Origin of the sequence: Micromonospora sp. DT62, from assembly GCF_049847285.1 — a bacterium.
Lineage (GTDB): Bacteria > Actinomycetota > Actinomycetes > Mycobacteriales > Micromonosporaceae > Micromonospora > Micromonospora reichwaldensis.
Genome location: NZ_JBNCOB010000021.1, coordinates 55,939 through 112,304, shown reverse-complemented (window position 1 = coordinate 112,304; position 56,366 = coordinate 55,939). Strand labels below are relative to the sequence as shown.

General features: G+C 73.8%; 55 protein-coding genes and 3 pseudogenes (1 of these 58 running past the window's edge). 37 read left to right on the top strand and 21 right to left on the bottom strand.

Translation table 11 applies throughout. The annotated features are described in order from the left end of the window. Positions 1–427: the 5' portion of an MFS transporter gene (locus ACPXCB_RS24360; protein WP_425877833.1), read on the bottom strand. It extends 1,367 nt beyond the left edge of the window; 427 of the gene's 1,794 nt are visible here — the first part of the coding sequence; the start codon lies at positions 425–427; the stop codon falls past the left edge of the window. 87 nt (positions 428–514) lie between these two features. On the opposite strand from ACPXCB_RS24360, the gene ACPXCB_RS24355 reads away from it, so the two are divergent. Next, positions 515–1,354, top strand: coding sequence for a DUF3027 domain-containing protein (locus tag ACPXCB_RS24355; RefSeq protein ID WP_425877832.1), 840 nt, complete (start codon positions 515–517; stop codon positions 1,352–1,354). A 45-nt stretch (positions 1,355–1,399) separates the two neighbouring features. Here the strand turns inward: ACPXCB_RS24355 and ACPXCB_RS24350 are convergent, their stop codons facing one another. Next, positions 1,400–1,648, bottom strand: coding sequence for a DUF2530 domain-containing protein (locus ACPXCB_RS24350; protein ID WP_425877831.1), 249 nt, complete (start codon positions 1,646–1,648; stop codon positions 1,400–1,402). An 88-nt stretch (positions 1,649–1,736) separates the two neighbouring features. Between ACPXCB_RS24350 and ACPXCB_RS24345 the strand changes: the two genes are divergently transcribed. The 5 genes from ACPXCB_RS24345 (at position 1,737) to thpR (ending at position 6,332) form a co-directional block, all read left to right on the top strand. Continuing rightward, positions 1,737–3,215 carry an NCS2 family permease gene (locus ACPXCB_RS24345; RefSeq protein WP_425877830.1) on the top strand — a complete coding sequence of 493 codons (1,479 nt, stop codon included), beginning with the start codon at positions 1,737–1,739 and terminating at the stop codon, positions 3,213–3,215. A gap of 119 nt (positions 3,216–3,334) precedes the next feature. After that, entirely contained in the window at positions 3,335–3,784 is a 450-nt protein-coding gene (locus tag ACPXCB_RS24340) for a MarR family winged helix-turn-helix transcriptional regulator (RefSeq protein ID WP_192581363.1), read from the top strand. A gap of 68 nt (positions 3,785–3,852) precedes the next feature. After that, on the top strand, positions 3,853–5,136 hold the full coding sequence (locus tag ACPXCB_RS24335) for an MFS transporter (RefSeq protein WP_425877829.1): 1,284 nt from the start codon (positions 3,853–3,855) through the stop codon (positions 5,134–5,136). Positions 5,137–5,232: 96 nt separating this feature from the next. After that, positions 5,233–5,742 (top strand): hypothetical protein, encoded by a 510-nt coding sequence (locus ACPXCB_RS24330; RefSeq protein WP_357576800.1) that lies wholly within the window; start codon positions 5,233–5,235, stop codon positions 5,740–5,742. A 14-nt stretch (positions 5,743–5,756) separates the two neighbouring features. Next, positions 5,757–6,332 carry an RNA 2',3'-cyclic phosphodiesterase gene (gene thpR / locus ACPXCB_RS24325; RefSeq protein ID WP_425877828.1) on the top strand — a complete coding sequence of 192 codons (576 nt, stop codon included), beginning with the start codon at positions 5,757–5,759 and terminating at the stop codon, positions 6,330–6,332. Positions 6,333–6,342: 10 nt separating this feature from the next. Here the strand turns inward: thpR and ACPXCB_RS24320 are convergent, their stop codons facing one another. The 4 genes from ACPXCB_RS24320 to ACPXCB_RS24305 form a co-directional block, all read right to left on the bottom strand. Next, complete coding sequence (locus ACPXCB_RS24320; protein ID WP_425877827.1) at positions 6,343–7,329, bottom strand: aldo/keto reductase; 987 nt, start codon at positions 7,327–7,329, stop codon at positions 6,343–6,345. A gap of 77 nt (positions 7,330–7,406) precedes the next feature. Next, positions 7,407–8,489, bottom strand: coding sequence for a septation protein SepH (sepH, locus tag ACPXCB_RS24315; protein WP_425877826.1), 1,083 nt, complete (start codon positions 8,487–8,489; stop codon positions 7,407–7,409). A gap of 187 nt (positions 8,490–8,676) precedes the next feature. Beyond that, complete coding sequence (gene serC / locus ACPXCB_RS24310; RefSeq protein WP_311410527.1) at positions 8,677–9,804, bottom strand: phosphoserine transaminase; 1,128 nt, start codon at positions 9,802–9,804, stop codon at positions 8,677–8,679. Between the two features lie 303 nt (positions 9,805–10,107). Continuing rightward, positions 10,108–11,214, bottom strand: a complete 1,107-nt coding sequence (locus tag ACPXCB_RS24305; protein WP_425877825.1) for a citrate synthase 2 — start codon at positions 11,212–11,214, stop codon at positions 10,108–10,110. A gap of 285 nt (positions 11,215–11,499) precedes the next feature. Here ACPXCB_RS24305 and pdxH point away from each other — a divergent pair, with 285 nt between their 5' ends. The 6 genes from pdxH to ACPXCB_RS24275 all read left to right on the top strand — a co-directional run bounded on the left by pdxH (position 11,500) and on the right by ACPXCB_RS24275 (position 16,428). Then, on the top strand, positions 11,500–12,129 hold the full coding sequence (gene pdxH / locus ACPXCB_RS24300) for a pyridoxamine 5'-phosphate oxidase (protein WP_311410695.1): 630 nt from the start codon (positions 11,500–11,502) through the stop codon (positions 12,127–12,129). Continuing rightward, on the top strand, positions 12,126–13,427 hold the full coding sequence (locus tag ACPXCB_RS24295) for an MFS transporter (RefSeq protein ID WP_425877824.1): 1,302 nt from the start codon (positions 12,126–12,128) through the stop codon (positions 13,425–13,427). Before pdxH ends, ACPXCB_RS24295 begins: the two co-directional genes overlap by 4 nt. Before the next feature lie 53 nt (positions 13,428–13,480). Then, the gene (locus ACPXCB_RS24290) at positions 13,481–14,410 is read left to right on the top strand and encodes an aldose 1-epimerase family protein (RefSeq protein ID WP_425877823.1); all 930 of its coding nucleotides are present in this window, start codon (positions 13,481–13,483) and stop codon (positions 14,408–14,410) included. A 13-nt stretch (positions 14,411–14,423) separates the two neighbouring features. Continuing rightward, positions 14,424–15,026 (top strand): nitroreductase family protein, encoded by a 603-nt coding sequence (locus ACPXCB_RS24285; protein ID WP_311410530.1) that lies wholly within the window; start codon positions 14,424–14,426, stop codon positions 15,024–15,026. A 186-nt stretch (positions 15,027–15,212) separates the two neighbouring features. Beyond that, positions 15,213–15,518, top strand: coding sequence for a type II toxin-antitoxin system VapB family antitoxin (locus ACPXCB_RS24280; protein WP_089002310.1), 306 nt, complete (start codon positions 15,213–15,215; stop codon positions 15,516–15,518). 142 nt (positions 15,519–15,660) lie between these two features. Beyond that, a complete protein-coding gene (locus ACPXCB_RS24275) occupies positions 15,661–16,428 on the top strand; it encodes a DUF4230 domain-containing protein (protein WP_425877822.1) in 768 nt (255 codons plus the stop codon). 88 nt (positions 16,429–16,516) lie between these two features. Here the strand turns inward: ACPXCB_RS24275 and ACPXCB_RS24270 are convergent, their stop codons facing one another. Then, positions 16,517–16,723, bottom strand: coding sequence for a PspC domain-containing protein (locus tag ACPXCB_RS24270; protein ID WP_393168935.1), 207 nt, complete (start codon positions 16,721–16,723; stop codon positions 16,517–16,519). Between the two features lie 302 nt (positions 16,724–17,025). Between ACPXCB_RS24270 and ACPXCB_RS24265 the strand changes: the two genes are divergently transcribed. From ACPXCB_RS24265 to ACPXCB_RS24225, 9 genes and pseudogenes are all read left to right on the top strand, one after another. Next, positions 17,026–18,396 carry an L-serine ammonia-lyase gene (locus tag ACPXCB_RS24265; protein ID WP_425877821.1) on the top strand — a complete coding sequence of 457 codons (1,371 nt, stop codon included), beginning with the start codon at positions 17,026–17,028 and terminating at the stop codon, positions 18,394–18,396. A 59-nt stretch (positions 18,397–18,455) separates the two neighbouring features. Beyond that, entirely contained in the window at positions 18,456–19,283 is an 828-nt protein-coding gene (locus tag ACPXCB_RS24260) for an ABC transporter permease (protein ID WP_357576809.1), read from the top strand. Positions 19,284–19,426: 143 nt separating this feature from the next. Then, positions 19,427–20,032, top strand: a pseudogene (locus ACPXCB_RS24255) (ABC transporter ATP-binding protein); the annotation flags it as partial. After that, positions 20,029–22,032, top strand: coding sequence for a DUF5941 domain-containing protein (locus ACPXCB_RS24250; RefSeq protein ID WP_425877820.1), 2,004 nt, complete (start codon positions 20,029–20,031; stop codon positions 22,030–22,032). The pseudogene ACPXCB_RS24255 and the gene ACPXCB_RS24250, both read left to right, overlap by 4 nt. Before the next feature lie 16 nt (positions 22,033–22,048). Beyond that, the gene (locus ACPXCB_RS24245) at positions 22,049–24,310 is read left to right on the top strand and encodes a bifunctional glycosyltransferase/CDP-glycerol:glycerophosphate glycerophosphotransferase (RefSeq protein ID WP_425877819.1); all 2,262 of its coding nucleotides are present in this window, start codon (positions 22,049–22,051) and stop codon (positions 24,308–24,310) included. 134 nt (positions 24,311–24,444) lie between these two features. Next, positions 24,445–25,746 (top strand): ABC transporter ATP-binding protein, encoded by a 1,302-nt coding sequence (locus ACPXCB_RS24240; RefSeq protein WP_425877818.1) that lies wholly within the window; start codon positions 24,445–24,447, stop codon positions 25,744–25,746. A 47-nt stretch (positions 25,747–25,793) separates the two neighbouring features. Next, positions 25,794–26,258 (top strand): DUF4442 domain-containing protein, encoded by a 465-nt coding sequence (locus ACPXCB_RS24235; protein WP_425877817.1) that lies wholly within the window; start codon positions 25,794–25,796, stop codon positions 26,256–26,258. 61 nt (positions 26,259–26,319) lie between these two features. After that, on the top strand, positions 26,320–27,072 hold the full coding sequence (locus tag ACPXCB_RS24230; RefSeq protein WP_425877816.1) for an HAD-IA family hydrolase: 753 nt from the start codon (positions 26,320–26,322) through the stop codon (positions 27,070–27,072). Further along, entirely contained in the window at positions 27,069–29,441 is a 2,373-nt protein-coding gene (locus ACPXCB_RS24225; RefSeq protein WP_425877815.1) for a glycoside hydrolase family 65 protein, read from the top strand. Before ACPXCB_RS24230 ends, ACPXCB_RS24225 begins: the two co-directional genes overlap by 4 nt. Positions 29,442–29,583: 142 nt before the next feature. Here the strand turns inward: ACPXCB_RS24225 and ACPXCB_RS24220 are convergent, their stop codons facing one another. Then, entirely contained in the window at positions 29,584–29,763 is a 180-nt protein-coding gene (locus ACPXCB_RS24220; protein WP_132231888.1) for a hypothetical protein, read from the bottom strand. A gap of 169 nt (positions 29,764–29,932) precedes the next feature. On the opposite strand from ACPXCB_RS24220, the pseudogene ACPXCB_RS24215 reads away from it, so the two are divergent. Beyond that, positions 29,933–30,286: pseudogene (locus ACPXCB_RS24215) on the top strand (dienelactone hydrolase family protein); the annotation flags it as partial. Positions 30,287–30,385: 99 nt separating this feature from the next. Continuing rightward, positions 30,386–30,670, top strand: a pseudogene (locus tag ACPXCB_RS24210) (hydrolase); the annotation flags it as partial. A gap of 19 nt (positions 30,671–30,689) precedes the next feature. Here ACPXCB_RS24210 and ACPXCB_RS24205 read toward each other — a convergent pair. Next, the gene (locus tag ACPXCB_RS24205) at positions 30,690–31,808 is read right to left on the bottom strand and encodes an AI-2E family transporter (protein WP_425877814.1); all 1,119 of its coding nucleotides are present in this window, start codon (positions 31,806–31,808) and stop codon (positions 30,690–30,692) included. A 204-nt stretch (positions 31,809–32,012) separates the two neighbouring features. On the opposite strand from ACPXCB_RS24205, the gene ACPXCB_RS24200 reads away from it, so the two are divergent. From ACPXCB_RS24200 to ACPXCB_RS24190, 3 genes are all read left to right on the top strand, one after another. Beyond that, positions 32,013–32,195 carry an antitoxin gene (locus tag ACPXCB_RS24200; RefSeq protein ID WP_425877813.1) on the top strand — a complete coding sequence of 61 codons (183 nt, stop codon included), beginning with the start codon at positions 32,013–32,015 and terminating at the stop codon, positions 32,193–32,195. Positions 32,196–32,391: 196 nt separating this feature from the next. Further along, a complete protein-coding gene (locus ACPXCB_RS24195; RefSeq protein WP_425877812.1) occupies positions 32,392–33,597 on the top strand; it encodes a cytochrome P450 in 1,206 nt (401 codons plus the stop codon). Positions 33,598–33,601: 4 nt separating this feature from the next. Beyond that, entirely contained in the window at positions 33,602–33,838 is a 237-nt protein-coding gene (locus ACPXCB_RS24190; protein ID WP_132231878.1) for a ferredoxin, read from the top strand. 159 nt (positions 33,839–33,997) lie between these two features. On the opposite strand, the gene ACPXCB_RS24185 is transcribed toward ACPXCB_RS24190, so the two are convergent. From ACPXCB_RS24185 to eccB, 9 genes are all read right to left on the bottom strand, one after another. Next, a complete protein-coding gene (locus ACPXCB_RS24185; protein WP_425877811.1) occupies positions 33,998–34,600 on the bottom strand; it encodes a hemerythrin domain-containing protein in 603 nt (200 codons plus the stop codon). Between the two features lie 177 nt (positions 34,601–34,777). Then, on the bottom strand, positions 34,778–35,449 hold the full coding sequence (locus ACPXCB_RS24180) for a C39 family peptidase (RefSeq protein ID WP_425877810.1): 672 nt from the start codon (positions 35,447–35,449) through the stop codon (positions 34,778–34,780). Positions 35,450–35,746: 297 nt separating this feature from the next. After that, the gene (locus tag ACPXCB_RS24175) at positions 35,747–36,154 is read right to left on the bottom strand and encodes a pyridoxamine 5'-phosphate oxidase family protein (RefSeq protein ID WP_425877809.1); all 408 of its coding nucleotides are present in this window, start codon (positions 36,152–36,154) and stop codon (positions 35,747–35,749) included. A 31-nt stretch (positions 36,155–36,185) separates the two neighbouring features. Beyond that, entirely contained in the window at positions 36,186–36,518 is a 333-nt protein-coding gene (locus tag ACPXCB_RS24170) for a YkvA family protein (RefSeq protein ID WP_357580325.1), read from the bottom strand. A 46-nt stretch (positions 36,519–36,564) separates the two neighbouring features. Next, a complete protein-coding gene (locus ACPXCB_RS24165) occupies positions 36,565–37,383 on the bottom strand; it encodes a hypothetical protein (RefSeq protein ID WP_425877808.1) in 819 nt (272 codons plus the stop codon). A 224-nt stretch (positions 37,384–37,607) separates the two neighbouring features. After that, the gene (locus tag ACPXCB_RS24160) at positions 37,608–38,003 is read right to left on the bottom strand and encodes a hypothetical protein (protein ID WP_425877807.1); all 396 of its coding nucleotides are present in this window, start codon (positions 38,001–38,003) and stop codon (positions 37,608–37,610) included. A gap of 189 nt (positions 38,004–38,192) precedes the next feature. After that, entirely contained in the window at positions 38,193–39,431 is a 1,239-nt protein-coding gene (locus tag ACPXCB_RS24155) for a WXG100 family type VII secretion target (RefSeq protein ID WP_425877806.1), read from the bottom strand. Beyond that, entirely contained in the window at positions 39,424–39,792 is a 369-nt protein-coding gene (locus ACPXCB_RS24150) for a hypothetical protein (protein WP_425877805.1), read from the bottom strand. The genes ACPXCB_RS24155 and ACPXCB_RS24150 overlap by 8 nt, the downstream gene beginning before the upstream one ends. A 134-nt stretch (positions 39,793–39,926) precedes the next feature. Beyond that, positions 39,927–41,483, bottom strand: a complete 1,557-nt coding sequence (gene eccB, locus ACPXCB_RS24145; protein ID WP_425877804.1) for a type VII secretion protein EccB — start codon at positions 41,481–41,483, stop codon at positions 39,927–39,929. Positions 41,484–41,634: 151 nt separating this feature from the next. Here eccB and ACPXCB_RS24140 point away from each other — a divergent pair, with 151 nt between their 5' ends. Then, on the top strand, positions 41,635–42,816 hold the full coding sequence (locus tag ACPXCB_RS24140) for a type VII secretion protein EccE (protein WP_425877803.1): 1,182 nt from the start codon (positions 41,635–41,637) through the stop codon (positions 42,814–42,816). Between the two features lie 22 nt (positions 42,817–42,838). Here ACPXCB_RS24140 and eccD read toward each other — a convergent pair whose 3' ends face one another. Then, positions 42,839–44,236 (bottom strand): type VII secretion integral membrane protein EccD, encoded by a 1,398-nt coding sequence (gene eccD / locus ACPXCB_RS24135; protein WP_425877802.1) that lies wholly within the window; start codon positions 44,234–44,236, stop codon positions 42,839–42,841. 169 nt (positions 44,237–44,405) lie between these two features. Between eccD and eccCa the strand changes: the two genes are divergently transcribed. The 10 genes from eccCa to ACPXCB_RS24085 all read left to right on the top strand — a co-directional run bounded on the left by eccCa (position 44,406) and on the right by ACPXCB_RS24085 (position 54,624). Further along, positions 44,406–48,368, top strand: coding sequence for a type VII secretion protein EccCa (gene eccCa, locus ACPXCB_RS24130; RefSeq protein ID WP_425877801.1), 3,963 nt, complete (start codon positions 44,406–44,408; stop codon positions 48,366–48,368). Between the two features lie 95 nt (positions 48,369–48,463). Next, positions 48,464–48,886: a YbaB/EbfC family nucleoid-associated protein gene (locus ACPXCB_RS24125; protein WP_425877800.1), complete on the top strand. Its 423-nt coding sequence runs from the start codon at positions 48,464–48,466 to the stop codon at positions 48,884–48,886. Between the two features lie 16 nt (positions 48,887–48,902). Beyond that, positions 48,903–49,196 carry a hypothetical protein gene (locus tag ACPXCB_RS24120; protein ID WP_121396953.1) on the top strand — a complete coding sequence of 98 codons (294 nt, stop codon included), beginning with the start codon at positions 48,903–48,905 and terminating at the stop codon, positions 49,194–49,196. Positions 49,197–49,227: 31 nt separating this feature from the next. Continuing rightward, positions 49,228–49,956, top strand: a complete 729-nt coding sequence (locus ACPXCB_RS24115; protein WP_425877799.1) for a hypothetical protein — start codon at positions 49,228–49,230, stop codon at positions 49,954–49,956. Between the two features lie 27 nt (positions 49,957–49,983). Next, the gene (locus ACPXCB_RS24110; RefSeq protein WP_425877798.1) at positions 49,984–50,244 is read left to right on the top strand and encodes a hypothetical protein; all 261 of its coding nucleotides are present in this window, start codon (positions 49,984–49,986) and stop codon (positions 50,242–50,244) included. 168 nt (positions 50,245–50,412) lie between these two features. Further along, complete coding sequence (locus ACPXCB_RS24105) at positions 50,413–50,721, top strand: WXG100 family type VII secretion target (RefSeq protein WP_089002280.1); 309 nt, start codon at positions 50,413–50,415, stop codon at positions 50,719–50,721. 28 nt (positions 50,722–50,749) lie between these two features. Next, entirely contained in the window at positions 50,750–51,028 is a 279-nt protein-coding gene (locus tag ACPXCB_RS24100) for a WXG100 family type VII secretion target (RefSeq protein ID WP_101413905.1), read from the top strand. A gap of 82 nt (positions 51,029–51,110) precedes the next feature. Beyond that, positions 51,111–52,670 carry a S8 family serine peptidase gene (locus ACPXCB_RS24095; RefSeq protein ID WP_425877797.1) on the top strand — a complete coding sequence of 520 codons (1,560 nt, stop codon included), beginning with the start codon at positions 51,111–51,113 and terminating at the stop codon, positions 52,668–52,670. A gap of 33 nt (positions 52,671–52,703) precedes the next feature. After that, a complete protein-coding gene (locus tag ACPXCB_RS24090; protein ID WP_425877796.1) occupies positions 52,704–53,282 on the top strand; it encodes a hypothetical protein in 579 nt (192 codons plus the stop codon). A gap of 16 nt (positions 53,283–53,298) precedes the next feature. Then, positions 53,299–54,624: a WXG100 family type VII secretion target gene (locus ACPXCB_RS24085; RefSeq protein WP_425877795.1), complete on the top strand. Its 1,326-nt coding sequence runs from the start codon at positions 53,299–53,301 to the stop codon at positions 54,622–54,624. A gap of 87 nt (positions 54,625–54,711) precedes the next feature. Here the strand turns inward: ACPXCB_RS24085 and mycP are convergent, their stop codons facing one another. Continuing rightward, positions 54,712–55,959: a type VII secretion-associated serine protease mycosin gene (gene mycP / locus ACPXCB_RS24080; RefSeq protein ID WP_425877794.1), complete on the bottom strand. Its 1,248-nt coding sequence runs from the start codon at positions 55,957–55,959 to the stop codon at positions 54,712–54,714. Between the two features lie 54 nt (positions 55,960–56,013). Continuing rightward, positions 56,014–56,355 (bottom strand): helix-turn-helix transcriptional regulator, encoded by a 342-nt coding sequence (locus ACPXCB_RS24075; RefSeq protein ID WP_393171644.1) that lies wholly within the window; start codon positions 56,353–56,355, stop codon positions 56,014–56,016. Positions 56,356–56,366: the final 11 nt, after the last annotated feature.

The following is a 56,366-nucleotide window of genomic DNA, read 5'->3' as shown; positions in this document are numbered from 1 at the left end:
AGTCGGAGATCAGCCAGGCCAGGAAGGCGCGGCCGAGCATGGTGGCGGCCAGCGCGTACCGGCGGCCGTGGCGGAAGTGGTCGAGCAGCGGGCCCACCACCGGGGCGAGCATGGCGAACGGCACCATGGTCACCAGCAGGTAGAGGGCGACCTTGCTGCGCGCCTCGCCGAGCGGGACGTTGAAGAAGATCGTCCCGGCGAGGCCGATGGCGATCAGCGTGTCCCCGGCGCAGGAGACCGCGTGCAGGTCGAAGAGGCGGACCATGCCGACCTCGCCCCCGGCGCCCCGGGTGCGGGCCCGGCCCGCCCGCCGGGTCATCCACCGACCGCTGCTGACCGAGCCACGGAACAGCAGGCGGACGGCCTTGATGCCGGTGCCGACGGTCCGCCCGAGTACGGACCGCCCGGAGCGGGAGAACAGCGGCATGCCCACCATCCTCGCCCATCCGGTCCGTCCGTGCCGCACCACTGTCCCAGAACGTCGTCGGCGGGTGCCTGTCGGTCGGCCGTACGCATGGGGAACAATGGTTGGGTGACCAGGCCTGCCTCCGCCCGTGCCGCTCGTCTCGACCAGGTCTGCGCCGCCGCCGTCGAGGTGGCGCGTGACGCCATCACCGAGGTCGACCCCTCGGACATCGGCGACCATCTCCAGGCCGTCGCGGAGGGTGACCGACTCGTCACCCACTACTTCGAGTGTCGGCTCGCCGGCTACCGGGGCTGGCGGTGGGCGGTCACCGTCACCCGCGTGCCGCGCAGCCGGCACGTCACCATCTGCGAGACGGTGCTGATCCCCGGCACGGACGCGATGCTCGCGCCCGGCTGGCTGCCGTGGCAGGAGCGCCTCAAGCCGGGCGACCTCGGCCCCGGCGACCTGCTACCCACCCCGGCGGACGACGACCGGCTCCAGCCCGGCTACCTGCTCTCCGACGACCCGGCGGTCGAGGAGACCGCGTGGGAGCTGGGTCTCGGTCGGGCCCGGGTGCTCTCCCGGGAGGGGCGCAGCGAGGCCGCCCAGCGCTGGTACGACGGCGACCACGGCCCGTCCGCCGCGATCTCGGCCGCCGCCCCCGCCGCCGCCCGCTGCGGCACCTGCGGCTTCTACCTGCCGCTCGCCGGCGCCCTGCGGCAGTCCTTCGGGGCCTGCGGCAACTTCTACGCCCCCGACGACGGTCGGGTGGTCAGCGCCGACCACGGCTGCGGGGCGCACTCGGAGACCCTGATCGAGGCCGCCGAGACCCCGGTCGAGGAGTTGCCGACGGTCTACGACGACAGCGCGGTCGAGCCCATGGCGGTCAGCCGGGCACCGGGCTCCGTCGAGGCCGCGGAGCCGGCGGAGCCGTACGGCCACCCCTGACGCCACCGGCACTGCGCCGGTCCGGCGGACCGGTGTCGTCGCAGGTCAGCGGCCGGCGCGGCGGCGACGTCGGTTGGCGTCGTGCCGCATCATCACGGCGAGACCGGGGAAACCCCACAGGAAACCGGCCAGGCAGGTCCACAGCCAGTCCTGGTGATCGTGCGCGGTCAGCCAGTTGCGGAAGAAGACCAGCAGCACCAGCCCGGCGAGCGCCCAGGCCGCCATCCCGGCGAGGGCGAACGGCACCATCGGCGGGTCGAGCGGCTCGGGCCGCGGGGGCTGCTCCTTCGGCACGCGGCAAGCGTACGCGATCAACTTTTCCTGCTGGCCGGTGATCTGCGACGATGCGCGCGACAACGGAAGATCCACCTGCGAGGAACTGATGGCAGTAGCGCCGCCCGAGAACGGCACACCACCCGACCCAGCGCACCCCCGTAACGGTTTCGACCGGTACTTCGAGATCTCCGCCCGTGGCTCGACGGTGAGCCGCGAGGTACGCGGTGGCCTGGCGACCTTCTTCACGATGGCGTACATCGTGGTGCTCAACCCGCTCATCATCGGTGGTGCCGTCGACGGCGACGGCCAGAAGCTCTCCATCGCCGCCCTCGCTGCGGCAACCGCCCTGGTCGCCGGCCTGATGACCATCCTGATGGGCGTGGTCGGCCGGTTCCCGCTGGCGCTCGCCGCCGGCCTCGGCGTCAACGCGCTGGTCGCGTACGAGATCGCCCCGGAGATGACCTGGGCGGACGCGATGGGCCTCGTGGTGATCGAGGGCCTGATCATCGCGGTGCTGGTGCTGACCGGCCTGCGTACGGCGGTGTTCCGCTCGGTGCCGACGCAGATGAAGACGGCGATCGGCGTCGGCATCGGCCTCTTCCTGACCATCATCGGCCTGGTCGACGCCGGCTTCGTGCGCCGGGTGCCGGACTCGGAGAACACCACGGTCCCCGTCGGGCTGGGCATCGACGGCAGCCTCGGCAGCTGGCCGATGCTGGTCTTCGTGGTGGGACTGCTGCTGACCATCGTGCTGATGGTGCGGCGGGTCAAGGGCGCGATCCTGATCGGCATCCTCGGCTCCACCGTGGTGGCGATCGTCGTGGAGGCGTTGTTGAACATCGGGCCGTCCTTCGTCGACGGCAAGCCCAACCCGAAGGGCTGGGCGCTGAACGTCCCCGAGCTGCCGAAGACCTGGGTGGACGTGCCGGACCTGTCGCTGCTCGGCAACTTCAACCTGTTCGACTCGTGGGGCCGGGCCGGCTGGGTCGTCGTCCTGATGTTCGTGTTCACCCTGCTGATCACGGACTTCTTCGACACCATGGGCACGATGGTCGCAGTCGGCCAGGAGGGGGGCATGCTCGACGAGCGGGGCACCCCGCCGCGGGCCAAGGAGATCCTGCTGGTCGACTCGATCGCGGCGGCTGCCGGCGGTGCGGCGAGCACGTCCAGCAACACGTCGTACATCGAGAGTGCCGCCGGTGTGGCGGAGGGCGCCCGCACGGGCGTGGCCAACCTGGTCACCGGCGGGTTGTTCCTGCTGGCGATGTTCCTGGCGCCGCTGGTCGTGGTGGTGCCGTTCGAGGCGGCGTCGACGGCGCTGGTGGTGGTCGGGTTCCTGATGATGACCGCGGTGCGGACGATCGACTGGTCCGACTACGAGATCGCGATCCCGGCGTTCCTGACGATCGTGCTGATGCCCTTCACGTACTCGATCTCCAACGGCATCGGCGCGGGCCTGATCACGTACGTGGTGGTGAAGCTCGCCAAGGGCAAGGCCCGGGAGATCCACCCGCTGCTGTACGGGGTGGCCGTCCTCTTCGTGCTCTACTTCCTGCGTGGGCCGATCGAGTCCGTGGTGCTCTGAACACGGCCTGCTCCGGGCCGGTGACCGGACGGCGTACCCGGCCCGGAGCAGGACAAACTTCTCGTGAGCGTGGTCATATCAGTGGTCATTCGCCAAGCTAATTAGTTAGGCTAACTATCGTGACGGAGCGGACGGTGACGGCGAAACGCGTGCCACCGGCGCAGCTGGCACCGCAGCTGCGTGATGCGATCACCCGGCTGAACCGACGGGTCCGCCAGGCCCGGCCGGTCGGCGACCTCACGGTCACCCAGCTCTCCGCGCTCACCAGTCTCCGGCTGGCGGGTGCGCTGACGCCTCGGGAACTGGCCGACGTCGAACGGGTGCAGCCGCCCACGATGACCAGGATCGTCGCGAAGTTGGAGGAGCGCGGCCTCGTGCAGCGCACCCCCCATCCGACCGACGGCCGGCAGGTCATCCTGGCGGCGACCGAGGGGGGACGGGCCGTGCTCGACCAGTTCGAGCGGGTCCGTGACGAGTGGCTGGCCCGCCGGCTGGCCGACCTGACCGAAGCCGAGCGGGAAACCCTGCGGCAGGCTGCCGAGATCCTTCAGCAGCTCGCCCGCGCCTGACCCGCGCCTCGTGCCACCGTGCCGTCCGCCGTCGATGACGCGTACGACCGCAAGGAGGCGCACCAAGAGTGCAGGCGAAGCTGAGCACGATGTTCCAGTCCCTACAGGTCCGCAACTACCGGCTCTTCGCATCCGGGCAACTGATCAAGCTGATCGGCGTCTGGATGATGTTCATCGCCCAGGACTGGCTGGTCCTCGAGCTCTCCGACAACTCCGCCACCGCGCTCGGCGTGGTGACCGCGCTCCAGTTCACCCCGGTGCTGCTGCTCACCCTGCTCTCCGGGCGGCTCGCCGACCGCTACGACAAGCGGATGCTGCTCTTCGTCGCGAACGCGTTCTGGACCGTCCTGGCCCTCGCCATGGCCCTGCTGGTGATCACCGGCCTCGTGCAGCTCTGGCACGTCTTCGCGTTCGCGGCCCTGCTCGGCGTCGCCAACGCCGTGGAGACCCCCGTCCGGCAGTCGTTCGTCTCCGAGCTGGTCGGTACGTCGCTGCTGCCGAACGCCCTCTCGCTCAACGCGGCCGTGTTCAACTCCGCCCGGATCGTCGGGCCGGCCGTCGCCGGCCTGGCCATCGCCGCCTTCGACGTCGGGCCGGTCTTCCTGTTCACCGCGCTCAGCTCGATCGCCCCGCTGGTCACCGTGATCCGGATGCGCCCCGCCGAGCTGCACCGGGAGGCGCTGCTGCCGCGCGACGAGCGGGCGTCGGCCAAGGTCGTCGACGGCCTGCGCTACGTGTGGCGCCGGCCCGACCTGCTGCTGCCCATGGCGGTGATGTCGGTGATCGGCATGTCGCTGTTCAACTTCCAGCTGACCCTCGCCGCGCTGGCCAAGACCGTGTTCCAGACCGGCGCCGCCTCGTTCGGGCTGTTCAGCACCGCGCTGGCGGTCGGCGCGCTGGTCGGGGCGCTCGCGGGCACCGGGCGGCGCAGCCGCCCGTCGGTCTGGCTGGTGCTCGGCGCGGGAGTCGGCTGTGCCAGCTTCGGCACGCTGGTGGGGCTCGCCCCCGCGTACTGGATGGTGGTGGCGCTGCTGCTGCCGACCGGGTTCTTCATGGTGTACTTCGCCCAGGCGGCCAACCAGCGGGTCCAGCTCGGCACGGACGCCGCCTTCCGCGGCCGGGTGATGGCCCTCTGGGTGCTGGTCTTCCTCGGCACCAACCCGGTCGGGGCGCCGCTCATCGGCTGGGTCGCCGAGACCTACGGCGCCGGCGCCAGCATCTGGAGCGGTGGGCTGATCTCGCTGGCCACCATCCTGATCGCGCTCACCTGGCAGCTGCGCCGCTCCGGCGCCCGGCTGCGCTTCCGCATCCTGCCGATGCCGCGCTTCTACGTCACCTCCGCCGACTGCTGAGCCCGTCGCCCGGGCGGGCCGACCGCTTCCTCGGCCGAGGGCGCGAATGACACGAAAGCGGTGGCGGTAAGGGGGAAAGCGGCTTAGCGTCGATACGTGGAGCTCGGACGCGCGCTGCTGCTGATCCTGGCCATCGTCGCCATGGCCAGCCTGCCGGCGCTGATCGCCCTGGTCTTCTGCGCGGACGAGATCATCGACCGGGTCGCCTGCGGGTACGCCGAGTGGCGTGAGCGCCGGCGGGAGCGGCGTACTATCGCCCGGCTGGACCGGGCCGTCGAGGCCGACGCGCTGACCCGCGACATCGACCTCACCGCCTTCGACCGGCCCGACCGGCGCCCGCTGGAGGAACTCGCCGCCGACCTGCGCCGCCTGCGCAGCCAGGGGGTGGGTTCCGACGGCCGCCAGCCCGTCTGGCACGGCATGGTCCTCCAGGCGTACGACGACCGGCTCCGGCTGGCCTGCCAGGCCCTCGGGCTGGCCGAGCACCTGACCGAGCTGGAGGGCGTCGACCTGGAGCTGGAACGCGTCCGGGTGGAGGGCCTGCTGCACGCCGCCGGGCTGACCCTGCCCGCCGCCCGGGCCGGTCACTGGCAGCGTCACCGCTGAGGGCGGGGCCCGGCGTGAGGCTCTTCGTCGCGCTCTACCCGCCGCCCGAGGCGGTCGCGCACCTCGGCGCGCAGGTCGCCCGCCTGCGGATCGGCGCGGCGGCCGCCGGGACCAACGTCCGGCTCGCCGACCCGGCCAACGCGCACGTCACCCTCGCCTTCCTCGGCGACGTGGAGGCGGACCGGCTGGTCGCCGTGGAGAGCGCGCTCGGGCTCGCCGCCGAGTGGTCCCGCGACGGCCGCCAGGCCGCGCCCCGCCTCCGGCTGGCCGGCGGCGGGCGGTTCGGACGGGGCCGGTTCACCGTGCTCTGGGTCGACCTGCGGGGCGAGGTGGAGCCGGTGCTGGTGCTGGCCCGGCTCATCCGCTCCCGGCTGCGGCACGCCCGCCTGCCGCACGACGAGAAGCCGTTCCGCCCGCACCTGACCGTCGCGCGCCCCGGCGACCGGGTGCCCCCGGCCGACGTGGCCGCCGACGTGGCCACCCTCGACGACTACGAGGGCCCGGAGTGGCCGGCCGGCGAGATGGTCCTCGTGCGCAGCCACCCCGGCCCCCGCCCCACCTACGACCGCCTGGCCGCCTGGCCCCTCTGACGATCCCCGGTCACCAGGCCCAGGCCTCGGGGCCGGGGCCGCCGTTGCCGACGGGCGGGAAGAGCTCGTCCAGGCGGGTGAGGGTGTCCTCGTCGAGCTCGACGGTCAGGGCGCCCAGGGAACGGTCGAGCTGGTCGGTGGTGCGCGGTCCGATGATCGGGGCGGTCACCCCGGGCCGGGACAGCAGCCAGCCGAGGGCCACGTCCGCCGGGTCGTGACCGAGGTCGCCGCAGAGTTTCTCGTACGCCTCGATGGTCGGCCGGTGCTCGGCGAGCGCGTCGGCGGAGCGGCCGCTGGCGCCCCGCGCGGCCCCGCCCTCGGCCATCTTCCGCAGCACTCCGGCGAGCAGCCCGCCGTGCAGCGGCGACCACGGGATGATGCCCAGCCCGTGGTGCTGGGCGGCGGGCACCACCTCCAGCTCGACGTACCGGGTCATGAGGTTGTAGATGCACTGCTCCGAGACCAGGCCGAGGAAGTGGCGCTTCCCCGCCGCCTCCTGCGCCACGGAGATGTGCCAGCCGGCGAAGTTGGACGATCCGACGTAGAGGACCTTGCCCTGGGCGACCAGGGTCTCCATGGCCTGCCAGATCTCCTCCCACGGCGTGCTCCGCGAGACGTGGTGCATCTGGTAGAGGTCGATGGTGTCGGTCTGGAGGCGGCGCAGCGAGTCCTCGCAGGCCCGGACGATGTGCCGGGCGGAGAGGCCCTGCTGGTTGGGCCACTCGCCCATCTTGCCGTAGACCTTGGTGGCCAGCACGACCTTCTCCCGCCGGCCGCCGCCCTGGGCGAACCAGCGCCCGATGATCTGCTCGGTGATCCCCTCGCCGGTCTGCCAGCCGTAGACGTCGGCGGTGTCGAAGAAGTTGATGCCGTGGTCGAGGGCCCGGTCCATGATCGCGAAGCTGTCCGGCTCGGTGGTCTGCGGCCCGAAGTTCATCGTGCCGAGGCAGAGGCGGCTGACCGACAGGCCCGTACGGCCGAGGTTCGTGTACTCCATGAGGCCACCCTGCCACGGCGGCAGTTGGAGTGCCTCGCGTTGACTCCGGCGACCGGGTGGTCGCCGGAGTCAGGCGGTCACGAGGACTCGCGGGCCGCCGGGCCGCTGCCGAAGAGCACGTCGTCCCAGCTCGGCAGGCGCTTGCGCGGCTTGCCGCTGGCGTCGGTCGACTCGCCCGCCGCTGCCGCCGGCGTGCCCGTGCGACGGGGCCGGAGCACCGCCAGCGACGGCACGGCCGGCACCTCCTTGGGCGCGTCCGAGTCGTCGTCGAAGGCGGAACCCTGCCCTCCGCCGAGCAGCGCTGCCGCCCCGCCGCCGACCGGCCGCTGGCGTGGCGCGTCCTGCCCGGCGAGGGCGGCCGGGGTGCGGGGTTCGAGCCCGCGACCCGAGGTCGAGCCGAGGGGACGGTCGAGCGAGGCGAGCAGGGCGTCCCGCCCGGCCCGGATCGGGTCGCGGCCGGGACGGCTGTGCTCCGCCGCCGCCGGCAGGCCGTGCCCGCCCCGGCTCGGCTCGCCGCGCGACGGGCCGGGCAGCGCGTGGCCGCCCCGCTCCTGTGCCGGCTCCTGGCCGAGGATCGGGGTGGGCCGCTCGGCGCAGAGGTATTGCGCCATGTCGTCGTGCGGGGTGACCGACTGCCGGGTCTTGTCGAGATCCCAGATCGCCTGCGCGGTCGCCTTGCCCGAGGGCCAGGTCGCCACGATCCGCCAGGTGCCGTCGTCGCGGCGCCACGCGTCCCAGGAGATCTTCTCGGTGTCGATCCCGTGCTGGGCGAGCCGGCCGTTGACCACCTCGGCGAGCGGGGTGGGCTTCTCCGCGCCCTTCAGCCGGGTGCGGCGGGCGTGCTGGGCGAGCATGGCCCGCTCCTGGAGCACCGGGCCGGCGTAGCGCAGCACACGGTCGACCGGCACGCCGGCGATCCGGGCGACGTCCTCAGCGGACTCGCCGGAACGGATCTTGGCCTGGATGTCCCGTGGGGAGAGTGAGGGCACCGGGTCGGCGGTCGCCGCCGGGGCCACCGCGAGCGGCGGGGCGCCGGGCTCGGCGTGCAACGCACCGGCGATCCGCTCGTCGATGGGCAGGGCGAGCAGTCGCCCGACCTCGTCGGCGAGCACCAGGGCCTGGCCGTCCTCGGAGAGGGCGACGAAGCGTACTGGGCGCATGGCGTAGCCTCCGTCCCGCTTCGCTGGCCGTCACGCCACGAGCCGGCCACCCGGGCGTCCTCGCACCACCGTACGCGCATCTGTCCGCAGGTGGGGGATGCGACACCCGCATGTCGCGACTGAGCGGCCCCTATGATCCGGGTGGGGGGCCGCCAACGCGTCCGGCGGCCACCGACCGTGACGGCGATCAGAGCCGTTCGACCACGTAGTCGATCGACGCGGTCAGGGCCTCGACGTCGGCCGGCTCGACGGCCGGGAAGAGCGCGACGCGAAGCTGGTTGCGGCCCAGCTTGCGGTACGGCTCCGTGTCCACGATGCCGTTGGCGCGCAGCGCCTTCGCGATCGCGGTGGCGTCGACGGAGTCGGCGAAGTCGATGGTGGCGACCACGTTGGAGCGCAGCGCCGGGTCGGTGACGAACGGCGTCGCCACCTCGGAGCGCTCCGCCCAGCCGTACACGATCGCGGCGCTCTCGGCCGTGCGCTTGGCCGCCCAGGCCAGCCCGCCCTGGGAGTTCATCCAGTCGGTCTGCTCGGCGGCCAGGAAGATGGTGGCCAACGCCGGGGTGTTGTAGGTCTGCTCCAGCCGCGAGTTGTCGATCGCGGTGACCAGGTCGAGGAAGGCCGGGATGTAGCGGCCGGACGCCTTGATCTCGCCGGCCCGCTCCAGTGCGGCCGGCGACATCAGGGCCAGCCACAGGCCGCCGTCGGAGCCGAAGCACTTCTGCGGGGCGAAGTAGTAGACGTCGGTCTCGCCGACGTTGACGTCCAGGCCGCCGGCGCCCGAGGTGGCGTCGACCAGCAGCAGCGAGCCGGGGTCGGCGCCGGCGACCCGGCTGATCGGCACCGCGACACCCGTCGAGGTCTCGTTGTGCGGGGTGGCGTAGACGTCCACCCCGGCCTCGGCGGTCAGGGTCGGCGCGGTGCCGGCCTCCGACTTGCGGACGGTGGGCTCGCCGAGGAACGGGGCGTCCTTGACGGACTTGGCGAACTTCGCGCCGAACTCGCCGAAGCTGGCGAACTGCGCCCGGTCGCGGACCAGGCCGAACGTCGCGACCTCCCAGAAGGCCGTGGTGCCGCCGTTGCCCAGCACCACCTCGTAGCCCTCGGGGAGGGAGAAGAAGTCGGCGATCCCGCGGCGCAGCCGGGCCACCTCGTCGCGGACGGTCTTCTGCCGGTGCGAGGTGCCCAGGTAGCTCGTCGCCACCTCGGCGAGGGCGGAGACCGCCGCCGGACGGACCTTGGACGGCCCGCAGCCGAACCTCCCGTCGGCGGGCTTGAGGTCGTCGGGAATCCGGATGGTCGGTGCGTCAGCCACGGTTGTCGAGATCCTTCCGCAAGGGCGAGGGCGGGCCCGGTGTTCAGGCGGGCGCGGATCGACGGCGGACGCGCGCTCAGGCGCACGACGTGGCCGGGACCCGGGCCCGGTCCGGCGACACTGCCGGCCCTCATCCTCCCACCCGCGCCGGCCGCGCCGACCGCTGATCCCACCAGCGACGTTGAGGCGTCCACCACAATCCGTGCCAGTGCGTCGCCCCCGAAGTCGCACCCGACCGCACCCGGACGCAAGGAAGGGCCCCTCCTGTACGCCAGGCGTCGGGAGGGGACCCTTCCTCACATCTCAGACGCCGTGCGGGATGGCGTCCCAGCCCTCGACGTCGCTCGGCTTGCGGGTGCCCGGGCCGACGTAGCGGGCCGACGGGCGGACCAGCCGCTGGAGCTTCTTCTGCTCCAGGATGTGCGCGCTCCAGCCACCCATCCGGGCGCAGGTGAACATGGAGGTGAACATGTGCGCCGGCACCTCGGCGAAGTCCAGCACCACGGCCGACCAGAACTCGACGTTGGTGGCGAGCACCCGGTCCGGCCGGCGGGCCTGGAGCTCGGCCAGGGCGGCCTTCTCCAGCGCCTCGGCGATCTCGAAGCGCGGCGCGCCCAGCTCCTTGGCGGTGCGGCGCAGCACCCGGGCGCGCGGGTCCTCGGCCCGGTAGACGCGGTGGCCGAAGCCCATCAGCCGCTCGCCCCGGTCGAGGACGCTCTTGACGTAGCCCTCGGCGTCGCCGCTGCGCTCGACCGCCTCCAGCATGCTGAGCACGCGGGACGGGGCGCCGCCGTGCAGCGGGCCGGAGAGGGCGCCGATGCCGGAGGAGATGCAGGCCGCGGCGTCCGCGCCGGTGGAGGCGACGATCCGGGCGGTGAAGGTGGAGGCGTTCAGGCCGTGCTCGGCGGCCGAGATGAAGTAGGCGTCGACCGCCTTGACGTGCCGCGGGTCCGGCTCGCCCCGCCAGCGCTTCATGAAGCGCTCGACGATGGTGGACGCCTTGTCGATCTCCTTCTGCGGCACCGCCGGCAGGCCCAGGCCGCGCGCCGACTGGGCGACGAAGGAGAGCGCCGTGACCGACACCCGGGCGAGGTCCTCGCGGGCCTGCTCGTCGGAGATGTCGAGCAACTGGTTGAGACCCCAGTACGGGGCCAGCATCGCGACCGCGGACTGCACGTCCACCCGGATGTCACCGGAGTGCACCGGCACCGGGAACGGCTCCGCCGGCGGCAGACCCGGGCCGAACCGCCCGTCGACCAGCAGCGCCCACACGTTGCCGAAGGAGACCTGGCCGATCAGATCCTCGATGTCGACTCCGCGATAGCGCAGCGCGCCGCCCTCGCGGTCGGGTTCGGCGATCTCGGTCTCGAAGGCTACGACGCCCTCCAGACCGGGTTTGAAATCGGCCATGTCGCTCTCCTGGATCTGCTCGGTGCGCCCGCCCCGGGCTCCGGTCCCGGCCCAGCCGGGCGAGCGCCTTAGGCGACCCTCAGGGATGTGTTCGTGACATCTTGCCTGCTGGGTAACCGGATTCGCGACCCACTGCGACTGTGCCGCACGCGACATCCCCGGTCCGGGCGGCCCGGACCGCGTCGGCGACACTGTGCGGTGCGGGCTGGCCAGCGCCGCAGGCAGCGGGCCGGGCCGACGAGGAGGAGGGGGAACGTGACGGGGGACACAGTCCGGCCGGCGGGTATGCGTAACGAGTACGCCCCGGAGCTGGGCCTTTCCGAGGCGGACCTGGCCGCCGACTGGCACGGCCAGTTCGCCCGCTGGTTCGCCGACGCGGTCGCCGCCGGACTGCCCGAACCGAACGCGATGGTGGTCGGCACCGCCGACGCCGCGGGCCGCCCGAGCGCGCGCACCGTGCTGCTGAAGGGGTACGACCCGGAGGGCTTCGTCTTCTTCACCAACTACGGATCCCGCAAGGGCGCCGAGGCGGCCGTCAACCCGCACGTGAGCCTCGTCTTCCCCTGGTTCCCGCTGCACCGGCAGGTGGTGGTGGCCGGCCGGGTCGAGCGGGTCGACCGGGCGGAGACGGAGGCGTACTTCGCCAGCCGGCCGCGCGGCTCCCAGCTCGGCGCCTGGGCCAGCACCCAGTCCCGGGTGATCCCCGGGCGGGCCGTGCTGGACGAGGCGTACCGGGCGGCGGCGGAGCGGTTCGCCGAGGTCGAGCCGATCCCCGCCCCGCCGTACTGGGGTGGCCTGCGGGTGCGGCCTGAGTCGGTGGAGTTCTGGCAGGGCCGGGTCAGTCGACTGCACGACCGGCTGCGGTTCCGGCTCACCGGGCCGGGGGAGTGGACCGTCGAGCGGCTGGCGCCGTGACCCAGCTCAAGGACGCGCGGCCGACCGGGCTGCGCCGGTTCGCGATCGACGTGCGCCCGCTGGCCGTGCCGGCGTACCGGCGGATGTGGCTCGGCAACGGCATCGCGATGTTCGGCATCCAGCTCACCGCGGTCGCCGTGCCGGTGGAGATGTACGCGCTGACCGGTAGCTCGCTCTGGGTCGGCCTGATCGGGATCGCGGCGTTCGTACCGCTGCTGGTCTTCGGGCTCTGGGGCGGCGCGGTGGCCGACGCGCACGACCGGCGCAAGGTGCTGCTGGCGACGGCGGCCGTGCTCTGGGCCGCCACGTTCGGACTGGCGGTGCAGGCGGTGCTCGGGATCGGCAGCCCGCTGCTGCTGCTCGCCCTGGTGGCGGTGCAGTCGATCGCCTTCGCGATCAGCTCGCCCACCCGCAACGCGATCCTGCCCCGGCTGGTGCCGGTGGAGCTGGTGCCGGCGGCGACCACGCTGAACTTCACCACCTACACGGCCGCCTCGGTGTTCGGCCCGCTGGCCGCCGGCCTGATCTTCGCCTGGTGGGGCACCGACCTCGGCCTGCCGATCGCGTACGCGGCCGACGCGGTGCTCTACGCGGTCGCCGTCTGGGCGACGGTGAAGCTGCCGGCCATGCCGCCGGAGCCGGACCCGGACGCGTCCGCCGCCCCACGGCGGGCCGGGCTGGCCAGCATCGTCGACGGCCTGCGCTACCTGGCCACCACCCCGGTGCTGATGCTCTCCTTCGTCATCGACCTGATCGCCATGGTGCTGGCCATGCCCCGGGCGCTCTTCCCCGAGATCGCCGAGTCCCGCTTCGGCGGCGGCGCGGCCGTCGGCTGGCTCTACAGCGCGATCGCGGCGGGCGCGATGCTCGGCGGGCTGACCTCCGGGTGGATCGGGCGGCTGCGCCGGCAGGGGCTGGTGCTGGTGGTGGCGGTGGTCGGCTGGGGGCTGGCGATCGCGGCGGCCGGCCTCGCCGGCCAGCTCTGGCTGATGGTGCTGCTGCTCGCGGTGGCCGGGGCGGCCGACCTGGTCAGCGCCGTGCTGCGGCAGTCGATGCTGCTGGTCTACGCGCCGGACCGGATGCGCGGGCGGCTGATGGGCGTCAACACGGTGGTCATCGCCGGCGGCCCGCGCCTGGGCGACCTGCGGGCCGGTGCGGTGGCGGCCGGTTTCGGCGGCGGCGTCGCCTGGGTCGGCGGCGGGCTGCTCTCGGCGGCGCTCGCGGTGCTGCTCGCGGTGGCCTTCCCGGTGCTGCTGCGCTACCGGGCGGCGGACCCCTCCGGCGGTGACAAGGCGTGACGGGGCGGGTCGGGGTGAGCGACGGCGGGGCGGGAACCGTTAGGGTCGCCCGCATGGACACCCCCGACCAGCGTCCGCCCTCGGGCGCGCAGTGGACCATTTCCGCCGCCGGCCACGAGGCCGTCATCGTGGAGGTGGGCGGTGGGGTCCGGACATACCGGCACGACGGGACCGACCACCTCGACGGGTACGCCGCCGACGAGATCTGCCCCGGCTGCGCGGGACAGGTGCTGGCCCCCTGGCCGAACCGGATCCGCGACGGGCGCTACACCTTCGGCGAGCGGTCGTTGCAGCTCACCCTCAGCGAGCCGGACCGGGGCGTGGCCATCCACGGGCTGGTCAACTGGGTGCCGTGGCGGCTGGTGGAGCAGTCGTCCGACTCGGTGACCGTCGGCTACGACCTGCCGCCGCAGCCGGGCTACCCGTGGCCGCTGCGGCTGCGTACCCGGTGGAGCGTCGGCCCGGACGGGTTGCGCGCGGAGCACGAGGCGACGAACCTCGGCGCCGAGCCCGCGCCGTTCGGCTTCGCGGTGCACCCGTACCTGCGGGTGCCCGGGGTGGCGGTGGACGACCTGTCGATGCGGCTGCCGGCCCGGACGCGGTTGCAGGTGGACGGGCGGCTGCTGCCGATCGGGGGCACCCCGGTCGCCGGCACCGAGTACGACTGGACCAGCCCCCGCCGCATCGGCGGCGCCCGGCTCGACCTCTGCTTCGGCGACGTGATCCGCGACGACGACGGCGGTTCGGTGGTCAGCCTGGCGGGCCCGGACGGCGCGGCGGGCGTACGGATCTGGGCGGACCGGGAGTTCGGCTGGTGGCAGGTGTTCACCGGTGACGCCCTGCCCGGCGAGCGGCGGCGCCGTTCCGTGGCGGTGGAGCCGATGACCTGCCCGCCGGACGCGTTCCGTTCGGGCCGGGACGTGATCACCCTGAAGCCGGGCGCGACCTGGCGGGGTGCCTGGGGCGTACGGCCCGGGGCCTGAGGCGGGGGAGCGCATGGAGTTCGGCGAGGTGGTCCGGCGACGCCGGATGGTGCGCAACTACGACCCGGACCGTCCCGTCCCGCCCGACGTGGTGGAGCGGCTGCTCGACCACGCGGTCCGCGCGCCGTCGGCCGGCTTCGCCCAGGGCTGGGGCTTCCTGGTGCTGGAGACGCCGGAGGACCGGGAGCGGTTCTGGGCGGCGACCACCCCGGGCGGCGGCGGCCGGGAGCGGTGGCTGGCGGGGATGCGCCGGGCCCCGCTGATCGTCGTCCCGCACGCGAACCGGTCGGCCTACCTGGAGCGCTACGCGGAACCGGACAAGGGCTGGGCGGACCGCTCGGCCGAGCGCTGGCCGGTGCCCTACTGGTACGTGGACACCGGCTTCGCGGCCCTGCTGATGCTGCTGACCGCCGTGGACGAGGGGCTGGGGGCGTGCTTCTTCGGCATCCCCGCGCAGCGCCTCGACGCGTACCGGGAGGCGTTCGGGGTGCCGGGGGAGTACGAGCCCGTCGGTGCCGTCACGGTGGGTTATCGTGCGCCTGACCACCGGTCACCGTCGCTGCGCCGGGGGCGTCGCCCGGTGGGCGAGGTGGTCCGGCGGGGGCGCTGGAGCTGACCGCCGTCGGATGCGCCGTCAGGTGTTTCGTCCGGTGGCGAACCGGATGGCGGGTGGCGAAACTGACATCGGGGAGCAGAACGCGGTGTGGTGCAGCCCGCTACGCTGGCACGGTCATCGGTGCCGCGCCGCGACCCGACCCGGTGTCGTGGGTCGGCCCGGCCAGGGGGAGGGGAGCGTGCCGTCGTGATCTTCAGAGCGGTCCGGGACGGGCGTCCCTACCCGGAGCACAACCTGACGCTCAAGCAGTGGGCGGAGATCCCGCCGAGGCCGCTGCGCCTGGACCAGTTGATCACCACCAAGCGTGAGCTGGCGCTGGACAAGCTCCTCGCCGAGGACTCCACCTTCTACGGCGACCTCTTCCCGCACGTCGTGCAGTGGAACGGCGGCCTCTACCTGGAGGACGGGCTGCACCGCGCCCTGCGGGCGGCGCTCCAGCAGCGCAACCAGATCCACGCCCGGGTGCTCGTCCTCTCCGGGCCGATCGAGTGAGCGCGACCCGCCGGCCGTCCGACCCGTACTGACCTGCGGTTCTGTCGGATCGACGCGACGACGCGCCCTTCGACGAGCGGCTGTCGCACCGGAGCCGTACCGTCATCTCCAGACGACGTGTCTGACGAGGACGGTGAGGGCCATGGCCCGCGACGGTGACATCAACGAGCCCACGAGGGAGTTCCCCGGTTATCCGACCGGCGAGGCGCTCAAGGAGCGGTCGGCTGTCACAACCGAACCGGATCCGGATGCGCCACCAGCACCGGCGGGCGGGCCCGCGCGCGGCCTGCTCTGGGTGCTCGGCGCGGCGGCACTGGCGGTGGTGGTGCTGCTCGGTGTGCAGGCCACCGGCCTGCTGCCGGACTTCCGCAACCCGTTCGCCAAGGAACAGACCGACCGCAGCCAGCCGCCGCTGCTCAAGTCGATCCAGGATCTCAGCCGCTATGTCGCGGCCGAGGGCAACTTCCAGGTGGTGGTCGATCTCCAGAACGACCGGCGCAACGTGCCCGACTGGCTGCTCAGCCAGCGCACCCTCTTCGTCGGGGCGGGCAGCGTGGAGGCGTACGTCGACTTCGCCAAGATCTCCGAGGGCGCGGTGGTCGAGTCGGCCGACGGCAAGTCGGTGGAGATCAGGCTGCCGGCGCCGCAGCTCGGCAAGACCAACCTCGACCTGGAGAAGAGCTACGTCTTCGCCGAGGAGCGCGGGCTGCTCAACCGGGTCGGCGAGCTGGTGAAGGGCGACCCCAACCGCCAGCAGCAGGTCTACCAGCTCGCCGAGGAGCGGATCACCACCGCCGCCCGCGACAGCGGTCTGACCCAGCGGGCCGAGGAGAACACCCGCAAGATGCTGGAGGGGCTGCTCCGCTCCCTCGGCTACGAGAAGGTGACGGTCACCTACACCGCCCCGTGACGGCGGACCCACGACACGACGGCGCCCGCCCCGGTCGACGGGACGGGCGCCTCGTGCTCACCCCCGCCTCGGCGGGGGCGGGGTGGGCTCAGTAGCGGGCGGCGGCGTGGCGGTCCTCGTTCGGCATCAGGACCCAGAGCACCAGGTAGACGACCACCTGGGTGCCGGGCAGCAGCAGCGACAGCAGGAACAGCAGCCGGATGAAGCCGGCCGACCTGCCGAAACGCTGGGCCAGGCCGGCACAGACGCCGGCGATCATGCGCCCCTGACGGGGGCGGACCAGTTTGCGACTCATCGTCGTACTCCCACTCTGCGGCGTTCGCCGCCTCTGCCCTCAACGGTAGGAAGGGGTGGCCACCGCGCCCTCGGTCCGGAGGAGGATCGGCGGTGCCCGTACCCGTGGGTGGTTACCCGGGAACCGGCCATGCGACGCCCCCGGGACGTGACGAGCGGTCGCGGCTGGCGGCAGGGGCTGAGCTGGGCGGGTAGGCTCGCCGGTCGGGCACCCCCACCCCCGGGTGCCGGACGGCCGCCCCGACCGGGCCGGCCACGACCGTGCCGGAGACCCACGAGGTACGACGGCGAGGAAGTGCAGCCATGATCAGCGTTTTCGACCTCTTCAGTGTCGGCATCGGGCCGTCCAGCTCCCACACGGTGGGGCCGATGCGGGCCGCCCGTACCTTCGTCGCGGGCCTGAAGGCCGACGGGTTGCTCACCGGCACGGTCCGGGTGCAGGCGGAACTCTTCGGCTCGCTGGGCGCGACCGGGCACGGCCACGGCAGCGACCGGGCGGTGCTGCTCGGGCTGGCCGGCGAGGCCCCCGAGACGGTCGACACCGACACCGTCGACGCGCGGATCACCCGGATCCGTGCCGAGCGCCGGCTGAGCCTGCTCGACGCGCACGAGATCGACTTCGACCCGGACCGCGACCTGGTGCTGCACCGGCGCCGGTCGCTGCCGTACCACCCCAACGGGATGACCTTCGTCGCGTACGACGACCGGGGCGCGGAGCTGCGGGCACGGACGTACTACTCGGTCGGCGGCGGTTTCGTGGTCGACGAGGCGGCGGCCGGGGCGGACCGGATCAAGCCCGACGCCACCCGGGTACGGCATCCGTTCCTCACCGGTGCGCAGCTGCTCGGCGTGACCGCGTCGACGGGGCTGTCGATCAGCGAGGTGATGCTCGCCAACGAGCTCTCCTGGCGCAGCGAGGGTGAGGTGCGCGCCGGCCTGCTGGAGATCTGGCGGGTGATGCGGGAGTGCGTCGAGCGGGGCTGCTCGCGCGACGGGGTGCTGCCCGGCGGGCTGAAGGTCCGCCGCCGCGCGGCCGAGCTGCGCCGCAGCCTGGAGACGGAGTCCGACCCCGCCGACCCGCTGCGGGCGATGGACTGGGTGACCCTCTTCGCCCTCGCCGTCAACGAGGAGAACGCGGCCGGCGGCCGGGTCGTCACCGCGCCGACCAACGGGGCGGCCGGCATCATCCCGGCGGTCCTGCACTACTACACCCGGTTCTCCCCGGGCGCCTCCGAGGAGGGGGTGGTGCGGTTCCTGCTGACGGCGGGCGCGATCGGCGTGCTGTTCAAGGAGAACGCCTCGATCTCCGGCGCCGAGGTGGGCTGCCAGGGCGAGGTGGGCTCGGCCTGCTCGATGGCCGCCGCCGGGCTGGCCGAGGCGCTGGGCGGCACCCCCGCGCAGGTGGAGAACGCCGCCGAGATCGGCATGGAGCACAACCTGGGCCTGACCTGCGACCCGGTCGGTGGTCTGGTGCAGATCCCCTGCATCGAGCGCAACGCGGTGGCTAGCATCAAGGCGATCACGGCCGCCCGGCTGGCGCTGCGCGGCGACGGGGTGCACCACGTCTCGCTGGACAAGGTCATCAAGACCATGCGCGAGACCGGCGCGGACATGAAGGTGAAGTACAAGGAGACGGCGCGCGGCGGACTGGCCGTCAACGTGATCGAGTGCTGAGGGGGCGTTCGTTCATCGACTGCTAGCCTGTCGTCCGTCCGGTGAGGCGGGAGGCGGCGGTGACCTCTGGCGTCGCGGCGTTGTGGTCGCACCGCACCTCGCTGCGCATCCTCGTCCGGCGCGACCTCGCCGTGAAGTACCAGCAGTCCGTGCTCGGGTATTTCTGGTCGCTGATCGAGCCCCTCGGCCTGGGTGCCATCTACTGGTTCGTCTTCGGGGTCCTCTACTCCCGGGACACCAACCGCCACCTCGGCGACGCGGCCGACTCGTACCCGCTGTTCCTGCTCACCGGGATCTTCGCCTGGATGTGGACCAGCTCGGCGCTGAGCGAGGCGACCAACGCGCTGACCGGCCAGGCCCGGCTGATCACGACGATGAACGTGCCGCGGCAGGTCTTCCCGATCGGTCGGGTCACCGGCCGCTTCGCCGAGTACGCCGCCGGCCTGCCGATCCTGCTCGCCGTCGCCGTCGGGTACGCCGCGTCCGGCCGGGTCGAGCCGGGCTGGTCGCTGCTGGCCCTGCCGCTCGCGGTGGCGGTGCAGGCCGTCCTGCTGGTCGGGCTGGCGCTGCTGCTCTCGGCGGTCAACGTGCTGATGCGCGACGTCGAGCGCTTCATGCGGCTGGTCGTCCGGGTGCTCTTCTACGCCACCCCGATCATCTATCCGCTGAGCCTCGTGCGCGACGCCGACCTGCCGGGCTGGCTGAAGGTCGCCTACGAGCTGAACCCGCTGGTCGGCATCTTCCAGCTGCACCACGCGGTCTGGTACCCGGACGAGTTCCCGGACGCCCGGCTGCTCGCCACCTCCGTCGGCGTCAGCCTGCTGGTGCTGGCCGCCGGCTGGTGGTCGTTCCGCCGGCTCGAACCCGCCGTGCTCAAGGAACTGTAGGGATGGCCGATCCGATCATCGAGGCGGAGGGTCTCGGCATCCGGTTCGTCCGCAACCGGCGGCGGCAGTTGCGGCTGCGGGAGCTGTTCATCCACCGGGGGCGGCGCGGGGCGGACGACGGCCGGTTCTGGCCGCTGCGGGACGTGTCGTTCTCGATCGAGGCCGGGGAGACCGTCGGCGTGATCGGCCGCAACGGCACCGGCAAGAGCACGCTGCTGCGGCTGATCGCCGGCGTGCTCATCCCCGACGAGGGCCGGATCAAGGTGCGCGGGGACGTCGCGCCGCTGCTGGAGCTCTCCGCCGGGTTCTCCAACGACCTGACCGGGCGGGAGAACCTCTACCTGGTCGGCGGCCTGCACGGGCTCCCGTCGGGCTACCTGCGACGGCACTTCGACGACATCGTCTCGTTCGCGGGCGAGCAGGTGGAGCGGGCCGTCGACACGTCGGTGCGGCACTACTCGTCGGGCATGAAGGTCCGGCTCGGCTTCGCGATCATCTCGCACCTGCCGCACCCGATCCTGCTCATGGACGAGGTGACCGCGGTCGGGGACGCGGAGTTCCGCAAGAAGTGTTATGCGACGATCGACCGTCTGCTCGGGGAGGGGCGCACTCTGGTGCTGGTGTCACACAACGAAAAGGATCTGACCCGGTTCTGCCGTCGGGGGTTGTACCTCGACGGGGGCCGGGTGGGCGTCGACGGCACGATCGCCGAGGCGCTGCACGCGTACCACACCGCGGTCCCGCGGTGACGCTCGCGATCGTGCTCGCCGCCGGCGCACCGGCCGCGAGCCTGCCGACCCGCTCGGGCGAACACCTCGCCGACCGGCTGGCCGACCAGCTCCGGCGCGCCGGGGCGCACGAGGTGCGCCTCGCCGCCGGCCTGGACGAGCTGGCCGACCTCGTCGACGCGGCCACGCGCCCGGTGCTCGTGACCGGCGCCGACCTGGTCGCGCACACCGCCGTACTGCGGCACCTGGCCACCAGCCCCGTCGGGCCGACGGTCGCGCTGGTGCTCACCGACCCGCCCGGCGACGGCCACACGGCCGTGCGCGAGGAGCGCGGCCAGGTGGTCGGGGCCGGACCGGCGGAGGCGCTGGACGGCGAAGCCACGGGCGTGTTCGGCGGCGCGCTGCGGGTCGGCGTCGACGACCTGCCGTCGCTCGCCGCCGCCGCGCGCGCGGCCGCCGGGGTGGTGCCCGTCGGCGCGCCGTCGGCCGCCGCGCCGCCGCCGGCCGGGCCCGCCGTGGACCGGCTCTTCGCCGGTCTCGCCGGGCTCGGTGTGCTGACCTTCGCCCAGCGGGTACGCCTGCTCGTGGCGCACCGGGTGGGCGACCCGGCAGGGCTGGCCGCCGCGGAGGCGGCCGTGGCCGCCGTCGACGAGGACCGGGCCGAGCTGAAGCTCTCGGTGAAGGAGCGGGACGACTTCTTCACCACCTTCTTCGTCAGCACCTGGTCGCCGTACGTGACGAAGGCGTCGGCGAAGCTCGGGCTCGGCCCGACCGCCGTCACGATGATCTCGGTGGCCTTCGCGGTGGCCGCCGCCGTGCTCTTCGGTACGGGCGGCCGGCTGGCGCTGGCCGCCGGGGCGGTGCTGCTCTACCTCGGCTTCGTGCTGGACTGCGTGGACGGTCAGCTCGCCCGCTACACCCGGCACTTCAGCGCGTGGGGCGGCTGGCTGGACACGATGGCCGACCGGGCGAAGGAGTACGTGGTCTACGCCGGCCTCGGCTACGGGGCCACCCAGGCCGGTTTCCGGTACGGCTGGGCGCTGGCGATCGCCGCGATCACCCTGCAGACCGTCCGGCACATGACGGACACCTGGTACGGCGTGCTGCACGACGAGGCGGCGCGCCGGCCGAAGGCGGTCGGCACCTCCGGCGGCGGCATCGGCGACAAGCTGAACGCCGCCTCCAACCGGGTGCAGGCCGACACGGGTTCGGTGTCGTACTGGCTGAAGCGCACGGTGGTCTTCCCGATCGGGGAGCGGTGGGCGCTGATCGCGATCACCGTGGCCCTGTTCGGCCCGCTGGTCAGCCTGTACGCGGTGCTGGCGTGGGGGGTGCTGGCCTTCGCGTACACCGGGGCGCTGCGTACGCTGCGGGCCCGCTGGATGCGGGTGCCGGTGCTGGACACGGTCGACGCCACCCTGCACCGCGACGACGGGCCGCTGGCCCGGCTCCTGCCGGCGCTCCGGCCGGTGGGCCCGCTGGCGCTGGCGGTCGTCGCCGCGCTGGGCCCGGCGGCGCTGCTGGTGGCGGCGCTGCTGACCCGCGACGGGGCGCAGGTCCCGCGGTGGGCGGTGCCGGCCGCGCTGCTGGTGCTGCTGGTCGCCGGCCTCGGCGCGGGCGCGACGCACGCCGGGCCGCTGGACTGGCTGGTGCCGGCCGCGCTGCGGGCGGGCGAGTTCCTGTTCGCCATCGCGGTCGGGGTGGTCGGCGACGTGCCGCCGTGGCTGATCTTCGGGTACGTCTTCGTGCTGACCCTGCACCACTACGACCTGACCGCGCGGCTGGAGAAGCGGCAGTCCGCCCCGCCGCTGCACGGCGGCACGCTGGGCTGGGAGGGCCGGTCGGTGCTGCTGGCCCTGGCGGCGATCGTCGGTTTTGCGGGTATCGGGATGGCTACACTCGGTACGTACCTTCTCGTGGTTTTCGTGGGGAGTGTCGCCCTCGCCTGGGTCGTCCTGCCCGCCCGCGCCGCGCGGGCGTCGGTGGGCCTGGTCGGCGCGGGAGGTCGCTCGCCGGGCTGACGACAGGGGCCGGCCGATGACACTGATCAGCTTCGTCGTGCCGGCCTACCGGGTGCAGGGCTACCTGCGCGAATGCCTCGACTCCATCCTCGGGCAGCCCGTCGCCGACATCGAGGTGATCGGCGTCGACGACTGCTCGCCGGACGACAGCGGCGAGATCCTCACCGAGTACGCGGCCCGCGACCCACGGATGCGCGCCGTCCGGCTGACGGAGAACGTGGGGCTCGGTCCGGCCCGCAACATCGGGCTGGACCGGGCCGCCGGCGAGTACGTCTGGTTCGTCGACGGCGACGACTGGCTCGCCCCCGAGTGCCTCACCGAGGTGGTCGGCCGCCTCCGCGCCACCCGCCCCGACGTGCTCCTGGTCGACCACGTCCGGACGCACTGGAACGAGGCCACCAGCCGCAGCGCGATGGCCGAGGTCTTCCCGGAGCCGCCCGGCGAGGAGACGTTCCGGCTGCGGGACCGGCCCGAGGCGCTGCGGCTGCTGCACACCGCCTGGAACCGGCTGGTCCGCCGGCAGTTCCTGATCGAGGAGGGGCTGCGCTTCGCCCCCGGCTGGTACGAGGACGTCTCGTTCAGCTATCCCGTGCTGATGGCCGCCGAGCGGATCGGCGTGCTGGACCGGGTCTGCGTCAACTACCGGCAGCGCCGTACCGGGGCGATCACCCGGACCAGGGGCGAGCGGCACCTCGAGGTCTTCGACCAGTGGCACCGGGTGTTCCGGCTGATGGACGCCTGGGGGCCGGCGGTCGACGACCTGCGTCCCGCGCTGTTCGAGCGGATGATCTGGCACTACCTGACCGTGCTCGGCAACGGGGAGCGGATCGACCCCGAGCTGCGGCCGGCCTTCTTCGCCCAGATCACCGCCGACCACGCGCGCTGGCTGCCGCCCGGCGGCTATCCGGCCCCGGCGGGCGCGGAGGGGCTCAAACACCGGCTGGTGGCCGCCGGGCGCTGGCGTACCTTCAGCGCGCTGCGCACCGCCTACCGGGCGCGGGACGTCGCCCGGCGTACCGCGCGGGTCGCGAAGCGGCGGGTCGCGCCCCCGGCCCGGCGCGCGGCACGGCTGGCCCGGGACGCCCTGCTGCGGGAGTACTACCGGGCCGAGCTGCACCGGCCGGTCGATGAGACGCTGGCCGTCTACGCGGCCTACTGGTACCGGGGCTACTCCGACAACCCGGCCGCGATCTTCGAGGCGGCCCGGCGGCTGGCGCCGCAGGTGCGCGGGGTGTGGATCGTCCGGCGGGACCGCGTGCACACCGTGCCCGAGGGCGTCGCGTACGTGGTCGCCGGGACGCCCGCGTACTACCGGGCGCTGGCCCGGGCGCGGTGGCTGGTCAACAACGTCAACTTCCCGGACTTCGTCCGCAAGCGGCCGGGCACGGTGCACGTGCAGACCCACCACGGCACGCCGGTGAAGGTGATGGGCCTGGACCAGCAGCGGTACCCGGTCGGCGCGGTCGGGATGGACTTCGCCGGGCTGCTGCGCCGGGTGGACCGGTGGGACTACAGCGTCAGCGCGAACAGCTTCTCCACGCAGATGTGGGAGCGTGCGTACCCGGCCGCGTACACCACGTTGGAGGTCGGCTACCCGCGCAACGACCGGCTGGTCACCGCGACCGCCGGGGAGGTGCGCCGGCTGCGTGCCGAACTCGGCCTCGGGCCCGGCGAACGGGTCGTCCTGTACGCCCCGACGCACCGGGAGCACCTGCCCGGCTACCGGCCGCCGTTCGACCCGGAGCGGCTGCTCGACGTGCTCGGCCCGGCCGGCCGGCTGCTGATCCGCAGCCACTACTTCCACGACCGGGACCTACGCGGCCGGCGCCCCGCCGACCGGGACCGGGTACGCGACGTCAGCGGCCATCCGCGCGTGGAGGACCTCTACCTCGTCGCGGACGTGCTGGTCACGGACTACTCCTCGGCGATGTTCGACTACGCCGTGCTCGACCGGCCGATCATCGTCTACGCCCCCGACTGGGAGGCGTACCGGCTGGCCCGGGGCGTCTACTTCGACGTGACGGCGGAGCCGCCGGGCGCGGTGGCCACGAGCTTCGCCGACCTGCTCGACCTGTTCCGCGCCGGCGGGGTCGACTCGGCGGCGGCGCACGCGGCCCGGCAGCGGTTCCGGGCCCGGTTCTGCGCGCTCGACGACGGCCACGCCGCCGAGCGGGTGGTCCGCCGGGTCTTCCTCGGCGAACCGGCCAGCGCCGGCCGGCCGGCGCGCGGAGTCGGCGCGCTGGCCCCGGCGTCGCAGGCGGGAGGCGGACCCCGCTGACCCTGGCTCGTCCCGCCGGGTGGGCGTCACAGGGCCGTCACAAGCCGAACATGGCACGTTTACCCGATGTGCGAACCGCATGATCCTCGTCACAGTCATTCGGGATTCCGTCGACGAGGTGGGGGGAGGGCACGGTGACAACCGTCGCACTCAAGGATGTCACGAAGGTGTTCCGGGACGGCACCCTCGCCGTGGACAGCGTCAATCTCGACGTCAATGACGGCGAGTTCATGGTGCTGCTCGGCCCGTCGGGCTGCGGGAAGTCCACGGTGCTGCGGATGGTGGCCGGGCTGGAGGACCCGACGTCGGGCGCGGTGATGCTCGACGGCGAGCTGGCCAACGACCTGCCGCCGCGCGACCGGAAGATCGCCATGGTCTTCCAGGACTTCGCGCTCTACCCGCACATGACCGTCGGCGACAACATCGCCTTCCCGCTCAAGCTGGCCGGGTTGGAGCCCGAGCCGCGCGGCGAGCGGGTCACCGACGTGGCCAGCGCGCTCGGCATCGGCGACGTACTCGGCCGCAAGCCCAGCCAGCTCTCCGGCGGGCAACGCCAGCGGGTCGCGATGGGCCGGGCGATCGTGCGCCGTCCGGGCCTGTTCCTGATGGACGAGCCGCTGTCGAACCTCGACAGCGGGCTCCGGGCCGAACTGCGCGCCGAGATCTCCGGCCTGACCCGGGAGCTGGGCGTCACCACCATCTACGTCACGCACGACCAGGCCGAGGCGCTGACCATGGCCGACCGGGTCGCCATCATGCGCAAGGGCGTCCTCCAGGACGTCGGCACCCCCACCCAGGTCTACGGCCGCCCGGCCACCCTCTACGTGGCCGCGTTCCTCGGCAGCCCGCGGATGAACCTGCTGGAGGCCTCGGTCTACGTCCACCTCGACCGCTACGTCACCCTCACCCTCGGCGACCAGGCGCTCCACCTGCCGTGGGACGACATCCGCAGCCGGGCGGTCGCGCACTACCACGGTGAGCGGATCGTGGTCGGGATGCGGGCCGAGGCGCTCACCCCGGTCGCGCCGGACACCCAGGGCGCCGTGCTGCACGGCCGCATCCGCTACCTGGAGCACCACGGGCACGAGTCGCTCGCCTTCCTCGACATCGGGGCCACCGCGATCGTGGTGGACGAGATGGGCACCCGGACCGAGGAGGCACCCACCGGCCAGCGCGGTCTGCGCCGCTTCGGGCAGGTGATGCAGCGGCTGACCGGGCGCGCCACCGAGGAGGAGGCCGCCGCCCCGGTCGCCACCACCCGCACCAGCGTGCTCAACGACCCGGGCCGGCACCACCGGCGCCCCGCCGAGCTCGCGGTCCGGCTCGCGCCGTACCCGGGGATCGCCGCCGGGCACCCCCTGGCCGTCTCCGTACGCATGGACGCGCTGCACTTCTTCGACGAGCGCGGCGACCGGATCGACGTGGGCTGGCGCTGACGGGGGTGGCCCTTGCCGACGAAGTTACCGGCTAGTAACGTCGAGCCATGACCATCGACTCGCGCCAGGTGGCGGCCGGCATGCTGGAGGCTGTGCCGTTCGCCCGTACGCTCGGCATCGAATTCGTCGAAGTGGCCCCCGAGGCGGAGGGCGGGGTACGGGTGACCGTCCGGCTGCCCGACTCGCCGGCCACCCACAACCACGTCGGCGGCCCGCACGCCGGGGCCATGTTCACCCTCGGCGAGACCGCCTCCGGCGCGGTCGTGCTGGCCGCGTTCGGACACCTGCTCGACCGGGCCACGCCACTGGCCGTGCGGGCCGAGATCGCGTACCGGAAGCTGGCCATGGGCCCCGTCCTGGCCACCGCGCGTCTCGACCGGCCGGTCGCCGAGGTGGTCGCGGAACTGGAGTCCGGCCGCCGGCCGGAGTTCCCGGTCCAGGTGGAGATCGCCACCGAGGAGGGCAAGCCGACCAGCGGAATGACCGTGGTCTGGACGCTGCGCCCGAACTGAGCCGCGCGGCAAGCGCACCGAAATTGGTTTACGGGTGCGGAGGTCTGGATAGATTCGTACCGTGCTGGGCCTACCTGCTCACGTGACCGCCTGTCTCTTCGATCTGGACGGTGTGCTGACGCAGACCGCCCGAGTGCACAACGCCGCGTGGACCGAGACGTTCGACGCCTTCCTGCGCCGCCACGCCGCCGCCACCGGCGCGGAGTTCCGTCCCTTCGACCCCGGGCCGGACTACAACCGTTACGTCGACGGCCGGCCGCGCGCCGACGGGGTGCGCACCTTCCTCGCCTCCCGGGGCATCGTGCTGCCCGAGGGGTCGCCCGACGACCCGCCGGACGCCGACACCGTCAACGGGGTCGGCAACAGCAAGAACGTGCTGCTGCTGGAGCGGCTGCGCACCCACGGCGTGGACGTCTACCCCGGTTCCGTCGCGTACCTGGAGGCGGCGAGCGCCGCCGGACTGCGCCGGGCCGTCGTCACGGCCAGCGCGAACGGCCGGGAGGTGGTCGCCGCCGCCGGGCTGGAACCGCTGCTGGAGGCGCGGGTGGACGGGCTCGTCGCCCGCGCCGAGGGGCTGCGCGGCAAGCCCGAGCCGGACACCTTCCTGGCCGGCGCGAGACTGCTCGGGGTCGACCCGCGCGACGCCGCCGTCTTCGAGGACGCCCTCGCCGGCGTCGCCGCCGGCCGCGCCGGCGGCTTCGGGTACGTGATCGGGGTGGACCGGGTCGGCCAGTCCGCCGAGTTGCTGGCCCACGGCGCCGACGTCGTGGTCACCGACCTCGCCGACCTGCTCGACGCCGGGCAGACCGCGTGATCCGGGAACGGGCCTATCCGGTCGAGCCGTGGCACGTCCGGGAGATACGGCTGGACATGGACGTCCTGGCCCAGTCCGAGTCGGTCTTCGCCCTCTCCAACGGGCACGTCGGGCTGCGCGGCAACCTCGACGAGGGGGAACCCCACGGCCTGCCCGGCACGTACCTCAACTCCTTCTACGAGCTGCGCCCGCTGCCGTACGCCGAGGCCGGCTTCGGGTTCCCCGAGTCCGGCCAGACGGTCGTCAACGTGACCAACGGCAAACTGATCCGGCTGCTGGTCGACGACGAGCCGCTCGACGTCCGCTACGGCGAACTCCTCGCCCACGAACGGGTCCTCGACCTGCGCGCCGGCACCCTGCACCGGGAACTGCACTGGCGTTCCCCGGCCGGCCGCGAGATCAAGGTCCGCAGCACCCGGCTCGTCTCGTTCACCCAGCGCGCCGTCGCCGCGATCAGCTACGAGGTCGAGGCGGTGGACGGCCCGCTGCGGCTGATCCTCCAGTCGGAACTCGTGGCGAACGAGGCGCTGCCCGCGCAGAGCGGGGACCCGCGGGTCGCGGCCGTGCTGGAGTCGCCGTTGCAGGCCGAGGAGGAACTCACCACCGCCGACGGCGGGCTGCTGATCCACCGGACCAAGGTCTCCGGGCTGCGGGTGGCCGCCGCCATGGAACACGAGGTGTACGCCCCGGGGCGCACGACCAGCCAGTCCGAGGGGTACGAGGACTGGGTGCGTACCACGATCGGGTGCGTGCTCCAGCCCGGCGAGACGCTGCGCGTGGTCAAGTACCTCGCGTACGGCTGGTCGAGCCGCCGGTCGCTGCCGGCGATGCGCGACCAGGTCGAGGCCGCCCTGACGGGGGCGCGGATCGACGGCTGGGACGGGCTCCTCCGCGAGCAGCGCGAATACCTCGACGAGTTCTGGGACGCCGCCGACGTGGTGGTGGAGGGCGACCCGGAGATCCAGCAGGCCGTCCGGTTCGGCATGTTCCACGTCCTCCAGGCCGGCTCCCGCGCGGAGCGGCGGCCCATCGCCGCGAAGGGCCTGACCGGTCCGGGGTACGACGGGCACGCGTTCTGGGACACGGAGATGTTCGTCCTGCCGGTGCTCACCTACACCCAACCGGCCGCTGTACGGGACGCGCTGCACTGGCGGCACGCCACCCTGGCCGCCGCGCGCGAGCGGGCCCGGACGCTCAACCTGGAGGGCGCGGCGTTCCCCTGGCGCACCATCGAGGGGCCGGAGTCGTCGGGGTACTGGCCGGCCGGCACCGCCGCCTTCCACATCGCGGCCGGCGTCGCGGATGCGCTGCGGCGCTACGTCCAGGTCACCCAGGACACCGAGCTGGAACGCGAGATCGGGTTGGAGCTGCTGGTGGAGACCGCCCGGCTGTGGCGGTCGCTGGGGCACCACGACCGGCACGGCCAGTTCCACATCGACGGGGTCACCGGCCCCGACGAGTACACGGCGGTGAAGAACGACAACATCTACACCAATTTGATGGCGCAGCGGAACCTGATCAGCGCGGCCGACGCGGTGAATCGCTACCGGGACGAGGCGTTCCACTTCGGCGTCACCGATGAGGAGGCGGCGGCCTGGCGGGACGCGGCAGCCTCCATGCACATCCCGTACGACGAGGAGATCGACGTCCACGAGCAGGTCGAGGGCTTCACCCGGCTCCAGGAGTGGGACTTCGCGCACACTCCGCCGGAGAAGTACCCGCTGCTGCTGCACTACCCGTACTTCGACCTCTACCGCAAGCAGGTCGTCAAGCAGGCGGACCTGATCCTGGCCATGCACTGGCGCGGCGACGCCTTCACGCCGGAGGAGAAGCTGCGCAACTTCCTCTACTACGAGCGGCGTACGGTGCGCGACTCCTCGCTGTCGGCGTGCACCCAGGCGGTGCTGGCCGCCGAGGTGGGCCACCCCGAACTGGCGCACGTCTACCTGCGCGAGGCCGCGCTGATGGACCTGCACGACCTCAACGAGAACACCCGCGACGGGGTGCACATGGCCTCGCTCGCCGGCGCGTGGATCGCCCTGGTGGGCGGGTTCGGCGGGCTGCGCGACCACGACGGCAACCTTTCCTTCGCGCCGCGGCTGTCGAGCCGGCTCCAGCGACTGGAGTTCTCCCTCCAGTGGCGCGGGATGCGGCTGCGGGTCGACGTCCGGCCGCACCAGACCACGTACGCGCTGCGCTACGGCGACCCGGGAGACATGCTGGAGTTGCGGCACCACGGCGAGCTGGTCCAGGTCACCTGCGGGAAGCCGGTGACGATGCCGATCCCTGCGGCGGAGGTGTCGGGCCCCGTCCCGGAGCAGGCCCCCGGCCGGGCTCCCCTGCTCCGCCTGCCCGAGAACGAACCGTGACCGACCGTCGGCCCGCCGTCGACGACGGCGGGCCGGCGGCGTAGGACCCCGTCACGGGCGGCCGGCGGCATCCTCCGGCGCGGCTGCCCCGTGTCGGGCGGCCGCGTCGGTCAGCGTGGTGCCGGTCGCCCGGCGGCTTCGGTCAGAGCGGCCTGCCCTGTGACGGGCGGTCCGCCGCGTCGCGGGGCGCCATCGCCCGCGGGTCGTCGGCCGTGCGCGCCTGGGCGGCGTCGTCCGCCCAGTCCCGGCCGCGTTCGGTGTCCTGTTCCCGCCGGTCCCGGTCGGTGGTCTGCTGCCGGGTCTCCCGCTGCTGCTGGGCCATGGCGATCCTCGCGATCCGTCGGGGCGCGGTTGCGCCGGTACGGTCTGCGGTCCCCCGACGCCTACCCGGGCCCCTCGGCGGCAAACGCCGGGGGCGCCGGGGCCGCTTGCCGGCGCCGGGGACGGGTATGCGGCCGGAACGGGGACGACCGAGGACGTACGGAGGCGAGATGGACGTGCGCAGCAGTGCGGTGGCGATCCCGGCGGGGGACGCCGAACTTCCGGCCGACCTGCTGGTCCCGGCGGAGCCGGCCGGCGTGGTGCTCTTCGCACACGGCAGCGGCAGCTCCCGGCACAGCCCGCGCAACACGGCCGTGGCGCACGTGCTCAACCGCAGTGCCCTCGGCACCGTGCTGGTCGACCTGCTGACGCCGGCCGAGGACCAGGTGGATGCCCGGACCGCCGAGCTGCGTTTCGACATCCCCCTGCTCGCCCGTCGGCTCGCCGCGATCGTGGACTGGCTGGCGGCGGAGCGACCCCTCGGCGCCGTGCCGATCGGGCTGTTCGGGGCCAGCACCGGGGCCGGGGGCCCCCCCGGGGGGGGGGGGCCCCCCCCCCCCGGCGGCGGGGGGGGGGGGGGGGGGGGGGGGGGGGGGGGGCCCGGGGGGGGGGGGGGGGGGGGGGCGCCCCGACCGGACCTCGTCGGCGCGGTGGTCTCGCGGGGCGGCCGTCCCGACCTGGCCGGCGCCGCGCTCGACCAGGTGCGCGCGCCCACGCTGCTGCTGGTCGGCGGCCTGGACGAGCAGGTGATCACGCTCAACGAGCAGGCCCAGGAGGCGCTGCCGGACACGGCCGAGCTGACGGTGATCCCGGGGGCGACCCACCTCTTCGAGGAGCCCGGCACCCTGGAACAGGTGGCGCACAGCGCCGCCGACTGGTTCACCACCCACCTCCCCACCCCCCACTGAGGACCCGCCCGGTAGGTGGTCAGGCGGGGGTCGGGAGCGTCGGGCGCTGGCGGTGCTGCTGGACGGTGTCGATGACCCGCCAGACGACGGCGGTGATCGGCACCGAGACGAAGGCCCCGGCGATGCCGGCGATCAGGGTGCCGGCGGTCACCGCCACCAGGATCACCGCCGGGTGCAGGCGCACCTGACGCTTCATGACCAGCGGTTCCAGCAGGTTGCCCTCGACCTGCTGGACGGTGATCACGGCGGCGAGGACGAGCAGTGCGGTCACCGGCCCCTTCGCCGCGAGCGCGACCAGCACCGCCACGGCGCCGGCCACGGTCGCCCCGATGATCGGGATGAAGCCGCCGAAGAAGGTGATGAGCGCGAGCGGGAAGGCCAGGGGCACCCGGAGCACCACCAACGCCAGGCCGATGCCGATCGCGTCGATCGCGGCGATCAGCATCGTGCCCCGGCTGTACGCGCCGAGCGTCCGCCAACCCGTCCGGCCCGCCTCGGCGGTCACGTCCCGGTTCGGCCCGGTCGTGCGGGACAGCGTCCAGCGCCACATGGACCTGCCGTCCTTGAGCAGGAAGAACAGCAGGACGAGCGCGAGCAGCGCCGAGCCGAGCACCTCCGCGGCCGTCCTGGCGCCGGAGACCGGGTCGACCGAGCCCTGGCCGAGCCCCTGGCGGGCCTGGTCGAGCAGTTGGTCGAGCTGTCGGTCGCTGACCGGCAGCGTCGAGGTCACGAAGTCCCGGGTCCGTTGCAGGCCCTGCCCCAGCTCCTTGCTCAACTCGCTGAACTGGTTGGCGGTGAGGCTCCACACCAGCGCGCCGACGCCGAACAGCAGCCCGAGCAGCAGCAGTACGGTCAGCAGGGCGGCCAGCGCGGCGGGCAGATGGAGCCGGCGCAGCGCGAGCTGCACCGGGTCGAGCAGCGCGGCGAGGAAGATGGTGACGGCCAGCGCGATGGCCAGCGGCGCGAGCAGCACCGCGATCTTCCCCAGCAGGTACAGCCCGGCGACGATCACCACCAGGCAGGCGCTCCACGTCACGGCCGAGCGGACCAGCCAGGGCAGCGCGGCCCAGGCCTGTCGGGTGCCGGCGCCCCGGCCGGGCGTTCCCTCGGGCGTACGCCCGGCATCGTCTGCGACCACGTCGGCCCTCCTCGATCTCCGGCGAGTCGGTACCCGGCCGGCGTCCCTCCGACACCCGCGTCCCCTTTCACGCTAGATGGGCGGCCGGGGCGTCGGGGGCGGCCGCCCGTTTCCCGACTGCCCCCGGGCTGCTGCGCCGTGGCGTTTGAGCCCCCGGGCCCAGGGAAGGCAGAGATCGGAACCCCGGCTTCGAGGAGGACCCCGATGAGCGACTTCATGAACAAGGGCAAGGACTTCGCCGACAAGCACGACGAGCAGGTCGACAAGGGCCTGGAGAAGGGCGGCGACATGGCCGACAAGCGCACGGGCGGCAAGTACGACGAGCAGATCGACAAGGGCGTCGACCAGGCCCAGGCGCGCACCGGCGAAGGCGACCAGGTCCGCTGAACCTCTCGTAGCGTCCCGGGCCGCCGCGCAGCCGGTGGCCCGGGACGGCTGCTTCCTGACGGATCGACGCGTACCGCTAGCCAAGGATCGACCACTCTCGCTACTATCCGCAGTCGGAACATGACTCAAGGTGGAGTCATCCCCGACCGGACCGGTGCCCTCCCCGTGGGGCGCCGTGACGAGAGGAAGTCATCCGGTGACCGAGGCCCCCGAGACGACCGTCCCCCACCGCTATCCGTTCAGCGACCCCGACCGGCTCAACCTCGACCCGCGCTACGCCCGGCTGCGCCGGGACGAACCGCTCACCCGGATCCGGATGCCGTTCGGCGAGCCGGCCTGGCTCGCCACCCGGCACGCCGACGTCCGGACCGTGCTCGGCGACCCGCGGTTCAGCCGGGCCGCCTCGGTGGGCCGGGACGAGCCCCGCAACTCGCCGCAACAGCAGGAGGGCGGGATCCTGTCGATGGACCCGCCGGAGCACACCCGGCTGCGTCGGCTGGTGGCGAAGGCGTTCACCGCCCGCCGGGTGGAGGAGCTGCGGCCCCGGACCAGGGAGGTGGCCCACGAGCTGGTGAACGGCATGCTCGCGGCCGGTCCGCCGGCCGACCTGGTGGAGCACCTGGCCACCCCGCTGCCGATCCGGGTCATCTGCGACCTGCTCGGCGTTCCCGTCGCCGACCAGGACCGCTTCCACACCTGGTCCGAGGCGATCGTGTCGACCACCTCCCTGAGCCCGGAGCAGGCTCAGGAGTACATCGACAGTCTCCTCGCGTACATGGGCGAGCTGATCGCGCGGCGGCGCGAGCAACCCACCGACGACCTGATCGGCGCGATGGTCCGGGCCCGGGACGCCGACGACCGGCTCGCGGAGGACGAGGTCGTGCGCCTGGCCGCCGGGCTGCTCGCGGCAGGGCACGAGACGACGGTGACCCAGATCCCCAACTTCGTGTACGCCCTGCTCACCCACCCGGACGAGTGGGCCCGGCTACGGTCGCGCCCGCATCTGGTGCCGGCTGCCGTCGAGGAGCTGATGCGGTACGTGCCCCTCGGTGCGTCCTCGGCCTTCGCCCGCTACGCCCTGGCGGACGTCGAGGTCGGCGGCGTGCTGGTACGGGCCGGCGAGCCGGTGGTGGTGTCGATCTCGTCGGCCAACCGGGACGAGACGGTCTTCGCCGACGCGGACCGGCTCGACCTGACCCGGCAGGTCAACCCGCACCTCGGCTTCGGGCACGGGGTGCACCACTGCATCGGCGCGCAGCTCGCCCGGATGGAACTCCAGGTCGTCCTGGAGACGCTGATCGCCCGCACGCCCGACCTGAGGCTGGCCGTGCCGGAATCCGAGCTGACCTGGAAGAGCGGCCTGCTGGTCCGGGGGCTCGTCGCCATGCCGGTGAGGTGGTGAACGGATGAGTGCGACGGACGAGCAGTGGCGGGTACACGTGGACCCGACGCGGTGCATCGGGTCGGGGATCTGCGCGGGCACCGCGCCGAGGCACTTCGTGCTGGTGGACGGGTTGGCCCGCCCGCTGGCCGAGCGGGTGGCGCCGGACGACGCGTTGGTGGACGCCGCGGACTCCTGCCCGATGGAGGCGGTCATCGTGTCCGAGGCGGACGGCCTGCGCCGGATCGCCCCGGAGACCTGAGCAGGGCGGGTCGCGCCGGAGGCCTGGGCCGGGTGGGTCGCGCCGGAGGCCTGGGCCGGGTGGGTCGCGCGGCTCGTCCGGTGGTCGCCCTACGCGCCGGCCGGTGACACGCCGGTGGCCACGCCCCGGGCCGGGCGTGGCCACCATGGGCGGGGGCGGTCAGCGCTGCTTCTGGCCCAGCTCCGCCGTCGACGTGACGCGGCCGCTCAGCGCGTCCCGCATCCGGTCCACGAGGCCGGTGCCGGGGTTGAGCAGCCGGTTCGCCGGCGGCCGGTCGGGCGCAGCCGGGTGCGGCCGGGTCGGGGCGGTCTTCTTGGTCGCCTCCACCTTCCCGGCCAGTTCGACCATCTCCTCGGTGGCGACCGCGGCGCGCAGGCGGGGGAAGAGGTCCGACTCCTCGTCCTTGACGTGGTGCCGGATCGTGCTCGTCAGGTGCGCCAGCAGCTCGTCGAAGCGCCGGTCGGACGGGTCGACCGACTCCAGCTCCTTCATGGTCCGCTCGGCGTCGGCGTGCTCGGAGATCTCGTGCTCGGCGATCTGGTCGCCGTCCGGCAGCGCCTTGCGGGCGGTCGGATAGACGTGCATCTCCTCGGCGACGGCGTGCCGGACCAGCTCGGCGATCACCACGTCGGCCAGCTGCCGGCGGTGCTCGGGGGTGCCCTGCCGGCTCTCCAACTGCACGAAGAGCGCCTCGACCTCACGGTGGTCGGCGGTCAGGACGTCCACGACGTCCTGACCCCTGATGTCCTGCGGGTTGGTCATGTCTGCCCCTTACCGGTTGCGGAACGGTCGGTTGGGGGCCTGGTACCCGGGAACCGTCCACCGAACCCACCGGTCATCGATCCGTCGCCGACCCGCGTCCCGTGCTCGGCGGGCATCCGTCGCGCCGGTACGGCCGAGGGCCGGCCCCGCAGGAGGGCCGGCCGACGTCGGGGTCGATCAGGACGAGTAGCCGCGCTCGGCGACCCAGTTGGCGACCTTCTCCAGGGTCATCCAGTACTCGCCCTCGGGGGCGGCCGGGTCGGCGATCCGGATCAGGTCACCGCCGTCCCGGTAGCCCACCAGGGTCAGGTAGTGCCCGCCCTCGTACGAGTGCGGGTTGCCGACCGTGTCGACGGCGGTGCCCTTGATGTTGGCCACCACCGGCCGGCCCTTGTCGAGGGCCGCGACGACGTCGGACCGCAGCCGGTCCACCTGCTCCGGCCTGGCCACCGGATCCGGGATCTCGGTCGTCCGGTACCCGCGACCGGTCAGCTCGTTGAGCACGCGGGTGATGTCCAGGGCCGAGTCGGTGCCGGCCTCGGTGGTGCCCAGCCTCTTCGCGACCTCGTCCTGGGGGAGCGCCCGGCCCAGCGCCGACAGGGCGATCCGGGTCGCGGCCGGACCGCAGTAGTAGAAGTTGGGCTGCGCCTGGTACTCGATGCCCACGGCGCGCTCGGCACGCCGGTCGGCGCGGCCGTTCTTGGCGGCGCGGTCGTCCGTGTGCACCGCGCCGACCGGGGTGGTCGTTGCCGGTGCCGCCTGGGCGGTCACCGCCGGACCCGCGAGGCATCCGCCGGCCACCAGCAGGCCGGCGACGGAGAGACCGCTCTTCTGGACGATCGGATTCATGGTCGGGCTCCAATCGGGGGTCGACGCCGCCGGGGGACCGGGGCGCGCAGCACCGGGAAAGGCGCTCGGCTCGGGGGAATTCGACGGCCCGGGGCGGTCGGCCCACGGGCGTACTCAGGGATGCAACGGCCCTGCTCCGGTGGGCATTCCGGGCCCGCGGCCGGGGGCGTACCGGCCGCACGTCGAGGTTCAACCGGGCCACGGGCGGCAGGATTCCGGCGTACGGATGCCCCGCGTCACACCCGGACCGGTCAGCCGTACGTGGGTGGCGCGGGACGGGACGAACCGGTCAACCGGTTACAGGCTGCCCAGCAGGCGCGTCACCGCGATCTCGATGACCACCCGGTCCGGATTCGGGCGGGGCGTCCGGTAACGCTCGGCGTACCGGCGCTCGGCCTCGGCGACGGCCGGCCGGTCGGAGCGCACGACGGCCCGCCCCTCGATGGTGAGCCAGCGCCGCCCGTCGACGTGGCAGACGGCCACCGGGGCGCCCCCGGGGCCGGCGGCGGCGACGTGGCGCGCCTTGCGGGACGCGCCGCCGGTGATCACGCGGGCCAGTCCGGTCGACGCGTCGAAGGTGACCCCCACCGGTACGACGTGCGGGGTGCCGTCCGGGCGCAGGGTGGTCAACGTGGCCAGGTGCCGTTCCCGGCAGAACGCCACGACCCGCTCGTCGTGGGGCGTCAACCGATGGTCGCCGGGCATGTCCGTCCCCTGTCTCGCGGTGCGGCGCCGATCATGGCACGCGACGGTGCGCCCGGTCGGCGCCGGACGGCGCGTCGGGTGCCCCGGGCAGCGGCGCGCTCGCGGCGCGGCGCTGCCGGACCAGCCGACCCAGGTAGAGCAGCGCGCCGGTCAGCACCGCCATGTCGTCCAGGTAGATGGGGTCGGGAAGCAGGTCGATCGGCAGGACGGTGTAGAGCAGCGCCCCGTAGAAGGCGAGCTTGCCGTTCAGCCCGAGCGTGCCGAGCAGGCGGCGGGTGCGGATAACGCGGACGGCCAGCACCACCGCGCCGACCAACGTGACGACCGCCACGACGCCGACGACGATCCACGCCTCCCTGGACATGCCGTCACGCTAGCCCAGCGGGACCGGTTCCGCCCGGCCATGCCGGTCAGTACGCGGGAACCGCCGCCCGGCCCCGGGCCACCGACGGCACCTCGCGGCCGGTCAGCGCCGGGAACTCCCGGGTCTGCTCCGCCACTGCGGCCCCCTCGACCAGCGGCAGCAGCGACTGCGACTCCTCGGGGCGGCGGTTGACCGCGGCGAAGGCCTCGTCCCGCAGGCTGCGCGCCGCCTCGGCCGCGTTCTCGGCCGCCCGCCACGCGGCCTGCTCCCGCTCCCGGGCCGCCCGCTGCCGGGCGAGCAGGTGGTCGCGTACCGCCCGGCGCAGCACCAGTTCCTGCTCGACCGGGTGCAGCCGGGGGTCCCACCCGTCGCGGTGCGCGAAGACGTCGCTGAGCTGTTCGACCGACAACTCCTTGCGCCAGTACGCGTCGAGGGCGGCCCGGTGCAGGAAGCGCTCGCGCTCGGCGTACTCGGCGGGCGTCCGGACGGTACGCGGAAGGGGCATCGCCTCGGTGACCGCCAGCCGGCGGACGTCCACCTCGGCGGCCTCGTACGCCTGCCAGGCCGCCTCGACCTCCTCCTGCGCGGTCAGCCACTCGGCCCGCAGGCGGGCGGCGGTGGTGCCGGCCCGTTCCGCGGCGACCGAGACCTCCCCCGCGTACCGGGAACGTTCGCGCTCCTCCTCGGCCCGTTCCAGCTCGCTCGGCATCGCGGCGCGCCGGATGCGGGAGCCGGCGTCGAAGCGGAGGCGGCCGGGACGCAGCACCAGGCCGGCCACGGTGACGGCGACGACCCCGAGCAGGCTCAGCCAGATCACGGCGGCCCGGGGCACGTCGAGCAGGACGGAGGAGAACACGTTTTCCATGGTCAGCACCTCGCGGTCGATCGAGGGAATCGACAGGGTCTGTGCCCGGCGTACGGGCGGGTGGGCATCGTGGGCGCGCGTGCGGGCGTACCGCGGCGGTGGCCGCTCCGGCGACGGACCGACGGGTGGCCGCCGGTGACGTGGCGGCCGGGGCCCGGGCGGACGCGCGTGCCGGCGGTCCGTCGCCGTCCGTCGCCCCGGATGCGGAGCCGGTAGCCGACGGTTCAGGCGGCGGGCGGACCGCGCCGGGCGGGGACGCCCCTGCCGGGGTCGTGGGCGGGGCCGTCCGGGCGGGCGACCGCCACGGCGGCGGTGTCGGCCGGAGTGTCGTCGCGCCGGACCGCCGGGGCGGCGACGCCGTCGACCTGCTCGGCCACCGGCTCGCGGCGCGACAGCGGTGGGGTGAGCCGGGCGCTCGCGACGGTCGGACCGGCGGCCGTGACGGCGGCCGGAACGGGGGCGGTGACGGCCGCCGGTCCGGCGGCGAACGGTGCCGGTGCGGCGGTCGCGCTGCCGAGGCCCACGGCGAGCACCAGCGCGGCGACCGCCAGCCGGGTCAGCTCACGCAGGGAGCGCAGCGTCACCGACCAGAACGGGTCGACGGACGCTACGGAGGGCACCCGTCCAACCTATCGTCCGGGCCGGGTCCGTGCAGCGCGCCGACGACCCGGGATCGGGTGACTGCCGCCACGATGTCCGAAAAGGATCGTCGGGCGGGTGTGACCGTGCCCGCCGGGACCGACGCCGCACGTGCGACGGCCCACCCGGTGGTACGCCCGCCGGGTGGGCCGTCGTCGTGCTGGTGCGCGTCAGCTGTCGGTGCCGAGCACGGGTGGAGCGGCGGCGGCGCCGTCGCCCCAGACCATGTCGTCCTCCGTCAGCCAGGTCAGCCGGCCGTCGGCGTCGTCGTCGTGCGTGCCCCGGGTGCCGCCCAGGACGCCGGGGCGGCCCGCCCCGCCGCGTCCCGTCCCGCTGGCCGCCCGGTCGCCGCCCTGTCGTGCCCCGTTGTCGAAGCGCCGGCCCATCCCGGTCGCGGACCGGTTGTCCGCCACCGGAGTGCCGCCGACGGACCGGACCGCCGAGGCCGGTGCGTTGCCGCTCGCGGCGAGGGCCCCGGTGCCGAGCACGCCGCCCGCCGGTCCGAACTGGAGGCCCGGCCCGCCGGCCGAGGCCGTCGAGGTGCCGCCCAGCCCGACGGGACCCGTCGTGGGGGGCGTGCCGGTCAGCACCGTGGCGCCGGCGAGGGAGGTGCCGGCCGGGACGCCGCCGGGAGCGCCGTCGGTCACGCCGCCGCCCGGCTGCCCGCCGCCGACGGCGCCCGGGACGAGCGTCCCGGTCGCGCCGCCACCCGGTCCGGAGCTCGGCCGGTCGGGGGCCGCGACGGTGGCGCCGCCGGGCTGCCCGGCGAGGCCGGAGGTGGTCGGCGTGGCCGTCGGCGTGCTGGCGCCCGGGCCGCTGCGCGGGGGCGTCGAATCGCGGCTGGTCGTGCCCGGGATGTCCGGGTGCGGTGGCGGCGGCGGGACGAGCCGGCCGTACGCCGAGAGGTCGTAGCCGGCGGCCAGCTCGGCCACCACGTTGACCATGCGCTGGTGGGCCTTCTCCTGCTCGGCCTTGTCCTGCTGGTGCCCCAGCAGCCCGCCGACCACGATGCCCGGCACGCCGAACACGGCGCCCTTGGCCGCGCCGGAGAGCGCCTGGTCGTGGTCGTCGGTCTCGGCCGGACTCTCCGCCTGCTCGCGGGCGGTGCGCAGCTCGCCGGACATCAGGGTCAGGCCCCGGCTCACGTCCGCCATGCCCTCGCCGAGCTTGTCGGCGTAGTCGGTGACGAGCGTCAACCGCCGCTGGAACTCCTGCGAGGCCGAGCCCGTCCAGGTGTTGGCGAGCTTGTCGAGGTCGCCGCTGAGCTCGCGGGACAGCCCGTCGAGCATGCCCTTGAGCGCCGTCCACTGCGCGGCGACGCCGTCGATCTGGCCCGGCTGGCCGGCCATCACGGCGTCGTAGAGCTGCTGGTGGCCGACGTGCTGGTAGCGCTGGGTGTATTCAGACACGCGGATCCTCCTTCCGCTTCAACGCGTCGTCCACCCCGTTCAGCGCGGCGGCGATGTCGGCGGAGTTGGCCGCGTTGCGCTCCTCGGCGGTGCGGTAGTTGGCCAGGATCGTCGCGGTGGCGCTCTGCGCGGCCTTCACCGCCGCACGCAGCCGGTCGACCTGGTCCACGTAGGACTGGTGGATCTCGGAGTAGCGGCGGGAGTTCTCGGTGGCGTCGGCGAACGAGCCCAGCGCCGGGGGCCGGCACTGCATCTCGGTGCTCAGCTTCCGCAACGCCCTCTCCGCCTCGGTCAGCCGGTTGGCCAACTTCTGGTGGAAGTCTTCCAGGGACAGCAGGTCGACTGTCGTGCGCCCGGTCATGGCAGCATCCCCGTACGTCATCGTCGATAACCGTTGGCAGCGCTCAGGTTAGTCGACCGGTGCGACGCGGGCGACCCGCTACCGGCGTCGATCCGTCACGCGCGGGTCCGGCTCCGCTCGCGGGTGGGCCGACCTCAGCCGTCCGCTCCCGGGCTGGCGGACGAGCCGTCCGGCGAAGCCGGCGCGTCCGACGCCGGTTGCCCGGAGGGCGTCACCGGCGTACCGGACCGCTCCGGCGCGGGGCTGCCCGTCGGCTTCGCCGCGCCGGCCGCCGGCTTCGCCGGGGCCGACGGCGCGGGGCCGGGCGCGAAGTGGGCGAGCGCGTCGTCCCGCGAGAGCGTCGGCCCCGTGGGCACGAGGGCCAGCAGCGACGCCGGTACGGCCAGCGGGGTGACCCCCTCGTAGCCGAGCGCCGACATGGCGCCGACGCCGAGCGGGTAGCGGACGCCCTGGGCGCTGATCAGATGGACGGTGGCGCCGGGGGCGGCCGTGCCGCTCTCGCCGGACCCGGGCGTGGCCTGCACGAGCACGCCCTTGCCGCCGGGCAGCAGCACGCCCTCGGCGGTACGCACGCCGTCGCGCGCGCTCTGCCGAACGGGCACCCCGCCGGGCGCGGCCAACTCCGCCGGCACCCGGTCGAAGACCTCCAGCGTGGTGGTGGGCGGCCCGCCGTCGGTGCCCGCCCGGTAGGTCGCGCAGACCGCCGTCCGGCCCGCGGTGACCGGGTGCAGCGCGGGCAGGGCCTGCGGCATCCCGGCCTCCTCCGCCCGCTGGTCGGTCAGCAGCTTGCCGGCCTGCGCCGGGGTGATGTCGGTGACCTGGCCGCCGTCGCGCAGCAGCAGCAGCGCGCTGATCTCGCCGATCGCGGAAAGACCCTCCCGGGTGAGCACGTAGTGCTGGCCCGCCGCCCGGAAGACCTGACCGACCTTGGCCGGGCGCTCGGTCAGGGTGCTGGCCTCGTCCTCGCCGGCGATCGTCGGCTGCCGCATGACCGGCCCGGCCGGCACGGCGTTGAGCAGCTGCTGCCCCACGGGCAGGCGGGGCGCGTTGGCCATCCGCAGCGCGGCGAGCGCGGAGTCGCCGCCCGTCACCTGCAACCGCCGGTCGCCGGTGAGCAGGTGCCGCTGGCCGTCGGCCTCCACCAGCACGGCCCGGTCGCCGAGCGGCGTACCACCGGGCAGCGGGCGGTCGATCACCACCCGGGTGCCGGAGCGGCGGGGATCGGCCGGGTCCGGGACGTCGCAGACGGACCAGGGCAGGCCCGTCAGGGACTTGCGGTCCGGCAGCGCGTCGGGGGCGCCGACGATGCCGACCGTACGGCCCCGGGGCCGGTCCCGGATCGACGCCTGGGACATCGTGCGGACCTGCGGGGCCGGCTCGTTGATGATCAGTCGGGCCGAGGCGTAGTTGAGGGTGGGGTGCAGCTGCCCGTCGACGAAGACGTACGTCGCCCCGGTCTCCCGCTCGATCACCAGGGTGTTCGGCTCCAGCGGTGCCGTGTTGCCGGTGAACTGCCCGTACGCGCCGACGCCACCGAGCACCACGGCTGCGGCGATGACGCTGCCGAAGACCGCCATGCCGAGCCGCCGCATCGGCAGGTTGCTGGTCTCCGGGTCGCCCGACAGCAGCGCCGAGACGATCCGGCGGGTGACGAAGCGGTACGCCTGCACCTGGTCGCGGCGGGTCCGCATGACTTACCTCCGGCGGGGGTGGGTCCGCGACGAGCAGGTCCGAGTCGGTGTCGCGGGCTTCCCTACGATAAGGGGCCGTCGACGGGTCACCGGGACCAGCGCCCGACCCGATCCGGCGGACGCTCCGCCGTCCAGAAAGGGACTGTCAGCGATGACGCAGGTTCAGGCGCCACCCGGTCGTCCGGCACCGCAGCCGTCCGGCGTCGCCCAGCGGCCGGTCGTCCCGGCCGACCGGCGCGACCGTGGTCGGATCGGGCCCGTGGCCGTGGGGCAGCTCGTGGTGCTGGAACTCTGCGCCCTGGCCGTCTGGGCGGCGCTGGGCGGGCCGGTCTGGCTGGCCCCCGCCGTCGGGGTGCTGTCGCTGGCGGTGGTGGGCGCGGCCTTCGCCCGCCGGGGTGGCCGCTGGTGGTACGAGGACCTGCTGCTGCGCCGGCGGCTGCGGCGGCGTCGGGAGGCGGCCCGGAGCGCCGTCGCGACGGGCGGCGGGACCGATCCCAGGCTGGCACCCCTGGCCCCGGAGCTGACTGTGACCGAGCTCACGGACCGCGGCACCCGCCTCGGCATCGGGCAGGACGCGCAGGGCTGGTTCGCGGCGGTGGCGTTGCAGGGCCACGCCGGGGCGCCCGCCGGATCCGTGGAGGCGTCGGTGCTGGACCGGGCGCTGCGCGTGCTCGCCGACTTCACCGGCCCGGTCACCCGCGCCCAGGTCGTCTCGCACACCCTGGTCTGGTACCCGGCGCCGGGAGCGCCACCCGCGGCCCACCGGACGGTCTGGCTGGCGCTGCGGCTCTCCGTACGCGACGCCCGCGTCGAGACCGTCAGCCGGGGCGGCGGCATGCCCGGCGTGCACCGCACGCTTTCCGCCGGCATCGGCCGGCTGGGCAAGGCGCTGACCGCGGCCGGGCTCGACCACCGCCCCCTCAGCCGCGACGAGCTGCGCGCGGCGGTGGTCTCGGCGGCCGGGCTGGACCTGGCGCCGGCGCCGCCGGCGGAGACCTGGACGGGCCTGCGCGGCGGCGGCTGGACCCAGCGTTGCCTGGTCCTGCGGCCCCGGGCCGACGCGCCGTTCGGCCCGCTGGTGGACGCGGTGACGGCGACGTCCGCCCCCTCGCACACCCTGGCCGTCGTGGTGCAGCCGGGCGGGCGCGTCGCCCCGCCGATGCTCCGGGTGGCGGCGCTCGACGACCACGTGGAGGGCCTGGTCAAGGCGGTACGGGAGGTGGCCCGCCGGTCCGGCGCCCCGGCCCGCCCCGTGGACGGCCAGCACGGCCCCGGCGTCTACGCCACCGCCCCGGCCGCCACCACGATCACGACCCTGCACCCGACCGAGTGACAACCGGGGCCGGGAGCGCGGGTCAGGGGCGGAGGTTGACGATCCAGCCGTAGAGGCCGACGACCCAGAAGGCCAGCGGGACCAGCGCGATGATCAGCATGATCTCCACGATGTCGAGCAGCCGGCCCCAGACCGGGGAGATCCGCTTGCCGGCCACGGTGAGCCCGTAGATCAGGCTCACCACGGCCGCGAGCACCAGGCCGCCGAGGATCAGGCCGAGGCGTACCGCCGTCGAGCCGTTGCCGAACGTGGCGGCGGCGGTCAGGCCGAGCCCGGCGGTGCCGGCGAACAGCACCGGGGTGCGCTGGGCGCGGCCCAGGAACGGCCGGGCCCGCAGCAGCGACAGCAGGGCCAGCACGAGGCAGAGCAGCACCGCCGGCAGGCTGCCGTGCAGCGCGAGCACGACCTGGGCGCCGAGCACCAGCAGCGACACCGTCCAGAGCAGGCCCGTCAGGAACCCGTCGGCCCGCTCGCTGAGCTGGAGGACCTGCCGGCCGTCCACCGACTCGGTGTCGCTCTTCAGGTCGTCGGGGCCGGTCGGGATGGACGGCACCGGCAGCCGGGCCAGCCGGTACGCCGCCATCGGCAGCGCCGGCACCGCGCCGAACGCGACCGCGGCGACGACGGCCGCGGCGGCCGTCGCGTCGGTGCCGAAGGCCAGGCTGACCAGTGCGCCGAGGCCGGTGCCCGCGCCGACGGCGACCGCGCCGAAGAAGAGCGGAAGCCGGTCGCCGACGGCCAGCGCGGCCACCGCCGCGCAGAGCACCACCGCCGTGGCGCCGAGGAGCACGTGCGGGGCGGCCAGCCCGGTCAGCGGACGGTCGCCGGCGAGCAGCAGCAGGCCGCCGACGCCCGCGTACGCCAGGCCGACGACCCCCAGCACCGACCCGGTCGCGCTGTCGGCGGCGGCCCGGGACAACACGGCCGCGGAGACCACCAGAGCGACCGCGACGACCAGCGCGGCCAGCGCGCCCGGCAGGTGCGGCGGCCCGGTGAACAGCGCCGCCAGCGCGCCGGCGCCGAGCGCCGCGGCGGCGAAGAGCACCGCGAAGGAACGGGTGGTGCCGACCTGCCAGGCGCCCGGGCGCTGGTTGGTGGCGGTGGCCACGGCGTCGACCACGTCGTCGAAGACGATCTCCGGCGCGGTGGCCGACCGGGGATTGAAGTAGAGCACCTCGCCGTCGCGGATGCCGAGCTGCGTGGCGGTCCGGCCGCCGTCCAGCGGCTGGCCGCCCAGCCGGGCCAGGCTCCAGCCGCCGTGCCGCACCCCCTCGTCGGCCAGGTCCTCACCCGCGTAACGGAGCAGGGTCGGCAGCAGGTCGGCGAGCGGTACGTCCGACGGCAGCGCGAGGTCCATCCGGGTGCGGGGCGCCACGATGGTGATCCGGCTCAGGCCGCCGGTCGCCGTCTTCGTCGCCACAGTGGCCTCCTCGCGCTCTTCTACGATCACCCCTGGCCGGCGGCGCCGACGCACGGGCTCCTGACGCCCACGGGAGATTACCTACGATGGCGGGCACGTACGATGCCCACCCGACGACTCCGGTCGCTCGCCGAACTTCATCAGGGCCGCTTCTGGGGAGGAGACAGCCGTGAGCACGGTGGTGTTCCGCCGGCTCCCGCGTCAGCCGGGGCCTGCGCTGCCGCGAGGCGAGGTGCTGCTGGAGTCGCCTCCGGAGCTGCCCGAGCCCACCCCGCGCGGGATGGGGCAGCTGCTGATGATCCTGCCGATGGTCTGCGGCGTGGGCGCCATGGCGTTCCTCTACGCCGGCCGGGGCGGCGGCACGATGACGTACATCGCCGGCGGTCTCTTCGGTGTCTCGATGCTGGGCATGGCGATCGGGTCGCTGAGCAACGGCAACAACGACAAGGCCGAACTCAACGCCGACCGGCGCGACTACATGCGCTACCTGGCCCAGATGCGCAAGCGCACCCGGCGCGCCGCCGAGCAGCAGCGGGCGGCGATGGCCTGGCGGCACCCGGAGCCCGACGCGCTCTGGTCGATCGCCGCCTCCCGCCGGCTGTGGGAGCGGCGGATCACCGAGGACGACTTCGGCGAGACCCGGATCGCCACCGGCCCGCAGCGCCTGGCCGTGGAGATCGTCCCGCCGGAAACCAAGCCGGTCGAGGACCTGGAGCCGATGAGCGCCATCGCGCTGCGTCGCTTCGTCCGCGCCCACTCGAGCGTGCCGGACCTGCCGACCGCGCTCTCCGTACGGGCGTTCAGCCGGGTGGTGCTGCGCGGCGACCGGGAGCCGGTGCTCGACCTGACGCGGGCCGCGCTCGGCCAGCTCGCCACCTTCCACGCCCCGGACGACATGGTCGTCGCGATCGTCGCCGCGCCCGACCGGCAGCCGTCCTGGGACTGGGTGAAGTGGCTGCCGCACAACCACCACAGCGCCCGGACCGACGCGGCGGGCGCCCGCCGGATGGTCTTCGCGAGCCTCGCCGAGGCCGAGGAGGCGCTCGCCGGCGAGCTGGCCGGCCGGCCCCGGTTCGCGCCGGAGGCGAAGCCGCTGACCAGCGCGGCGCACCTGGTCGTGGTGATCGACGGCGGCGAGGTCTCGGCGGCCTGCCAGCTCATGGGGCCGGGGCTGCTCGGCGCGACCGTGATCGACCTCTCCGGCACCGTGCCCCGGGACGCCGGCCGCTGGCTGCTCTGCCTCGACGTGGGCGACGGCAGCTCCCTCGAACTGGTCCGCGGCACCTCCTCGTCGCGGCTCGGCCGACCGGACCGGCTCACCGAGTCCGCCGCCGAGGGGCTGGCCCGGCAGATCGCCCCGTACCGGCTGTCGCAGCAGCAGACCACGTCGGAGGAGCCGCTGGCGAAGAGCATGGAGCTGCCGGACCTGCTCGGCGTCGGCGACGCCGCCGCGGTCGACGTGCAGCAGACCTGGCGCCCGCGCAGCCACCGCGACCGGCTGCGCATCCCGCTCGGCGTCGGGCCGGACGGCAACGTGGTCGAGCTGGACTTCAAGGAGTCCGCGCACGAGGGCATGGGCCCGCACGGCCTGATCATCGGCGCGACCGGCTCCGGCAAGAGCGAGCTGCTGCGCACGATCGTCGGCGCGCTGGCGGTGACGCACTCCTCCGAGGAACTCAACTTCGTCCTGGTCGACTTCAAGGGCGGCGCCACCTTCGCCTCGCTGGACGCGCTGCCGCACACCAGCGCCGTGATCACCAACCTGGCCGACGAGCTGCCGCTGGTCGACCGCATGAAGGACGCGCTGGCCGGCGAGATGACCCGCCGCCAGGAGGTGCTGCGGGCCGCCGGCAACTACGTCTCCCGCTACGACTACGAGAAGGCCCGGGCGGCCGGCGAGCCGCTGGACCCGATGCCCAGCCTGCTCATCATCTGCGACGAGTTCAGCGAGCTGCTCGCCGCGAAGCCCGACTTCATCGACCTCTTCGTGATGATCGGCCGGCTGGGCCGGTCGCTCGGCGTGCACCTGCTGCTGGCCAGCCAGCGGCTGGAGGAGGGCAAGCTGCGCGGCCTCGACACCCATCTGTCGTACCGGATCGGTCTGCGTACCTTCTCGGCGGTGGAGAGCCGGATCGTGCTCGGCGTGCCCGACGCGTACGAGCTGCCCAACGCCCCCGGCCACGGCTACCTGAAGACCGACACCAGCACCATGCTGCGGTTCCGCGCCGCGTACGTGTCCGGGCCGTACCGGGCCCCGGGGCAGGCCGCCGCGTCGTCGCGGGCGCTGGTGCAGCGCCGGATCGTCCGGTACGGGGTGGACTTCGTGCCGGTGCAGAACCCGACCCTGCCGGTGCCGGACGCGCCCGAGCCGGAGCAGCCCGCCGACGGCAAGGCCGTGGCGATGCTGGACGTGCTGATCGACCGGCTGAAGGGGCGGGGCCGCCCGGCGCACCAGGTCTGGCTGCCGCCGCTGGCGGAGCCGCCCGGCCTGGGCGAGCTGCTGCCGCCGCTGACCGTCGACCCGAGGTACGGCCTCTGCACCGCCTCGTGGCGCGGTCGCGGGCGGCTGGCCGCTCCGGTGGGCATCGTGGACCGGCCGTACGAGCAGCGCCGTGACCCGATGCTCGTGGACCTGGCCGGCGCGGGCGGCAACGTGGTGATCGTCGGCGCCTCGCTCAGCGGCAAGAGCACGATGCTGCGCTCCATGCTCGCCTCGCTCGCGCTCACCCACACGCCGCGCGAGGTGCAGTTCTTCTGCCTGGACTTCGGTGGTGGCGCGCTGCGCAGCCTGGACGGGCTGCCGCACACGGCCGGCGTGGCCGGGCGGCGGGACACCGAGGCGGTACGCCGTACGGTGGCCGAGGTGGTGGCCGTCCTGGACGAGCGGGAGAACCGGTTCGCCCAGCACGGCATCGACTCGGTGGCGAGCTACCGCCGGCGCCGGGCGGCCGGGGAGTTCGCCGACGACCCGTTCGGCGACGTCTTCCTCGTCGTCGACGGCTGGAACACCCTGCGCCAGGAGTACGAGGAGCTGGAGCAGACGATCACCACCCTGGCCAACCGTGGCCTGGGCTTCGGCGTACACGTGGTGCTGACCGCCGTGCGGTGGGCGGAGATCCGGATCAACATGCGGGACCTGCTCGGCACGAAGCTGGAGCTGCGTCTCGGTGACGCCAACGAGTCGGAGATCGACCGGCGGGCGGCGGCAAACGTCCCGACCGGCTCGCCCGGCCGCGGCCTGACCCGCGACAAGCTGCACTTCCTGACCGCCATCTCCCGGATCGACGGCCGGCGCGACATCGACGACCTGACCGAGGCGTCCATCGCCCTGTCCCGGCACGTCGCGGAGGCCTGGAAGGGCCAGCCGGCGCCGAAGGTACGGCTGCTGCCGCGCAGGCTGCACCTCAGCGAGCTGGCCCGGGTCGTGGACCGCTCGGCGCCGGGCCTGCCGATCGGTGTCAACGAGTCGGCGCTGGCCCCGGTCTACCTCGACCTCGCCAACGAGCCGCACCTGACGGTCTTCGGCGACGCCGAGTGCGGCAAGACCAACCTGCTGCGGCTGATCGCGCGGGGCATCACGGAGCGGTACACGCCGGCGCAGGCCCGGCTGGTCATCGCCGACTACCGGCGCGGGCTGCTCGGCGCGGTCGAGGGGGACCACCTGCTCGACTACGCGCCGTCGAACCAGGTGTTCGCGCAGGGGCTCGCCTCGATCCGCAGCGCGCTGTCCAACCGGCTGCCCGGCCCGGACGTCACCACCGCGCAGCTGCGCGACCGCAGCTGGTGGAAGGGGCCGGACCTCTACATCCTGGTCGACGACTACGACCTGGTCGCCTCGGGCGGGAACAATCCGCTCAGCGCGCTGCACGAGCTGCTGCCCCAGGCCCGCGACATCGGCCTGCACCTGATCGTCACCCGGCGCGCGGGTGGTGTGGCCCGGGCGCTCTACGAGCCGGTCCTGCAACGCCTGCGCGAGCTGGACCAGCCCGGCCTGCTGATGTCCGGCAACCGGGAGGAGGGCGCGGTCTTCGGCACGCTGCGGCCGAGCCCGCAGCCGCCCGGCCGGGGCACCCTGGTGCGCCGCCGTGACGGCCAGCAGCTCATCCAGACGGCCTGGTCGGAGCCGGCCTGAGGGCGCCCACCGATGCGGCGGTCGGTGGGACCGCCCCGGTGTGACGGCATCCGGTAGCCTGCGGCACGAGCGTCGCAGCCGACGAGAGGACCGTTTTGAGCACATCGTGGACGCCCGGCGGCATGGGCGGGGCCGGCCTGGAGGGCATCCTGCGGCAGGCGCAGGAGCAGCAGCGCCGGCTCGCGGACTTCCAGCGGCAGCGCGCCGAGCTGCGGGTCGTCGGGGAGAGCCCGGACGGCCTGGTCCGGGTCACCGTCGACGGCGACATGAAGGTCGGCGACATCGAGATCGACGCCCGGGCGATGCGGCTGGACAGCTTCAGCCTGGCCGAGTCGCTCCAGGCCGCCATCGACGCCGCCTACGACGCGCACGCCGAGCGGCAGCGCGAGCTGCTGGAGGAGATGCTCGGCGGTGCCGACCTGGTCCGGCGGGCCGAGGCGGGCAAGGTCACCCCCGAGGAGTGGTTCCAGCAGTTCGGGGTGGATCTGAACGACCCGCTGCGCCGGCTGCGCGGCTGACGAGAGGAGAGGGTCCGTGGCCAACGTCGTCGACGTCGACGCCATCCGCAAGGCCGGGCAGAAGCTCGCGGCCGCCGACGGCCCGATGGCCTACCTGCGCAACGCGCAGCGGGCGCTGGAGGGCGTCAAGCTGTCGGGCATGTCCATGACACTGCTCGGCCTGTCCGCCGTCAGCGCGCACAACGATGCCGTCGACGGTCACCTCGACAACCTGCGCACCGGCGTCGAGCACCTGGAGAGGGCCGCCGCCAACCTCGAACAGAGCGCGCTCAACTGGGAGAAGTCGGACCAGCCCTGGGTGGTCAAGTGACCTCGCGGGTGCGGGACGCAGGGAGGGCTCGATGCCGGAGATCCTGATCGCGAATTCCTCGGGCTCGGTGGTGGGGACGCACAGCGTCGCCGCGCAGACCGCGCCGGTCCGCTCGCTGGCCGGGGCGGCCCGGGCCAACTGGGTGTGGCTGGTCGGTGCCGCCTTCCTGACCGCCGCCATCATCCACCTCGAGACGTTCGACAACGACGAGGTCAACCAGTCCATCAAGGAGTGGGGCGACGCGGCCCGCTTCCTGGGCGGCGACCAGTTCGGCGCGACGCTGGAGAGCGTGATCCCGTCCAGCGAGGAGTGGGACTTCGACGACCGGGACGCGTTCGACGCCTTCGTGCAGAAGCTGAACGCCGAGATCGGGGCGCTCGCGGAGGCGCTCAACGCCAACAAGGAAGCGCTGACCGCCGTCCGCGACCACTTCAACGCCTCGATCGACGCCCTGGTCGGCGCGCTGGTGCCGATCCTCATCGCGGTCATCGCGGCCGTGGCCCTTCAGGCGTTCCCCGCGACCGCGCCGCTGGCGCAGGCGATCGGGGTGGCCGGCCTCACCGCCACCGCGGCGATCCTCGGGCTCATCTTCACGGACATCGGCGCGCTGTTCTCCACGGTGGCGTCGGCGTTCCGCGGTAACAGCCAGTATAACTTCGTTTCGGACTCCCGTCCGGGCTGGGCGACCGGCGACGCCGACCCCGACATCCAGGACATCAAGATCGACTGGGTGCAGGACCCGGGCTTCTACCGGGCCTGAGCGACCGGGCCGAGAGGTGGGTGCACCGTGTGGCAGAGCATGTTGTTCGGGTACGCGCTGGTGACCATCCCGGTCTTCATCGTCCTGGGGCTGGTCGCGCAGCTCACCCGGTCGCGCCTGGCCCGCAGGGCGATGGAACTCGTCCTGCTCAGCGGGGTGGCGGCATTCGCGCTGGCCCTCGGCACCCTCGCCGACGACGCGGTGCAGTGGGTACTCGTATCGATGCTCGTCCTTATTTTCGTGGTCGGAGTGGTGATGCACGTGCGCTCGTACTCCCGTTCCGCCTAGGTCAGGGGCAGCTCCGGCGGCGGTCGGGCGACCACTCGGGGCAGGGCTGCGGAGCATGGACACCGTCCGCTACGGTCTTGGCTGAGTGTCCGTCGGTGGGGTGATTGCCTTGCGGCGGGGGAGGACGCGGCGACTGCGCCGCCACAAGAAGACGGAAGGGTGTGAAGCATGGCGTTCGAGGTCGAAGCAGCGACTCTGCATACCGCCGCGGGTGACGTGCGCTCCACGCGCAGCGATGTCGACGGCGAGCTGAAGAAGCTGTGGAACGTGGTCGACGACCTGGCCATCGCCTGGAAGGGGCAGGCGTCCACCGGCTTCCAGTCGCTCATGCAGCGCTGGAACGAGGACACGGGCAAGCTGCTGACGGCGATGGACAACATCGCCGACCTGCTCGACAAGTCGGGTACGACGCACCAGGTCAACGACGAAGAGCAGCAGCAGATGCTGGACAAGTTCCACTCTGCACTCAACCCGTGATCCGCCGAGACGAGCAGAGGAGGAACTCATGAGCATCAAGGTCGACTACGCGGTCCTCGAGAGCAGCAACCAGCAGATGATGGCCATCTCGAAGACCATCGACGAGAAGCTGGACACGCTGCGTTCGATGCTGTCGAAGCTCCAGTGGGACGGCGAGGACCGTGCCGCCTACGAGCAGCACCAGGCGCAGTGGGACGCCGCCGTCCGGGACATCAACAAGATCCTGAACGACATCGGTGGCGCCGTGGGCATCGCCCGCGAGAACTACGTCAGCACCGAGATGAGCAACGCCAAGGCGTGGAACTGACACAGTCGCCGACGCGGCTCCGGTCCGGTTCGACCGGGCCGGAGCCGCGTCGCGTTGTGCGCCGATAGGTCCTGGGAGAATCATGCGTGCGGGCAAGCCTTCGCGGTCCAAGCTCCGGCTGGCCGTCGCGGCGCTGACGGTGGTCGTCGGCGCCGGCACTGGTCCACTGGCCGCGCCGGCCCCGGCCCGCGCCGACACGGTGCGCGGCCTCCAGTGGTACCTCGACACCCTGAAGATCCCGCAGGCCCACAAGCTCACCAAGGGCAGGGGCGTGACCGTCGCGGTCATCGACACCGGGGTCAACCCCAACCTGCCGGACCTGCGCGGTCAGGTCCTGCCGGGCAAGGGCATCGGTTCCGGGACGGCGGCCGACGGTCGCCGCGACGACGACGCCAGGAAGGCCCACGGTTCGGCGATGGCCGGGATCATCGCGTCCCGGGGCGGCGGCGCGATGCGGCACCTGGGCATCGCCCCGGAGGCGAAGATCCTGCCCGTCGCGATGGGCGACTCCTTCGATTCGGCAGACCTCTCGCAAGGCATCCGCTGGGCGGCCGACGCCGGCGCCGACGTGATCAACATGTCCGTCGGGACGGGCACGGCGGCGACCCCCGACGAGATCGCCGCCGTCCGGTACGCCCTGGACAAGGACGTCGTGCTGATCGCCTCGGCCGGCAACCGGCTGCAGAACGACCGCGTCGTCACCAGCCCCGCCAACATCCCCGGCGTCATCGCGGTGACCGGGCTGGCGAAGAACGGCGAGTTCTTCGCGCAGAGCGCCACCGGTCGGGAGGCCGTGCTCGCCGCGCCGATGCAGGAGATCATCTCTCCCCGGTCCGCGTCCGTGTCGTCCAACGGTTACGGCATCGGCAGCGGCACGAGCGACGCCGCCGCCATCACCTCCGGGGTGGCGGCGCTGGTCCGCGCCAAGTACCCGGACCTCGACGCGGCCAACGTGGTGAACCGGCTGATCCGCACCGCCCGCGACCTGGGCCCGGCCGGCCGCGACAGCCAGCACGGCTTCGGCGCGGTCGACCCGCTCGCCGCGCTGACGCGATCGGTGCCGGCGGTGGACGCGCACCCGCTGCTCGCCGGCACCCCGGACGGCGCCGCCCCGTCCGCGGGCGCGGCCACGCCGCAGAAGGACGACGGGCCGGCGGTGTCGATCAGCATGAAGAAGGACACCGGCGCACTGGTGCAGGGGGCGCTCTGCCTGCTCGTGCCCGTCGCGTTGCTGATCCTCGTGATCGTGCTGGTGCGCCGGTCCCGCCGGAAGACGGCCGTCGCCCGGCCCGGCCCGCCGGGATACCCGCCGCCCGGCGGCCCGCCCGGCTATCCGCCGCCCGGCTATCCGCCGCCCGGCTATCCGGCCCCGGGCTATTCGCCGCCCGGCTCGCAGGCCGGTCCGCCCGGGTACCCGCCGCCCCCCGGCCACCCGCCGTCCGGCGGCGCCCCGGGAGGGTCGCACGGCAACCCGCAGTTCGGTGCGCCCGGCTTTCCGCCGCCCGGCGGGGCACCGGGCACGCCCGCACCGCCCCAGGCGGGACCCCCGCCCGGGTACGGCCCGACGCCCACCGGCGGAACCCACCCGTACGGTGTGCCGCCGGCACCACCTCCGCCGACCCCCGGCGGACACCAGCAGTAAGCCACATTGTCAGTCGGCGACGGGGAGGAACCGATGACGGACGACCGGACGAGCCCACAGGTGGACAGGACGGACCAGCCGGACGAGATCCGGGTGGACACCCCGTACATGCCCATCACCCCGCTGGCACCCACCGTGCACGTCAGCGGCATCACGATGGACAACGTCAACCGGGCGCAGACCCCCTCCGGCCTGGTGCCGGGGTCGGGCGAGAGCGGCGACAACACGGAGTGGGACGCGTCCAGCCTGGACAAGGCCATCGAGTGGTTGGAGTCGCACGCCTCGTTTCTCAACAAGCAGTCGTACACGATGGTCGAGATCCAGGACCGGATGGGCGGCGTGGCGGCGTCGGGCGGCATGAACGTGGGGGGCGGGGCGACGAGCCCGCTCGGCGCCTTCGACCGGGCGGGCGACCTGGCCCGCAAGCACGGCAGCCTCTTCACCACCACGCAGCAGAGCGTCCGCAAGCTCGCCGAGGACCTCTACCAGGCCGCCAACGCGCTGCGCGAGGTCAAGGAGAACTACGAGACGGCGGAGAAGGCGAACGCCATGTCCGCCGCCGAGATGGAGCGCGCCTTCAGCCAAGCCGCCACCAACGGATCCAACGGCTGATCGGGAGGGTGACAGGATGCCGAGCTGGGAAGAGATGTGCCAGCAGATCGTCGTCGCGGGCAGGCCGGGCGACGTCACCAGCGCCGCCCTGGGCTGGGAGCAGCTGCTGAAGAACCTGAACTCCGTCAAGGAGAGCCTGGAGACGAACGTCGCCGATCTCGGTGAGGTGTGGAAGGGCCCGGCGTACGAGTCCTTCAAGACCCACATCAAGCAGATCGCCACGGACACGGGCCGGGTCGTCGACGACGCCGAGAAGCACAACGGCATCGTCCAGTCGCTGAAGACCGCCGCCGACAAGCTGAGCGCCGCGCAGGCCGAGTTCCCCATCCCCGCGAGCTGCGTCAACGACGTGCTGGAGGCGCGCAACGGCCGCATCGTGATTGACACGGGCCTCTTCGAGATGAAGGTCAAGCCCGACTTCCTGGGCCTGCTCGACCCGCTCACCTCGCTCGCCGACTGGCTCAACGACAAGTCCGACGAGGCGGCCAAGGTCTACAGCCAGGTCAGCGGCGAATACGTGACCATCGACTCGGGCACGCCCGGCCAGACCACGCCCGGCATGACCCAGTCGCCGAACGTGGAGACCCCCAACCTCGGCGCAGGCCCCGGTGCCGGCAGCACCGGCGGCGCGCCCAGCATGGGCGGGATGCCCTCGACCGGTGGCATGCCGGGCGGTGGCATGCCGTCGCTCAGCGGGGCCGGCGTGCCCGAGACCGGGACCACCGGGATCGGCTCCACCGCGCACCCCGGCCTGACCACCGGCGGCTACGACCCGAGCGGTGGTTACGACCCCAGCGGTGGCTACGACCCGAACACGGGCAGCCTCGCCGACGACTACGGCAGCGGTCTGGCCGGTGCCGGCGCCCCGACGGTTCCCGCGCTCGGCGGCGGTGGCGGTGGCGGCGGCCTGCCCGGCACCACCGGGCTCGGCGGCGGTGGCGGTGGCGGGCTGGGCGGCGGGGGCGTCATCCCGGGCGGCGGCTCGCTCGGCCGGCCGGTGAGCCCCAACATGGGCCCGATGATGGGCGGCGGCGCGGCCGGCGCCAATCGCGGTGGCGGCCGGGGCGCTGGTGGCAAGCTCGGCGCCGGCGGCAAGCTCGGTGCGGGTGGCATGGGCCCGATGATGGGCGGTGCGGCCGGTGGGGCCGGCCGTGGCGGCGGGCGCGCGGGTGCCGCCGGCGTGGGCGCCAAGGGCGTCGGTGCGGGCGCGCGGGGCGTCGGTGGCATGGCCGGCATGGGTGCCGGCTACGGCGAGGAGGAGACCCCTCGCAACACCTGGCTGGAGGAGGACGAGGACGTCTGGGGCGCGGACGGCGGCGGTACGCCGGGCATCCTGCGCTGACGGAGTCACGCCGAGCGCCGTCCACCGCACCGGTGGGCGGCGCTCGACGCTGTCCGGGCGGGAGCGGGGCGGTGCGGGAGAAGGGCGTCAGCCGGTCGTGGCGTCCGTTGCGGACGGGCGGCGGCCCGGGCGCCAGCCCCGGCGTCGCCCCCGGATCAGGATCGGCTTGACGGACAGCAGCAGCGCGGCGACGAGCGCGCCGACGGCGGCGGCCCAGACCGCGACGGTGCCCTGCCAGGCGAGCGGGTCCTCGGTGGAGGGCGGTGCCGGCATCGCGCCGGCCGGCGGGTCGGTACGGGTGCCGAGCACGGTCGCCACCGCGCGGTACGGATTCACCACCCCGTGGCCGACCTCGGCGTTCTTCCCCTCGGGCGGGCTGTCGGCCGTCCGGATCAGCCGGTCGGCGACCTGTTCCGGGTCGAGGTCGGGGTGGGCGGCCCGGACCAGCGCGGCCACTCCGGAGACGTACGCGGCGGCGAAGCTGGTGCCGCCCTGCGGCTCGGCGAGGAAGCCCTCGCCCCCGGGGGCCGGGCCGAGGATGTTCAGCCCGGGTGCCGCGAGGTCGACGTAGTCCCCGCTGACCGAGCTGCCCACGTGACCGCCTTCCTCGTCCACCCCGGCGACCGCGATCACCCCGGGGTAGGCGGCCGGGAACGCGGGCCTGTCCTGCTGGTTCTCCTGGCGGTTGCCGGCGGCGGCCACCACGACCACCCCCTCGTCGAGGGCGTAGCGGACGGCGTCGGCGAGATCCTGCCGGTCCAGGGTCACCAGCGACAGGTTGATCACGTCGGCGCCGTTCTGCACCGACCATCGGATCGCCTCGGCGATCTGCCCCGGCAGCCCCTCGTCGGCGGTGGTTTTGGTGTCGGGCAGGACGCGTACCGGGAGGATCCTGGCCTGCGGCGCGATGCCGCTGAACGACGCGCCGGTGCCCTCCTTCCCGGCGATGATGCCGCCGACGATGGTGCCGTGGCCGGCGAGGTCGCAGCGGCCCTGCTGCTGCGGCAGGCCGTTGAAGTCCCGGCCCGCCTTGACCTGGCCCTTCAGGGCGGGGTGGAGGGCGGAGACGCCGGAGTCGATGACCGCCACCGTGACGCCGGCGCCCCGGGAGATCCGCCAGGCCGACGAGGGTTCGAGTCTCCTCAGCGGCCACGGCGTCTCGGCGGGGGCGGCGACGCCGGGGGGCCCGCAGCGGGGGACCGCCGCCGAGGCGGGCGACGGGGCGATGACGGCGGTGCCGAGCAGGACCGCGGCCGCTCCACCGAGGACCGCGCGGGCACCGCGCCCGCCTCGGCGGGCCGGCCCGGTCCCGCCCGGTCGGAAACTCTCGTGCACGCGGTGAGATTACCGCCGGGGGCCGGAGCGGCGTGCCGCCGCCCGGACCCCTCGTCAGGAACGCTCGGTGGCCTCGGCCGGCTCCTGGTCGTCGGCGAAGAGGGCGAGGAGGGCGCCGACCTGCCGGTCCGCTTCGGCGGGGTGCCGGAACCGCCCGGCGGGGTTGAGCGTGTACTCGTTGCGTCGGCCCACCCGGGTGCGGTTCAGGTAGCCGCCGGCCTCCAGGTCGGCGACGATCGCCTGCGCGGCCCGCTCGGTGACGCCCACCTCGTCGGCGAGGTCGCGGAGCCGGGCGGTGGGGTTGCGGGCGATGGCGAGCAGCACGTGCCCATGGTTGGTGAGGAAGGTCCAGTTGCGGGTGCTCCCGTTCTCCCCTGTCGTCGCCATGCCCGCCATCGTATGGCCCC

Coding starts and splice junctions, on each gene's coding strand:
- ACPXCB_RS24355 (WP_425877832.1), top strand. CDS start 515: ATGGGGAACAATGGTTGGGTGACCAGGCCTGCCTCCGCCCGTGCCGCT.
- ACPXCB_RS24345 (WP_425877830.1), top strand. CDS start 1,737: ATGGCAGTAGCGCCGCCCGAGAACGGCACACCACCCGACCCAGCGCAC.
- ACPXCB_RS24320 (WP_425877827.1), bottom strand. CDS start 7,329: ATGGAGTACACGAACCTCGGCCGTACGGGCCTGTCGGTCAGCCGCCTC.
- sepH (WP_425877826.1), bottom strand. CDS start 8,489: ATGCGCCCAGTACGCTTCGTCGCCCTCTCCGAGGACGGCCAGGCCCTG.
- ACPXCB_RS24305 (WP_425877825.1), bottom strand. CDS start 11,214: ATGGCCGATTTCAAACCCGGTCTGGAGGGCGTCGTAGCCTTCGAGACC.
- pdxH (WP_311410695.1), top strand. CDS start 11,500: ATGCGTAACGAGTACGCCCCGGAGCTGGGCCTTTCCGAGGCGGACCTG.
- ACPXCB_RS24290 (WP_425877823.1), top strand. CDS start 13,481: ATGGACACCCCCGACCAGCGTCCGCCCTCGGGCGCGCAGTGGACCATT.
- ACPXCB_RS24285 (WP_311410530.1), top strand. CDS start 14,424: ATGGAGTTCGGCGAGGTGGTCCGGCGACGCCGGATGGTGCGCAACTAC.
- ACPXCB_RS24275 (WP_425877822.1), top strand. CDS start 15,661: ATGGCCCGCGACGGTGACATCAACGAGCCCACGAGGGAGTTCCCCGGT.
- ACPXCB_RS24270 (WP_393168935.1), bottom strand. CDS start 16,723: ATGAGTCGCAAACTGGTCCGCCCCCGTCAGGGGCGCATGATCGCCGGC.
- ACPXCB_RS24265 (WP_425877821.1), top strand. CDS start 17,026: ATGATCAGCGTTTTCGACCTCTTCAGTGTCGGCATCGGGCCGTCCAGC.
- ACPXCB_RS24245 (WP_425877819.1), top strand. CDS start 22,049: ATGACACTGATCAGCTTCGTCGTGCCGGCCTACCGGGTGCAGGGCTAC.
- ACPXCB_RS24235 (WP_425877817.1), top strand. CDS start 25,794: ATGACCATCGACTCGCGCCAGGTGGCGGCCGGCATGCTGGAGGCTGTG.
- ACPXCB_RS24220 (WP_132231888.1), bottom strand. CDS start 29,763: ATGGCCCAGCAGCAGCGGGAGACCCGGCAGCAGACCACCGACCGGGAC.
- ACPXCB_RS24200 (WP_425877813.1), top strand. CDS start 32,013: ATGAGCGACTTCATGAACAAGGGCAAGGACTTCGCCGACAAGCACGAC.
- ACPXCB_RS24190 (WP_132231878.1), top strand. CDS start 33,602: ATGAGTGCGACGGACGAGCAGTGGCGGGTACACGTGGACCCGACGCGG.
- ACPXCB_RS24185 (WP_425877811.1), bottom strand. CDS start 34,600: ATGACCAACCCGCAGGACATCAGGGGTCAGGACGTCGTGGACGTCCTG.
- ACPXCB_RS24180 (WP_425877810.1), bottom strand. CDS start 35,449: ATGAATCCGATCGTCCAGAAGAGCGGTCTCTCCGTCGCCGGCCTGCTG.
- ACPXCB_RS24175 (WP_425877809.1), bottom strand. CDS start 36,154: ATGCCCGGCGACCATCGGTTGACGCCCCACGACGAGCGGGTCGTGGCG.
- ACPXCB_RS24170 (WP_357580325.1), bottom strand. CDS start 36,518: ATGTCCAGGGAGGCGTGGATCGTCGTCGGCGTCGTGGCGGTCGTCACG.
- ACPXCB_RS24165 (WP_425877808.1), bottom strand. CDS start 37,383: ATGGAAAACGTGTTCTCCTCCGTCCTGCTCGACGTGCCCCGGGCCGCC.
- ACPXCB_RS24150 (WP_425877805.1), bottom strand. CDS start 39,792: ATGACCGGGCGCACGACAGTCGACCTGCTGTCCCTGGAAGACTTCCAC.
- eccB (WP_425877804.1), bottom strand. CDS start 41,483: ATGCGGACCCGCCGCGACCAGGTGCAGGCGTACCGCTTCGTCACCCGC.
- ACPXCB_RS24140 (WP_425877803.1), top strand. CDS start 41,635: ATGACGCAGGTTCAGGCGCCACCCGGTCGTCCGGCACCGCAGCCGTCC.
- ACPXCB_RS24115 (WP_425877799.1), top strand. CDS start 49,228: ATGCCGGAGATCCTGATCGCGAATTCCTCGGGCTCGGTGGTGGGGACG.
- ACPXCB_RS24105 (WP_089002280.1), top strand. CDS start 50,413: ATGGCGTTCGAGGTCGAAGCAGCGACTCTGCATACCGCCGCGGGTGAC.
- ACPXCB_RS24100 (WP_101413905.1), top strand. CDS start 50,750: ATGAGCATCAAGGTCGACTACGCGGTCCTCGAGAGCAGCAACCAGCAG.
- ACPXCB_RS24095 (WP_425877797.1), top strand. CDS start 51,111: ATGCGTGCGGGCAAGCCTTCGCGGTCCAAGCTCCGGCTGGCCGTCGCG.
- ACPXCB_RS24090 (WP_425877796.1), top strand. CDS start 52,704: ATGACGGACGACCGGACGAGCCCACAGGTGGACAGGACGGACCAGCCG.
- ACPXCB_RS24085 (WP_425877795.1), top strand. CDS start 53,299: ATGCCGAGCTGGGAAGAGATGTGCCAGCAGATCGTCGTCGCGGGCAGG.
- ACPXCB_RS24075 (WP_393171644.1), bottom strand. CDS start 56,355: ATGGCGGGCATGGCGACGACAGGGGAGAACGGGAGCACCCGCAACTGG.